50 protein-coding genes, 5 tRNA genes and 3 pseudogenes (2 of these 58 running past the window's edge) are annotated in these 55,627 nt (G+C 66.8%); 29 read left to right on the top strand and 29 right to left on the bottom strand.

What is annotated here, in order from left to right:
• The 7 genes from ubiB to AC5YGJ_RS06590 all read left to right on the top strand — a co-directional run.
• Nucleotides 1–19 carry the end of a 2-polyprenylphenol 6-hydroxylase gene (gene ubiB, locus AC5YGJ_RS06620; protein WP_249844882.1) on the top strand. 1,664 nt of this gene lie to the left of the window's left edge, so only the last 19 of its 1,683 coding nucleotides appear in the window; its start codon lies off the left edge, out of view; its stop codon occupies nt 17–19.
• 179 nt (nt 20–198) lie between these two features.
• Nucleotides 199–834: a transcriptional repressor LexA gene (gene lexA, locus AC5YGJ_RS06615; protein ID WP_057498317.1), complete on the top strand. Its 636-nt coding sequence runs from the start codon at nt 199–201 to the stop codon at nt 832–834.
• Nucleotides 835–1,038: 204 nt separating this feature from the next.
• A complete protein-coding gene (gene recA / locus AC5YGJ_RS06610) occupies nt 1,039–2,076 on the top strand; it encodes a recombinase RecA (RefSeq protein WP_057498318.1) in 1,038 nt (345 codons plus the stop codon).
• 110 nt (nt 2,077–2,186) lie between these two features.
• Nucleotides 2,187–2,678: a recombination regulator RecX gene (gene recX, locus AC5YGJ_RS06605; RefSeq protein WP_005409024.1), complete on the top strand. Its 492-nt coding sequence runs from the start codon at nt 2,187–2,189 to the stop codon at nt 2,676–2,678.
• A gap of 109 nt (nt 2,679–2,787) precedes the next feature.
• A complete protein-coding gene (gene alaS, locus AC5YGJ_RS06600; RefSeq protein WP_496186105.1) occupies nt 2,788–5,436 on the top strand; it encodes an alanine--tRNA ligase in 2,649 nt (882 codons plus the stop codon).
• Between the two features lie 147 nt (nt 5,437–5,583).
• The gene (csrA, locus tag AC5YGJ_RS06595; RefSeq protein ID WP_004152909.1) at nt 5,584–5,787 is read left to right on the top strand and encodes a carbon storage regulator CsrA; all 204 of its coding nucleotides are present in this window, start codon (nt 5,584–5,586) and stop codon (nt 5,785–5,787) included.
• A gap of 78 nt (nt 5,788–5,865) precedes the next feature.
• A tRNA-Ser gene (locus AC5YGJ_RS06590) sits at nt 5,866–5,958 on the top strand.
• A 120-nt stretch (nt 5,959–6,078) separates the two neighbouring features.
• Here the strand turns inward: AC5YGJ_RS06590 and AC5YGJ_RS06585 are convergent.
• Entirely contained in the window at nt 6,079–8,409 is a 2,331-nt protein-coding gene (locus tag AC5YGJ_RS06585) for a TonB-dependent receptor domain-containing protein (RefSeq protein ID WP_496186104.1), read from the bottom strand.
• A gap of 203 nt (nt 8,410–8,612) precedes the next feature.
• Between AC5YGJ_RS06585 and AC5YGJ_RS06580 the strand changes: the two genes are divergently transcribed.
• Nucleotides 8,613–9,095: a LuxR family transcriptional regulator gene (locus AC5YGJ_RS06580; protein WP_107232812.1), complete on the top strand. Its 483-nt coding sequence runs from the start codon at nt 8,613–8,615 to the stop codon at nt 9,093–9,095.
• A gap of 53 nt (nt 9,096–9,148) precedes the next feature.
• Here AC5YGJ_RS06580 and AC5YGJ_RS06575 read toward each other — a convergent pair.
• The 6 genes and pseudogenes from AC5YGJ_RS06575 to AC5YGJ_RS06550 all read right to left on the bottom strand — a co-directional run.
• A pseudogene (locus AC5YGJ_RS06575) lies at nt 9,149–9,742 on the bottom strand (transketolase-like TK C-terminal-containing protein); the annotation flags it as partial.
• A gap of 28 nt (nt 9,743–9,770) precedes the next feature.
• Nucleotides 9,771–9,836: pseudogene (locus AC5YGJ_RS06570) on the bottom strand (hypothetical protein); the annotation flags it as partial.
• 244 nt (nt 9,837–10,080) lie between these two features.
• Complete coding sequence (locus tag AC5YGJ_RS06565) at nt 10,081–12,189, bottom strand: phosphocholine-specific phospholipase C (protein ID WP_496186103.1); 2,109 nt, start codon at nt 12,187–12,189, stop codon at nt 10,081–10,083.
• A gap of 8 nt (nt 12,190–12,197) precedes the next feature.
• Nucleotides 12,198–14,576, bottom strand: a complete 2,379-nt coding sequence (locus tag AC5YGJ_RS06560; protein ID WP_496186102.1) for a TonB-dependent receptor — start codon at nt 14,574–14,576, stop codon at nt 12,198–12,200.
• A 117-nt stretch (nt 14,577–14,693) separates the two neighbouring features.
• Nucleotides 14,694–15,620: a c-type cytochrome gene (locus tag AC5YGJ_RS06555; RefSeq protein WP_496186101.1), complete on the bottom strand. Its 927-nt coding sequence runs from the start codon at nt 15,618–15,620 to the stop codon at nt 14,694–14,696.
• Nucleotides 15,617–16,963, bottom strand: coding sequence for a c-type cytochrome (locus tag AC5YGJ_RS06550; RefSeq protein ID WP_496186164.1), 1,347 nt, complete (start codon nt 16,961–16,963; stop codon nt 15,617–15,619). Before AC5YGJ_RS06550 ends, AC5YGJ_RS06555 begins: the two co-directional genes overlap by 4 nt.
• Nucleotides 16,964–17,148: 185 nt before the next feature.
• On the opposite strand from AC5YGJ_RS06550, the gene AC5YGJ_RS06545 reads away from it, so the two are divergent.
• The gene (locus tag AC5YGJ_RS06545; protein ID WP_107232807.1) at nt 17,149–18,267 is read left to right on the top strand and encodes an alpha/beta hydrolase; all 1,119 of its coding nucleotides are present in this window, start codon (nt 17,149–17,151) and stop codon (nt 18,265–18,267) included.
• An 81-nt stretch (nt 18,268–18,348) separates the two neighbouring features.
• On the opposite strand, the gene AC5YGJ_RS06540 is transcribed toward AC5YGJ_RS06545, so the two are convergent.
• Nucleotides 18,349–19,488 (bottom strand): MFS transporter, encoded by a 1,140-nt coding sequence (locus AC5YGJ_RS06540; protein WP_496186100.1) that lies wholly within the window; start codon nt 19,486–19,488, stop codon nt 18,349–18,351.
• A 177-nt stretch (nt 19,489–19,665) separates the two neighbouring features.
• Here AC5YGJ_RS06540 and AC5YGJ_RS06535 point away from each other — a divergent pair.
• Nucleotides 19,666–20,359: pseudogene (locus AC5YGJ_RS06535) on the top strand (alpha/beta hydrolase).
• 81 nt (nt 20,360–20,440) lie between these two features.
• Here the strand turns inward: AC5YGJ_RS06535 and AC5YGJ_RS06530 are convergent.
• On the bottom strand, nt 20,441–21,142 hold the full coding sequence (locus tag AC5YGJ_RS06530; RefSeq protein ID WP_107232803.1) for a pirin family protein: 702 nt from the start codon (nt 21,140–21,142) through the stop codon (nt 20,441–20,443).
• Between the two features lie 140 nt (nt 21,143–21,282).
• Between AC5YGJ_RS06530 and AC5YGJ_RS06525 the strand changes: the two genes are divergently transcribed.
• Nucleotides 21,283–22,203, top strand: a complete 921-nt coding sequence (locus AC5YGJ_RS06525; protein ID WP_496186099.1) for a LysR family transcriptional regulator — start codon at nt 21,283–21,285, stop codon at nt 22,201–22,203.
• A 615-nt stretch (nt 22,204–22,818) separates the two neighbouring features.
• Here the strand turns inward: AC5YGJ_RS06525 and AC5YGJ_RS06520 are convergent.
• The 10 genes from AC5YGJ_RS06520 to AC5YGJ_RS06475 form a co-directional block, all read right to left on the bottom strand.
• Nucleotides 22,819–22,895, bottom strand: a tRNA-Arg gene (locus tag AC5YGJ_RS06520).
• A 32-nt stretch (nt 22,896–22,927) separates the two neighbouring features.
• A tRNA-Arg gene (locus AC5YGJ_RS06515) sits at nt 22,928–23,004 on the bottom strand.
• 58 nt (nt 23,005–23,062) lie between these two features.
• Nucleotides 23,063–23,139, bottom strand: a tRNA-Arg gene (locus tag AC5YGJ_RS06510).
• Nucleotides 23,130–24,056, bottom strand: coding sequence for an alpha/beta hydrolase family protein (locus AC5YGJ_RS06505; RefSeq protein WP_249844361.1), 927 nt, complete (start codon nt 24,054–24,056; stop codon nt 23,130–23,132). Before AC5YGJ_RS06505 ends, AC5YGJ_RS06510 begins: the two co-directional genes overlap by 10 nt.
• Nucleotides 24,053–24,862, bottom strand: a complete 810-nt coding sequence (gene thiD / locus AC5YGJ_RS06500; RefSeq protein ID WP_496186098.1) for a bifunctional hydroxymethylpyrimidine kinase/phosphomethylpyrimidine kinase — start codon at nt 24,860–24,862, stop codon at nt 24,053–24,055. The genes AC5YGJ_RS06505 and thiD overlap by 4 nt, the downstream gene beginning before the upstream one ends.
• Nucleotides 24,863–24,945: 83 nt before the next feature.
• Nucleotides 24,946–25,614 (bottom strand): YoaK family protein, encoded by a 669-nt coding sequence (locus tag AC5YGJ_RS06495; RefSeq protein WP_249844359.1) that lies wholly within the window; start codon nt 25,612–25,614, stop codon nt 24,946–24,948.
• A gap of 10 nt (nt 25,615–25,624) precedes the next feature.
• A complete protein-coding gene (locus tag AC5YGJ_RS06490; protein WP_249844358.1) occupies nt 25,625–26,131 on the bottom strand; it encodes a hypothetical protein in 507 nt (168 codons plus the stop codon).
• A complete protein-coding gene (locus AC5YGJ_RS06485; protein ID WP_107232796.1) occupies nt 26,128–27,528 on the bottom strand; it encodes a PhoH family protein in 1,401 nt (466 codons plus the stop codon). The genes AC5YGJ_RS06490 and AC5YGJ_RS06485 overlap by 4 nt, the downstream gene beginning before the upstream one ends.
• 84 nt (nt 27,529–27,612) lie before the next feature.
• Nucleotides 27,613–28,092 carry a peroxiredoxin gene (locus AC5YGJ_RS06480; RefSeq protein ID WP_309338047.1) on the bottom strand — a complete coding sequence of 160 codons (480 nt, stop codon included), beginning with the start codon at nt 28,090–28,092 and terminating at the stop codon, nt 27,613–27,615.
• A gap of 92 nt (nt 28,093–28,184) precedes the next feature.
• Nucleotides 28,185–28,745: a glycine cleavage system transcriptional repressor gene (locus tag AC5YGJ_RS06475; protein ID WP_005409051.1), complete on the bottom strand. Its 561-nt coding sequence runs from the start codon at nt 28,743–28,745 to the stop codon at nt 28,185–28,187.
• 163 nt (nt 28,746–28,908) lie between these two features.
• Here AC5YGJ_RS06475 and dapA point away from each other — a divergent pair, with 163 nt between their 5' ends.
• Both dapA and AC5YGJ_RS06465 read left to right on the top strand, forming a co-directional pair.
• Entirely contained in the window at nt 28,909–29,802 is an 894-nt protein-coding gene (gene dapA / locus AC5YGJ_RS06470; RefSeq protein WP_249844356.1) for a 4-hydroxy-tetrahydrodipicolinate synthase, read from the top strand.
• Between the two features lie 32 nt (nt 29,803–29,834).
• On the top strand, nt 29,835–30,350 hold the full coding sequence (locus tag AC5YGJ_RS06465; protein ID WP_249844355.1) for a hypothetical protein: 516 nt from the start codon (nt 29,835–29,837) through the stop codon (nt 30,348–30,350).
• Nucleotides 30,351–30,513: 163 nt separating this feature from the next.
• On the opposite strand, the gene fdxA is transcribed toward AC5YGJ_RS06465, so the two are convergent.
• A complete protein-coding gene (gene fdxA / locus AC5YGJ_RS06460) occupies nt 30,514–30,837 on the bottom strand; it encodes a ferredoxin FdxA (RefSeq protein WP_057496885.1) in 324 nt (107 codons plus the stop codon).
• A gap of 191 nt (nt 30,838–31,028) precedes the next feature.
• Between fdxA and AC5YGJ_RS06455 the strand changes: the two genes are divergently transcribed.
• Entirely contained in the window at nt 31,029–32,453 is a 1,425-nt protein-coding gene (locus AC5YGJ_RS06455; RefSeq protein WP_496186097.1) for a sugar porter family MFS transporter, read from the top strand.
• Between the two features lie 248 nt (nt 32,454–32,701).
• On the opposite strand, the gene AC5YGJ_RS06450 is transcribed toward AC5YGJ_RS06455, so the two are convergent.
• Nucleotides 32,702–32,776: transfer RNA gene (locus AC5YGJ_RS06450), tRNA-Glu, on the bottom strand.
• Nucleotides 32,777–32,829: 53 nt separating this feature from the next.
• On the opposite strand from AC5YGJ_RS06450, the gene pcnB reads away from it, so the two are divergent.
• From pcnB to pgi, 6 genes are all read left to right on the top strand, one after another.
• The gene (pcnB, locus tag AC5YGJ_RS06445; RefSeq protein ID WP_409461215.1) at nt 32,830–34,209 is read left to right on the top strand and encodes a polynucleotide adenylyltransferase PcnB; all 1,380 of its coding nucleotides are present in this window, start codon (nt 32,830–32,832) and stop codon (nt 34,207–34,209) included.
• Nucleotides 34,210–34,212: 3 nt separating this feature from the next.
• Nucleotides 34,213–34,698, top strand: coding sequence for a 2-amino-4-hydroxy-6-hydroxymethyldihydropteridine diphosphokinase (folK, locus tag AC5YGJ_RS06440; protein ID WP_249844353.1), 486 nt, complete (start codon nt 34,213–34,215; stop codon nt 34,696–34,698).
• A gap of 34 nt (nt 34,699–34,732) precedes the next feature.
• Entirely contained in the window at nt 34,733–35,548 is an 816-nt protein-coding gene (panB, locus tag AC5YGJ_RS06435; protein ID WP_107232789.1) for a 3-methyl-2-oxobutanoate hydroxymethyltransferase, read from the top strand.
• On the top strand, nt 35,545–36,384 hold the full coding sequence (panC, locus tag AC5YGJ_RS06430; protein ID WP_496186096.1) for a pantoate--beta-alanine ligase: 840 nt from the start codon (nt 35,545–35,547) through the stop codon (nt 36,382–36,384). Before panB ends, panC begins: the two co-directional genes overlap by 4 nt.
• 158 nt (nt 36,385–36,542) lie before the next feature.
• Nucleotides 36,543–36,923 carry an aspartate 1-decarboxylase gene (panD, locus tag AC5YGJ_RS06425; RefSeq protein ID WP_008268179.1) on the top strand — a complete coding sequence of 127 codons (381 nt, stop codon included), beginning with the start codon at nt 36,543–36,545 and terminating at the stop codon, nt 36,921–36,923.
• Nucleotides 36,920–38,434 (top strand): glucose-6-phosphate isomerase, encoded by a 1,515-nt coding sequence (pgi, locus tag AC5YGJ_RS06420; protein WP_496186095.1) that lies wholly within the window; start codon nt 36,920–36,922, stop codon nt 38,432–38,434. The genes panD and pgi overlap by 4 nt, the downstream gene beginning before the upstream one ends.
• 98 nt (nt 38,435–38,532) lie before the next feature.
• Here pgi and AC5YGJ_RS06415 read toward each other — a convergent pair whose 3' ends face one another.
• Both AC5YGJ_RS06415 and AC5YGJ_RS06410 read right to left on the bottom strand, forming a co-directional pair.
• Nucleotides 38,533–39,102 carry a response regulator transcription factor gene (locus AC5YGJ_RS06415; protein ID WP_057496879.1) on the bottom strand — a complete coding sequence of 190 codons (570 nt, stop codon included), beginning with the start codon at nt 39,100–39,102 and terminating at the stop codon, nt 38,533–38,535.
• Nucleotides 39,099–40,325, bottom strand: coding sequence for an ATP-binding protein (locus AC5YGJ_RS06410; RefSeq protein WP_107232786.1), 1,227 nt, complete (start codon nt 40,323–40,325; stop codon nt 39,099–39,101). The genes AC5YGJ_RS06415 and AC5YGJ_RS06410 overlap by 4 nt, the downstream gene beginning before the upstream one ends.
• 114 nt (nt 40,326–40,439) lie before the next feature.
• Between AC5YGJ_RS06410 and ispG the strand changes: the two genes are divergently transcribed.
• From ispG to AC5YGJ_RS06395, 3 genes are all read left to right on the top strand, one after another.
• On the top strand, nt 40,440–41,705 hold the full coding sequence (gene ispG / locus AC5YGJ_RS06405) for a flavodoxin-dependent (E)-4-hydroxy-3-methylbut-2-enyl-diphosphate synthase (protein WP_496186094.1): 1,266 nt from the start codon (nt 40,440–40,442) through the stop codon (nt 41,703–41,705).
• The gene (locus AC5YGJ_RS06400) at nt 41,686–42,435 is read left to right on the top strand and encodes a phosphatase PAP2 family protein (RefSeq protein ID WP_496186093.1); all 750 of its coding nucleotides are present in this window, start codon (nt 41,686–41,688) and stop codon (nt 42,433–42,435) included. The genes ispG and AC5YGJ_RS06400 overlap by 20 nt, the downstream gene beginning before the upstream one ends.
• Nucleotides 42,436–42,635: 200 nt before the next feature.
• A complete protein-coding gene (locus tag AC5YGJ_RS06395) occupies nt 42,636–43,283 on the top strand; it encodes a response regulator (RefSeq protein ID WP_057496875.1) in 648 nt (215 codons plus the stop codon).
• A gap of 339 nt (nt 43,284–43,622) precedes the next feature.
• Here the strand turns inward: AC5YGJ_RS06395 and eda are convergent, their stop codons facing one another.
• The 5 genes from eda to zwf all read right to left on the bottom strand — a co-directional run bounded on the left by eda (nt 43,623) and on the right by zwf (nt 49,641).
• Nucleotides 43,623–44,282, bottom strand: a complete 660-nt coding sequence (gene eda / locus AC5YGJ_RS06390; protein ID WP_249844348.1) for a bifunctional 4-hydroxy-2-oxoglutarate aldolase/2-dehydro-3-deoxy-phosphogluconate aldolase — start codon at nt 44,280–44,282, stop codon at nt 43,623–43,625.
• A gap of 224 nt (nt 44,283–44,506) precedes the next feature.
• Complete coding sequence (gene edd, locus AC5YGJ_RS06385; protein WP_496186092.1) at nt 44,507–46,423, bottom strand: phosphogluconate dehydratase; 1,917 nt, start codon at nt 46,421–46,423, stop codon at nt 44,507–44,509.
• 58 nt (nt 46,424–46,481) lie between these two features.
• Nucleotides 46,482–47,204, bottom strand: coding sequence for a 6-phosphogluconolactonase (gene pgl, locus AC5YGJ_RS06380; protein WP_249844346.1), 723 nt, complete (start codon nt 47,202–47,204; stop codon nt 46,482–46,484).
• Nucleotides 47,201–48,208 carry a glucokinase gene (glk, locus tag AC5YGJ_RS06375; RefSeq protein ID WP_107232780.1) on the bottom strand — a complete coding sequence of 336 codons (1,008 nt, stop codon included), beginning with the start codon at nt 48,206–48,208 and terminating at the stop codon, nt 47,201–47,203. The genes pgl and glk overlap by 4 nt, the downstream gene beginning before the upstream one ends.
• Nucleotides 48,205–49,641 (bottom strand): glucose-6-phosphate dehydrogenase, encoded by a 1,437-nt coding sequence (zwf, locus tag AC5YGJ_RS06370; protein WP_496186091.1) that lies wholly within the window; start codon nt 49,639–49,641, stop codon nt 48,205–48,207. The genes glk and zwf overlap by 4 nt, the downstream gene beginning before the upstream one ends.
• A gap of 354 nt (nt 49,642–49,995) precedes the next feature.
• Between zwf and AC5YGJ_RS06365 the strand changes: the two genes are divergently transcribed.
• Complete coding sequence (locus AC5YGJ_RS06365) at nt 49,996–51,078, top strand: ABC transporter ATP-binding protein (RefSeq protein ID WP_309338018.1); 1,083 nt, start codon at nt 49,996–49,998, stop codon at nt 51,076–51,078.
• A gap of 121 nt (nt 51,079–51,199) precedes the next feature.
• Here AC5YGJ_RS06365 and ygfZ read toward each other — a convergent pair whose 3' ends face one another.
• Nucleotides 51,200–52,075 (bottom strand): CAF17-like 4Fe-4S cluster assembly/insertion protein YgfZ, encoded by an 876-nt coding sequence (ygfZ, locus tag AC5YGJ_RS06360; RefSeq protein WP_496186090.1) that lies wholly within the window; start codon nt 52,073–52,075, stop codon nt 51,200–51,202.
• A gap of 39 nt (nt 52,076–52,114) precedes the next feature.
• On the opposite strand from ygfZ, the gene AC5YGJ_RS06355 reads away from it, so the two are divergent.
• The 5 genes from AC5YGJ_RS06355 to AC5YGJ_RS06335 all read left to right on the top strand — a co-directional run.
• Nucleotides 52,115–52,285, top strand: a complete 171-nt coding sequence (locus tag AC5YGJ_RS06355) for a DUF1674 domain-containing protein (protein ID WP_005409075.1) — start codon at nt 52,115–52,117, stop codon at nt 52,283–52,285.
• Between the two features lie 56 nt (nt 52,286–52,341).
• Complete coding sequence (sdhC, locus tag AC5YGJ_RS06350; RefSeq protein WP_005409076.1) at nt 52,342–52,734, top strand: succinate dehydrogenase, cytochrome b556 subunit; 393 nt, start codon at nt 52,342–52,344, stop codon at nt 52,732–52,734.
• Entirely contained in the window at nt 52,731–53,117 is a 387-nt protein-coding gene (gene sdhD, locus AC5YGJ_RS06345; protein ID WP_005409077.1) for a succinate dehydrogenase, hydrophobic membrane anchor protein, read from the top strand. The genes sdhC and sdhD overlap by 4 nt, the downstream gene beginning before the upstream one ends.
• 31 nt (nt 53,118–53,148) lie before the next feature.
• Nucleotides 53,149–54,939, top strand: a complete 1,791-nt coding sequence (gene sdhA / locus AC5YGJ_RS06340) for a succinate dehydrogenase flavoprotein subunit (protein WP_249844341.1) — start codon at nt 53,149–53,151, stop codon at nt 54,937–54,939.
• Between the two features lie 66 nt (nt 54,940–55,005).
• A protein-coding gene (locus tag AC5YGJ_RS06335) for a succinate dehydrogenase iron-sulfur subunit (RefSeq protein WP_005409079.1) crosses the window boundary here: on the top strand, nt 55,006–55,627 show its 5' portion. It continues 164 nt past the right edge of the window; only the first 622 of its 786 coding nucleotides appear in the window; its start codon is at nt 55,006–55,008; its stop codon lies beyond the right edge, outside the window.

Here is a 55,627-nt window from a genome sequence, read left to right as displayed (position 1 = left end):
AAGCGGCAAGCACACGTAGTGTGATTGCCGCAGCGGTTCCCGTAGAGCCGACCGCTGGTCGGCTGCTCTTGCTTATGCCTTCGCCAATCGCGCGTTCACCCGCCTGCCGAGCATGGCTCGGCACGACAGGCCACTCCATCGGCTGTCTGTTGCCCCCGGCACTTGCAGTCCCGGATATTAGTAGTAATACTACTAACCATGGACCTGACCGACACCCAGCAGGCGATCCTGCAGTTGATCGCCGAGCGTATCGAGAGCGAAGGCGCACCGCCGTCGCAGACTGAAATCGCACGTGCGTTCGGCTTCAAGGGCGTACGCGCGGCCCAGTACCACCTGGAAGCCCTTGAGCAGGCCGGTGCGATCCGGCGCATTCCGGGCCAGGCCCGCGGCATCCGTCTGGTGCAGGCCCCCGCGGTCGAGAAGCTGGCCGAGCCGGGGCTGCCCGACAGCGTCCTGCGCCTGCCGGTGCTGGGTCGGGTCGCTGCGGGTCTGCCGATCGGCGCAGACATCGGCTCGGACGATTTCGTGGTACTGGACCGGGTGTTCTTCTCGCCGGCACCGGATTACCTGCTGAAGGTGCAGGGCGATTCGATGATCGACGAAGGCATCTTCGACGGGGACTTGATCGGCGTGCACCGCACCCGCGATGCCCATTCCGGGCAGATCGTGGTGGCGCGCATCGATGACGAGATCACGGTCAAGCTGCTGAAGATCGCCAAGGACCGTATCCGCCTGCTGCCGCGCAATCCCGATTACAAGCCGATCGAGGTGCTTCCGGACCAGGACTTCGCTATCGAAGGTCTCTATTGCGGCCTGCTGCGGCCCAACCGTTGACTTCTCTCACAGTGCATTACCCCGCGGTCTTTTGTGGCGATTCTCTGGTTCCACTGAGGTTGGTACGGATGTCCGATAATTCTTTTCAGAGCGCCGGGCAGAATCTCAGCCTGTGCGATACGTCCGACTTAAAGTGAGCCCATGGCAAAGAAGACCCCCAAAGACAGCACCTCCAACGATTCCACCTCTGCAAGGACCCCTCCGATGGACGAGAACAAGAAGCGCGCCCTCGCTGCAGCTCTGGGCCAGATCGAGAAGCAGTTCGGCAAGGGCTCGGTGATGCGCATGGGCGACCGCGTGGTCGAGCCCGTTGAAGCCATCCCGACCGGCTCGCTGATGCTTGACATCGCACTGGGCATTGGCGGCCTGCCGAAGGGCCGTGTCGTTGAGATCTACGGGCCGGAATCCTCGGGCAAGACCACGCTGACCCTGCAGGCCATCGCCGAATGCCAGAAGATGGGCGGCACTGCAGCGTTCATCGACGCCGAGCACGCGCTGGATCCGATCTACGCCGGCAAGCTGGGCGTGAACGTGGATGATCTGCTGCTGTCGCAGCCGGATACCGGTGAGCAGGCGCTGGAAATCGCCGACATGCTGGTCCGTTCGGGCTCGGTGGACATCCTGGTGATCGACTCGGTCGCCGCGCTGACTCCGAAGGCCGAAATCGAAGGCGAGATGGGCGACCAGCTGCCGGGCCTGCAGGCCCGCCTGATGAGCCAGGCGCTGCGCAAGCTGACCGGCAACATCAAGCGCTCCAACACCCTGGTGATCTTCATCAACCAGCTGCGCATGAAGATCGGCGTGATGATGCCGGGTCAGAGCCCGGAAACCACCACCGGCGGCAACGCGCTGAAGTTCTACGCCTCGGTCCGCCTGGACATCCGCCGCATCGGCGCGATCAAGAAGGGCGACGAGATCATCGGCAACCAGACCAAGATCAAAGTCGTCAAGAACAAGCTGGCGCCGCCGTTCAAGCAGGTCATCACCGAGATCCTGTACGGCGAGGGCATCAGCCGCGAAGGCGAACTGATCGACATGGGCGTGGAGGCCAAGCTGGTCGAGAAGGCCGGCGCTTGGTACAGCTACGGTGAAGAGCGTATTGGCCAGGGCAAGGACAACGCCCGCGGCTACCTGCGCGACAACCCGACCGTCGCCGCCAAGCTCGAAGCCGAGCTGCGCGAGAAGTTCCAGCCGGCCGAAGCGGCCCGCGAGGAAGGCGACGACGACGGCGACGACGAGTAAGGCTTGCTGTGGGGCAGGGTGGCGCCGTCAGTGACGTTGCCCTGTCCCGCAGGTTCGAATCGCCCAGGGATGGGCAGGGCGCCACGGACGGCGCCACCCTTGGAGTACCGATGTCCGACGCCGAAGACATTCCGACTGGCCGCAAGCGCCGGCCACGCGAGCAGACTCCCGTACAACGGGCACTGGGCCTGCTGGTCCGCCGTGAGCACTCGCGCAAGGAACTCACCCGCAAGTTGACTGCGCGGGGTATCGAAGACGAAGCCGCACAGGCCGCTGTCGCCAAGCTGACCGAGGCCGGCTGGCAGGATGACACCCGCTTTGCCGAGAACCTGGTGCGGATGCGCGCCAACACCGGCTATGGCCCGATCCATGTCCGCGCCGAACTGGGTACCCACGGTCTAGACAGCGCGGCAATCGCCGCCGCGATGGACAGCTACGAGGGCGATTGGCAGGAAAACGCCCGTGATCTGGTCCGCCGCCGCTTCGGTGAGGCCGGCCCGCAGGACCTGACGCAGCGGCGCAAGGCCGCCGATCTACTGGCCCGGCGGGGTTTCGACGGCGACAGCATCCGCCGGGCGACCCGCTACGACCCGGATGACTGAGACTGGCGGCGCCGGGCCTGATACCCTTTAGGTTTTCGGCGGTCCCTCGCGACCCTGGCCAACGCGGCCGGTGGTCCGGGTCCGCCGGCCCGCAGACTGCCAGCCCCCAATGAACGCATCCGCCAAATTCACGACTTCCCAGATCCGCAGCGATTTCCTTGAATTCTTCAAGGGCAAAGGCCACACCATCGTGCCGTCGGCGCCGCTGGTGCCGGGCAATGATCCGACCCTGCTGTTCACCAACTCCGGCATGGTGCAGTTCAAGGACGTGTTCCTTGGCGCGGAGAAGCGCAGCTACGTGCGTGCGGCCGACGTCCAGCGCTGCCTGCGCGCGGGCGGCAAGCACAACGATCTTGACCAGGTCGGTTACACCGCACGCCACCACACCTTCTTCGAAATGCTGGGCAACTGGTCCTTCGGCGACTACTTCAAGAAGGACGCGATCGCCTGGGCTTGGGAGCTGCTGACCCAGGTCTGGAAACTGCCGGCCGAGCGCCTGCTGGTCACCGTGTACCAGACCGATGACGAAGCCTACGCGCTGTGGCGCGACATGGTCGGCATTCCGGAAGCGCGCATCGTACGCATCGGCGACAACAAGGGCGCGCCGTTCGCTTCGGACAACTTCTGGCAGATGGCCGACACCGGCCCATGCGGCCCGTGCACCGAGATCTTCTACGACCACGGCGACCACATCGCCGGTGGCCCGCCGGGTTCCCCGGATGAGGACGGTGACCGCTTCATCGAGATCTGGAACCTGGTGTTCATGCAGTTCGACCGCCAGCCCGACGGTACCCTGGTGCCGCTGCCGGCGCCGTGCGTGGATACCGGCATGGGCCTGGAGCGCCTGGCGGCGATCCTGCAGCACGTGCATACCAACTACGAGATTGACCTGTTCCAGGCGCTGATCCGCAAGGCCTCCGAGCTGACCGGCACCGCCGACCTGGAGAACAAGTCGCTGCGGGTGATCGCCGATCACATCCGCGCCTGTTCGTTCCTGATCGTCGACGGCGTGCTGCCGTCCAACGAAGGCCGCGGCTACGTGCTGCGCCGTATCATCCGCCGCGCCCTGCGCCACGGCTGGATGCTGGGCGTTCGCCAGCCGTTCTTCAGCAAGCTGGTGCCGACCCTGGTCGCGCAGATGGGCGAGGCCTACCCGGAACTGCCGGCGGCGGTGGATACCGTCACCCGTGCGCTGCAGGCCGAAGAAGAGCGTTTCGCCGAGACCCTCGATGCCGGCATGAAGATCTTCGAGGATGTCGCGGGCAAGGCCAGCACTGGCGTGATCCCGGGCATTGACGCTTTCCGCCTGTACGACACCTATGGCTTCCCGCTCGACCTGACCCAGGACATCGCCCGTGAGCGTGACCTGACCGTCGACATCGCCGGCTTCGATGCGGCGATGGAGCAGCAGCGCGAGACCGCGCGTGCGGCCGGCAAGTTCGGCGGCGGCGTGACCCTGCCGGCCGAGCTGGTGGCCACCCTCAGCCCGACCGTGTTCCTTGGCTATGACCGTCTGCAGGCCGATGGCCTGACCGTGCTGGCCCTGCTCAAGGACGGTCGTCCGGTGCAGTCGGCCGATGCCGGTGATGCAGTGATCGTGATTACCGACAAGACCCCGTTCTACGCCGAGTCGGGCGGCCAGGTCGGTGATACCGGCGTGCTGACCGGCAACGGCGTCCGCCTGGCGGTGTCCGACACCCAGAAGTTCGCGGGTCAGTTCCATGGCCATGTCGGCACCCTGTCCGACGGTGGCCTGAAGGTCGGCGACGTGCTGGCTGGCCAGGTCGATGGCGAGCGCCGTGGCGCCACCATCCTCAACCACTCGGCCACCCACCTGCTGCACGCGGCCCTGCGCGAAGTGCTGGGCACCCATGTGCAGCAGAAGGGCTCGCTGGTGGCGCCGGACCGCCTGCGCTTCGACTTCTCGCACTTCCAGCCGATCAGCGCCGAAGAACTGGCGGTGATCGAGCGCAAGGTCAACCAGCAGGTGCGTGCCAACAACGCTGCCGAAGTGCACACCATGGCCATGCAGGAGGCCCTGGACTTCGGTGCCATGGCCCTGTTCGGCGAAAAGTATGGTGAGCACGTGCGCGTGCTGAAGATGGGCGACTACTCCACCGAGCTGTGCGGTGGCACCCACGTCAACCGTACCGGCGACATCGGCCTGTTCAAGATCACCTCCGAGGGCGGTGTGTCCGCCGGCGTGCGCCGCATCGAGGCGGTCACCGGCCAGGGCGCCCTGGATTACGTGGACGCTGAAGAGGCCCGCCTGGCCGAGGCCGCCGACCTGCTCGGCGGCAGCGCCGCCGACGTGGTCGAGAAGATCCGTGCCCTCGGCCAGCGCCAGAAGCAGCTGGAACGCGAACTGGAAGCCGTGAAGGCCAAGGTTGCCGCCGGCGCCACGGCCGACCTGTCCGGCCAGGCCGTCGAGGTCGCCGGTGTGAAGGTGCTGGCGGCGCGCCTGGAGGGCTTCGACGCCAAGGCCCTGCGCGACGCCGTGGACCGCCTCAAGCAGCAGCTGGGCAACGCGGTGATCGTGCTGGCCGGCGCGCAGGACGGCAAGGCCGCCCTGGTCGCGGGTGTGAACGGCAGCGCAATGGGCAAGGTCAAGGCCGGGGAACTGTTGTCCCATATCGCCGGTCAGATCGGGGGCAAGGGCGGCGGACGCCCGGACCTCGCCCAGGGTGGTGGCGAGGACGGGCCCGCCCTTGCCACTGCGCTGGCTGCAGTCGTCGAATGGGTCAGCCCCCGCCTGTGATGAACCCTGCCGTCCCCCTCCTTGTAGGAGCGGGACGGCTGACGGTACCATTGCGAATCTTTTCCCTTTGTCGTGGTAGCGCTTCTTGACGGAGCGTCAAGCCGGTGGGGGATACCCTTCCACACGGTTCCATGGAGACTTACAAAAATGTTGATCCTGACTCGCCGCGTCGGCGAAACCCTGATGATCGGTGACTCGGTGAGCGTCACCGTGCTTGGCGTCAAGGGTAACCAGGTGCGTATCGGCATCACCGCGCCGAAGGACGTCGCTGTGCATCGCGAAGAGATCTACCAGCGCATCCAGCGCGGTGACGAAGCCGGTGGTACCGGTAGCGAAAATTCTGCCGAATAACGCTTTACCTTCGCACTCGATTAACGTTATGATTCACGCCCCGCTGAGGTGCAACGCACCAGATGCGGAGAACACCCCGGAGTGATGCCCGAGTGGCCGAAGGGGCTCCCCTGCTAAGGGAGTATAGGGTCAAAAGCTCTATCGAGGGTTCGAATCCCTCTCACTCCGCCAGATACAAAGAAGCGCCTGCAGATCCTCGATCTGCAGGCGTTTTTCTTTGCGCGGATGCAGGAACCCGGCGTGCCATCCAGCGGTCATTGATCGCTGGGTGGCGGCCGGATCAGGCTCTCCTCAGAGCTTCACCGTCACACCCACCTGGAACCCGCGCCCCGGCAGCGGCGCGATGTACTTCAACGGCGAGTTGTGCGGTCGCGCGTCCTCGTTGAGCAGGTTGCTGCCGTTGACGAACACTTCCATGCCGGCGATGTAGTCATTGCGTACCGGCAGTTCGCGGCTGACCTGCAGATCGACCAGGTTGAACGCATCCAGCGGGATTTCCTCACTGACGTTGCGGCCGAGGTACTTCTGGGTGTCGTAGTAGGTGCTGGACAGCTGCGCCTTCCAGCCCTGCCGCTGCCATTGCAGGTTGGCGCCGTAGCGGTTGGTCGGCATGTTCGGCAGGTACTGGCCATCGTTGTGGGCGCGCAGTGAATCGGGCCGGTCGGCCTTGTTCTTCACCAGGTCGGCGAAGGCCGAGATATTCAAGCTGCCGTAGCGACCCAGCTCCAGCGCCTGCGATGCATCGATCTCGAAGCCCTTCACCGTGGTGTCGGTCTGCTTCCAGTACTTCAGCGGCAGGCGGTTGGCCATCTGCGCGCCGGAATGGCCGAGGTAGAGATAGTTCTCGTAGCGCATCCGGTAGGCGGTGGCCGACAGTTCGAATCCACCCAGGTGGAACAGGCCGGTCAGCTCCAGATTCTTCGCGCGCTCCGGTTCGAGATTCTGGTTGCCTTCTTCCTGGGTCATCACCGAGTAGTGCGCGTTGCTGGCATACAGCTCGTTGATCTCAGGGGCGCGCTGCGAAGACGAATAGCGCAGCTTGGCCGCGAACAGCGGACCCAGCTCGACATACGAACCGAGGCTGTAGCTGTTGAGCCGGTAGGAACGGTCCTGCAGTTTTGTGTTGGCGGCATTGCGCGAGGTCTTGAAACGGCTGGGCTGCAGTGCGTGGTCGACGCGCTCATGGCGCACGCCGGCATCGAAGGTGGCCCAGCCGAAATCCAGCGTTTCCTTCAGGAATACCGCATCGCTGCGGCTGTCGACGTCGGGCAGGTAGCGCAGCGCGCCACTGCCGGTGACGTCGCGTGCCTGACGGCTCACACCCAGCAGACCACTGAGCGGCCCGATCCGCTGATGGCTGAGCAGCAGTTCGGCCTGGGTACTCTGGAAGTCGTAGTCGTTGGCCCTGGAAGCACCAAGCCGTTCGCCGGAGGTGTTGTCCAGTCTTGAAACGCGCAGTTCGACGCGTTCGAAGCCCGGCAGAGGATCGCGCAGCAGCGCCTCCAGTGCGTAGCGCTGCTGCTTGATCACCACGCCCACCGGCAGGCCGTCGGCGTAGTTGGAACCAAATGAGAGATTCTGCATCGAGAAGCCGGGCACGCCGTACTCGCTGTCCTTGGCATCGATGCTGACACCGACGTAGCCACGGTCGAAGAACAGGGTCGATCCGAGCGCCACCTGAGAGTTGCGCGCGTAGCTGTTGCCCAGCCGGTGGTGATAGTTGGGCGTCACGTCATTGTTGATCTGCTTCTGCACGTAGGACGGCGTGCCGGCGACGTAGGCAGGATTGATCGGATTGATATAGGTGCGGCGCTGCCAGACCGAGGTCGGATTGTTGGTGTAGAACGAGAAATCGCCGTCGGCCCAGTCCGGGTTCTCGGTCATGAACTGGTCGATATACGGCTGCGAGGCCTTGTTGTAGATCTGCTGCACACGCGCCTCTTTCTGGCAGCTGTCAGCCAGCGCCGAGTTGACGCCGCCGGTGGCCGGGAACAGGCGGGTGTTGCAGACGCCGGCCTTGCTGTTGCCGGGGATGTCGTAGTGCGAGATGCGTTGGCGCGAGACCTGCAGGTTGGTGGAGAGATTGCGCTGGTTGTTGAAGTTCATGCGGAGGCCCTGCGCATCGGCCGCGTTGAAGCCTTTGCGCAGGACCAGCTCCATCGACTGGTCCTTGTCTTCCATCGTGCGCGAGATCAGGCCGGAGTCGATCTCGACGCTGCCGCCGATCGCGTTGCCGCCATGGCGCACCGTATCGGAGGACTTGTTGACGGTGACGCTGCGCACGAACAGCGGATCGAAGGGAATGTTGATGTCACCACTGATCGCATTCATGCCCAGGATGGACTGGCCGTCCTGCAGGATCTGCACGCGGTTGCCGCTGAGGCTGCGGATGACCGGTGCACCTGCATTGGGCCCGAAGGCGCTGCTCTGCACCCCGGAGACATGTTCGAGCAGGTTGCCCAGGGTACGGTTCTGCGCCTGTGGGTTGTCGACGGTGACCCGGTTGTCGATGCGCGAAGGCTGGGTGGCCTCGACCCGCAGGGTAGGTAGGGTAGGTTCGTCCGCAGCATGGGCGCTGTGGACGGTGAACAGGATGGCTGCAGCAAGCAGGTGGCGACGCATGACACGCTCCGTGAAAATTGCGTGAAATGTTATAACGTAACTATTTGCAGCGACAAGTGACAAAGTGACCGCCGCAAGCCCCCCGGGTCGGGTGCCCCTGTTCATCTGTACGGCTTGCCTGGCGCCCCGGCAGCGCGCACGATCCGGGGCACTGCGCGGCGCCACGCACGCGCAGGCCCTTCTTCACTCGAACGGAGCATCGTATGAAGCTGTTGTCCGTGCTGTTGCTGTCCGCGCTTTCGCTGCCGGCCGCGTCGCTGCAGGCGGTGGAGGCTGCGCCTTCGCCGCTGTTGGGTCGCTGGTCGCTGGATGTCTCCACCTCGGCGCTGCCCGTCGCGCAGCGCCCGAAGCAGGTGCTGCTGGAGTTCCGGGACGCCGGCGCCGGCCGCTGGAGTTCGCACGTGGATATCGTGCTGCACGACGGCAAGACGATGAAGTCCGATGGCACGCTGGCGCTGGATGGCACGCCGGGGGCCTTGTCCGGCACTTATGGCGCAGACAAGGCGAACCTGAAACTGCCGGCACCGAACACGCTGGTGATGCAGCTGGTGGACCATGGCACGCCGGCCTCCACCCGCATCTATACGGTGGCGGCCGACCACGCGACGATGACCGAGACCAAGGCGTTCTACGGCCACGACGGCACGCCGATCCTGCAGACCAATCTGTTCAAGCGCATGCCGTAGGGCCGTAGCCACCTCGCCTGTGCAGCGCCGATGCGCAGGCGTGATGCGCCGAGTCAGGGCGCCCCAGGATCGGGCTTGCCGACATTGATGCCGTAGCGGTCGATCGCTTCCTGCATGCGCGCGCGTTCGATGCGGCCTTCGTCGGCCAACGCCTTCAGCGCGGCCAGCACGATGAAATGCCGGTCCACTTCGAAGAAGGCACGCAGCGATTCACGTGTATCGGAGCGACCGAAGCCATCGGTACCGAGCGCGATGAAGCGCCGATCGTTGATGAAGGGACGGATCTGGTCGCCGACGATCTTCATGTAGTCGGTGGCCACCACTACGGGACCGTCATGGTTCTGCAGGCACCGTTGCACGTAGGGCACGCGAGGGTCTTCAGCCGGATGCAGCAGGTTCCAGCGCTCGGTGGCCAGGCCATCGCGGCGCAGTTCGGTCAGGCTGGTCGCGCTCCACACCTCGCTGGCAATGCCGAAATCCTGCCGTAGCAGCTCGGCCGCCGCTTCCACTTCGCGCAGGATCGCGCCGCTGCCCATCAGCTGCACGCGAGGCTGCGAGGCGGTCCCGGCCGCGGCGGCGTGCAGCAGGTACATGCCCTTGAGGATGCCGGCCTCGGCGCCCTCGGGCAATGCCGGTTGCGGGTAATGTCCGCCCACCGGACTGCAGCACCGCCTCCAGGGATTCACGCCACTCGCGCGTTTCCAGCGGATCGGTATCGAAGGGAGTGTGGGTTTGGTTCATGACGGTCTCCAGAGGGCGCCGGTTCTCTGCCTGGGCGACAACACCGGCAGGGCGCACAGCACTGGAGCGGGGTCGCAACGGCGGGGCCGTGACGCGGGAGGTGGCCTGGGCGGCCACCGAGGAGACAAGCGTAGGTGCGTGCCTGGACTGCGGGTAGACGGGTGCGGCTTGGGTCTGCGCCAATCCTGTGTTGCTGCGCTTGTGTAGAGTCGAGCCATGCTCGACCCTACAACGGCCGGGTTGCCTAATCGTGCTCGAAGCGTAGCGGCTCGCTGCCCATCGCCGGGTCGCTGGTTCCCGGGCGTCCATCTTCGGCGCGCCCGGCCAGGCGCAGCTGGCTCTCGCCCGCGCCGATGTTCAGGTCATACCATCCCGCGGTGGGCGCTGCATCCCATGCCAGCGTGGTTTCCGCACGGGCCGGCAATGTCAGCGTCTGCTCGGGCATATGCCCGGTGTAGGCGCCGGCCTGTACGCGCAGCGGCTGCGCAGCGTCCCCCAGGTTGTGCAGGTGCAGGCGCAACTGGCCATCGGCGCGGTCGAGCACTGCCTGTACGGTCGGGCCCTTGGCCGCACCCTGGAAATGCCGGTGGAATCCGTTCGGGCCCAGCAGCCACAGATCGTAGCGACCCTGCGCATCAAGCGGCCAACGCTCCCGCAGCGGGGTGCCCGGCACGAGTGTGTAGCGGCGGGGTATCGCATCAGGACGCAGCCGGTCGTAGACATGCAGCACCGCCGCTGCGCCTTCGCAGGACAAGGACAGTTCCAGGCCTGAGGCGTCGAGCGACGCGATCGATGCCTGTGGCCGGTAGGGCAGTGCCCGCGCTGGCCGCACGCCGCTTTCCTGTTTCGCCGGTTTCAGTCCTTCCGGCAACGCTGGCACGGTACGCCCGGGCAGGGCGGCGGCACGGGCAGCCACCGCGCTCACGTCGGGCAGGCCGCGCACGAACGGGCGGGTGTCGCGCTGGGCGAAGTCGAAGGCGCCGGTCAGATCACCACAGACCGCGCGGCGCCACGGCGAAATGTCCGGGGCAGCCACACCGAAGCGGCGTTCGATCAGTCGTATCACCGAGGTGTGGTCGTACACCTGGGAATCGACCCAGCCACCCCGGCTCCATGGCGAGATCACATACAGCGGCACGCGCGGGCCCAGTCCGTAGGGGCGTCCGCGCAGTTCGGCGGCATCGTATTTTTCGTCGCCCGGTGCCGGGTGGCGGTGGTACTCGCCCTCGGTGCTCACCGACGAGGCACCCGCCCAGCCACCGTCCACCGCTGAGGGCGGGGCCGGTGGTGGCATATGGTCGAAGAAGCCGTCGTTCTCGTCGAACATCAGCAGCAGGGCGGTGCGGCTCCACACCTCCGGATCGGCGGTCAGTGCATCCAGCACACGCGCGGTATAGGCCGCGCCCTGGGCCGGGCTGGACGGGCCAGGATGCTCGCTGCCGGCGGCATCGGCGATGATGAAACTGACCTGCGGCAGGCGCCCGTCGAGCACGTCCTGGCGCAGTTGCGTCAGCCCACGGGTGCTGACCCCGCGCGCGCGCAGCTGTGGGTCATGCCCGGGTGCAGCGCTGTAGGCCAGACGGAACGCCTCGAAGCCGGCCAGCGGGTTGTCGGTGAAGTTGTCGGCCATGTCCTGGTAGATCTGCCAGGACACGCCGGCCTTCTGCAGGCGCTCGACATGGCTCGTCCAGCGGTACGACGCCGGGTGCCCACCGTGTTCGGGGAAGTTGTCATGCGAGTTGGCGATCACCGGGCCACCGGCGCGGGCCTGTGCATCGTTATGGCCGGTCCACAGGAACACCCGGTTCGGGTTGGTGCCGGCCTGCATCGCGCAGTGGTAGGCGTCGCAGATCGTGAACGCATCGGCCAGCGCGAACTGGAACGGCAGGTCACTGCGCTGGAAGTAGCCCATCGAGTGGTTCTGCTTGGCCTTCGGCCATTGCCCCATGCGGCCGTGGTCCCAGGCGCGCTGCGCATCGGGCCAGGTATGCGGCGTGCCTTCCACGCGCATGTAGCCGAAGTGCGCGGCGGTATCCAGCGGGAAGGGCGCGATGGCCCGCTTGCCGCTGGCGTCGGGCTGCAGCCACAGGCTGCGCATGCGCCCACCGGCTTCCAGTGCGGCGGCCGGGGCGACGAAACGGTCGCCGAAACCCCGCACCCCCGGCAGCGTGCCGAAGTAGTGGTCGAACGAACGGTTCTCCTGCATGAACACCACAATGTGCTGCAGGTCGTCCAGGCTGCGCGTCTGCGCGGCGGGGGCGATCGCTGCGGCCCGGGCGATGCTGGGCAGCAGCGGGGAAAGGCCGGCGGCAACGCCGGCCTGCAACAACCGGCGTCGGCCGATATCGGTCACGGGCTCACTCACAGGTCCACGCGGAAGGAGATGCCGACGGTGCGCGGGGCGCCGATGAAGGCGTTGTCGCGACCGTCCACCCCTGCAAGATACCGCTTATCGGTGAGGTTGCTCACCACCAGGTTGGCCCCCATGCCCTTCAGGCGCGGTGACAGGCCCTGCAGGTCGAAGCCGATGTTGGCGTTGAACACCGTGGCCGACGGCAGTTTGTTGACGTTGGCGGCGTCGAGGTAGCGCGTGCCCAGATAGCGGCCGGACAGGCCGAAGTTCCAGTTGGCGCCCTGCCAGTCGGCCGACAGCACCAGGGTGTTCTCCGGCTGGCCGATCACCTTGGCACCGTCGACGATGCCCAGCTGGGTATCGCGGGCGGCATTGCCGCTGCCCAGGTACTTGGAGCGGTTGTAGGTGTAGGCCGCGTTGATCCGCCAGCCATTGTCCCAACCATAGCCGAACGCTGCTTCCAGGCCGTTGCTTTCCACGCCGCCGAAGTTCTCGTAGACGCCGTCGGTCTCGCCCAGGTAATCGATACCGCTGACGAAACCGGCCGGCAGGTACACGATGCGGTTGTCGAACTTGATGTTGTACAGCGTGACCGAAGCGGTCAGCGGCCAGCGGCTGATGCGCATGCCCACTTCGATGTTGTCGGCGGTCTCCGGCTCGACGTTGCGGAAGCGCTGCGGGTCGGTTTCGCCAAGCACGCCGGACGGAATCGCGGCGAAGTTCTGCGAGAAGCCGGCGAACAGCTCCATGCCTTCCACGCCGGGTGCCCAGGTGAAGCCGGTGGACAGCAGTGGATCGGACTTGGAATCGGAGGTGACGTGCTCGCTGGCGCCGATCACGCGGCGGCGCGACTGGTCGACGAAGAACTGCTTCACGCCCAGTCGCGCACTGAACGGACCAAAGCGGGCCACGTCCTCGACGTAGTACATCTGCTCGTCGACCTTGTACTTGTCCTCGAACTGCACCCAGTACGGCTGGCGGTCGAAGTCGATGCTCTGGCCGACAGCGAGCAGGCGGTGCCAGTCGCGGCGCGCCGAACGGTCCAGCTTCTCCACCCACAGGCCGCCACGGATCGTGTTGTCGACCGCGCCGAAGGTCTGTCGCCACTCGACGTCGGCGGTCACGCCCATGCGGTCGTTGTCGTAGTGGGTATGGCGGTAGGACTGCGCGCCCAGCACATTGCCGGCGTAGCAGTTCGGGTCGTACTCGGCAGTGAAGCCCAGCCGCGGCGTGCAGCTGGCCAGGCGCTGCGCGGCGCTGCCGTCGGGATTGACGAAGAAGATCTGGCCGCGGTTGCTGCCGCCGTACACCGTCTTGCCACCGATGTACTCCGCTTCGGGGCGGCCCGCGCCATCGTCGCTGACCTGCGCCAGGTACGGCGGCAGCCAGTCGCCCCGGCCCTGCATGCGATGCCCATAGGCGGCCATCGAGGCTTTGAAACCATTGCCGCCGTCAAAGGCCGCGCGCAGGTAGCCGAAGGTATTCTCGCGCAGGGCGCGCGAACCGGAACGGTAGTTCTGGTCCAGGTACGGGATGCCGGTCAGGGTGCCGACCAGGTTGTCGCGCTCCGGGTTGGTGGCAAACCCCTTCGGCGAAACGCTGGTGTATTCCGGCTCGTCGGCATCGTTGTAGGAGAGGTAGCCGGTCAGTGTCCAGCGGTCGAGTTCGGTGATGAACTTGCCGGCGATATGGTCGTTGCTGGCATGGCCGGTGCCATCGATCCAGTCGTGCACCTTCGACGAAGACGCGCTGACCCATGCGCGGGTATGGCCTCCGAGCAGGCCGGTGTCGTAGCGCACGTAGTACTTGCGCGCATCATTGTCACCGGCGCCGACCACGAAACGCAGGCGGCTGTCCTGCAGTGGATCACTGGTGAGGAAGTTCAGCGTGCCGCCCAGCGCTTCGTTCGAACGCGAGGAGATATCGGCCGTACCCTGGCTGACTTCCACCGTTTCCAGGTCCAGGGTGTCGATGTAGCGGTTGGCCAGCGAGCCACCGCCATAGCCCGAGCCGCCGTTGGGCAGGCCATCGATGGTGGTGCCGATCTGCTGCGTATCGCGGTTGGTGACGAAGCCGCGCATGCTGATCTGGGTGCCCCATACCGACGAACCGGTGGCATCGGCCTCGCTGACCACTACGCCCGGTACTTCATTGAGCGCGTCGTTGACACTGCTCATCACCGTCTGCCGGTTCAGCGTTTCCGCGCGCACCGAGGTTTTGGCGTAGCTGGTGGCCTGGCCGATCACCTGCACCTGGTCCAGGGTGCGGGCATCGCCATTGCGCGCTTCGGCCGTCTCGCCCTGCGGTGCCTCGGCCAGGGCGTCCAGTGCGGGGGCGATCAGCAGGGCAAGCAGCGAGACACGGGGAAAGCGCGCAATCGTTCGCATCGAAACCGGACCTTCAGCAGAGGGAAACCCCGGAGTGTCGGCAGCGCCAATGACATCGGCATGACGTGAAGATGCAGGAATCGTGTTGTGTGACGGCGGCGACCGCCTGTGGCGTCCTCAGTAGCGCGCGTCCCTGGGTTTCGGGTCGCGCGGCCAGTCCTTGTCCTTGTTGGCGAAGTCCGGGCGCGGCTGGTTGATGAAGTAGCTGGCGATGTCCACCGCGTCCTGGTCGGGCATCACTTGCTGGCCCAGCGGCGGATCGCGGGTCACTGCCGGCGGCATGTTGTGCTTGATGAAGCCGGCGGCCTTGTACAGGCGCGCCATGCCAGCGCCGATGTTGAAGCTATGGTCGCCCCACAGGGGTGGAAAGGCGACGTCGCCGCTGGCGTCGCGGCGGCCTTCGCCGTTGTCGCCATGGCAGGCCGCGCACTGAACCGCGTACAGCGCCTGGCCACGGATCGGATCCGGGGTCAGCGTGTTGTCGATCGGTCCTTCGCTGGGTGCTGCCACCTTCGCACCGTCTGGCACAGGGCTGCTTAACCACGCCATGTAGTCGAGCATCGCGCGCATCTGCGGCGAATCCTTCGGCAGCGGCTTGCCGTTCATCGAACGCTGCAGGCAGCCGTTGATGCGCTCGGCCAGCCCGATCACCTTGCCCGGACGCGGCATGTAGCGCGGATAGGCACCGCCACCGGTGTTGAAGTAGTGGTTGCCGAAGGGCCGTTTGCCCTCGGCCATGTGGCACGAGTTGCAGTTCAGATCATTGCCGACGTTGTCCGGCAGCAGGCGTGCGGTTTCATTGAGCAGGCGGCGGCCGAGCATCACCGATCCGGCGTTGCCCAGCGCGCTGATTTCCTCGGCGCTGGGCGGCTGGTAGTACCCGACCACCTTGCCGCGTGCATCGAGGATGTCGAGCGTACTGGCCGCAGCGGCATCCAGATCCGGGTACAGATGGCGATGGGCGAGGGTGCCGGCGATGGCCAACAGCGCGGCGGCGATTGCAGCGCCGAGCAGTCTGCGGGTACGTCTGCGCGAACGCTTCATCGTGCGGCCTCCTGCGGAACGTAGTGCACCGGTTTGTCGTGCACCACCCGGCGCATCCGCGCCACGTCGACCTCGCTTACCGCGCTGGCCTGGTTGCCCCAACTGCTGCGGATGAAGGTCAGGATCTGCGCCAGCTGCGCATTCGGCAGCTGCTCGAAGCCAGGCATGCTGAAGGCCATGCGGTCGTGTGCGGTGTGCGGCGTACGGCCGCCGATCAGGGTCACCTGCACCAGCGAACTGGGATCATCGGCGAACACGATCGAGTTGCCGGCCAATGCCGGATAGACGCGCGGCATGCCGCGGCCATCGGCACGATGGCAGGCCTGGCAGTGCTCGGCATAGGCCAGCGCACCGGCCACGCGGTAGTCGCCGCTGCGCAGTGCGGCGGTGGTCGTATCGCTGCCGGGCGACCACTGCGTGCTGCGTCCTTCGCGCGCGGGCAGCTGTTTCAGATAACGCGCCATCGCCAGCAGGTCGGCGTCGGACAGGTACTGCGTGCTGTGCTCGACCACATCGGCCATGCCGCCGAAGGCCGCCGAGCGATCGGTACGACCGGTGCGCAGGAAGTCGACGATCTCGCCTTCGCTCCAGCTGGCCAGCCCGGTCGATTCATTGCGCAGGTTCTTCGCATACCACCCTTCCAGCACCGAGCCGGACAGGAACTGGCGGCTGCGATCGTCGGCCATCGCCTTTTCCTGGAAGGCCAGGCCGCGCGGTGTGTGGCAGGCACCGCAGTGGGCCAGGCCTTCCACCAGTTCGGCACCGCGCTGCTGGCCGGCGTCCAGCGAGGGATCCGGGTTGAAGCTGCGCGGGCGTGCGAACAGCAGCTGCCACCATGCCAGCGGCCAGCGCATGTTGGCGGGCCAGGGAATCGTGCTGTCGGCGTTGCTCTGTTTCACCGGCTGCACCGAACCCATGAAGTAGGCGTACAGCGCTCTGATCTCGGCATCGCTGGCGATCACGTAGGAGGCATACGGCATCGCCGGGTACAGCGGTTGGCCGTCATGGCGGACGCCGCGGCGCACGGCGCGCTCGAAGTCGGCGTAGTCGTAACCGCCGATGCCGGTTTCGGGATCAGGCGTGATGTTGGTCGAGTAGAGCGTGCCCATCGGCGTCTGCATGCCGAGGCCACCGGCGAATGGCTTGCCGCCCGGTGCGGTATGGCAGGCCGCGCAGTCGGCGGCGCGCGACAGGTACTGGCCCTGCGCGATCAGCGCCGGGTCGTGGATGTCGACGTGCGCCGTCTGCCGTGGCGCGAACCAGTAAGGCGCAGTGCGGGCGATGCCGTAGGCGGCGGCCACGGTGGCGGCCAGGGCAAGGGCGAGCTTGAGCGAGGTGCGCATGGCGGCACTGTGGGCATTCCTGCGCGCACGTTCATTGATCGGGATCATTGCCTGAACGGAGACAGCCTGTGCACCAAGCTGAATCGTTCCTGCGCTGTCATCAAGCCGTCATCCGGCTGCGATAGATGCCCGGTCGTGCGGGACGTTAATGTCCCCGTCTGTCGGATTCGCCCCCATGACGTGATATGAAGCGCTTGCTGCTGTTGCTGCTGGCGTGCGCCGGCCTGTGGCTGGCCGCATGCTCCTCTTCGATCAATGCCTCGTCCACCTCGCTCGCCGATCGGTTGATCGCGCCGGGTGGCGTGTCGACGCTGCTTGATCGCCCGCGCATCGCCGCGGCCATCGCTGAACTGCCCAACCGCCACGGCTTCGCACCGGGCCGCGACGGCGTGCCGATCTTCTGGCGCGTGTTCGATCCGGGCGACTATGGTGCGCGCTATCGCTATCTGCCGCAGCGTCACGAGAACGGCCTGCCACTGGATACCGGGCTGAGCCTGGCCGTGCCGCAGCCGTTCCGGGCGCAGGCGCCGCGCGGTACCGTGGTGCTGCTGCACGGCTGGATGATGAACGGTGATTCGATGCTGCCGTGGTCGCTGCAGCTGGCCGAATCCGGCTACCGCGTGGTGACTCTGGACCTGCGCAACCATGGCCAGTCTGGCGCTGGCCCGTCCGGTTATGGCACCTATGAATCGGATGACGTGGTCGATGTGATCGGCGAGCTGCGCGCGCGTGGTGAAGTGACGGGTCCGCTGTATCTGTTCGGTGTGTCCTATGGCGCCGCCACGGCGGTGTTCACCGCCGACAAGCTGGGCGACCAGGTGGCCGGCGTGGTGGCGATGGAATCGTTCGCCAATGCCGGCGTGGCCATCCGCACGATGATCCCGCACCTGATGGGCTTGCAGCCGGAAGGATTGAAGGCGCAGGCGGTGGCCTCCTACGCGCGCTGGCGCTACGGCGGCCAGGACATCAACCAGGTGATCGCCGCCGCCAGCCGGCGTATCGACGTCGATCTGGACCGCGTGGACGTGGCGCGCGCGCTGGCCGATACCCGCGCCTGCGTGCTGCTGCTGCACGGGCAGGGCGACCAGCACATCCCGGTCAGCCAGGGCCGCGAGCTGGCGCAGGCCAATCCGCGCGCGCACTACATCGAGATGCGCGGCGAGGACCACATCACCCTGCCGCTGCGGCTGGATCTGCTGGCCGGCGTGGTCGACGACTGGATGGCGCGCGACGAACACCACCCGAAGAGCGCCTGCCCGGCACCACAGCTGCCGGCCCAGGCCGAATGGCTGGCCCACCGCTGAAAAAAGGGGACGGAGGGGATTAAGTCGTTTCTGCCGCGTGTGTGTGGGAAACGACTTAATCCCCTCCGTCCCCTTTTTCTGTCAGGGCAGGCGGCGTGCCAGTGAGCGGGCGGACGCAGCCACGCCGAGCAGCAGCGCGGCCACGCACAGGAAGGCGAAGCCGAGGCTGGTGGCATGTGCCAGCGCGCCAATCGCGGCCGGGCCGGCGAGGATGCCGGCGTAGCCCAAGGTGGTAACCGCGGTGATCGCGATGCTCTCTGGCATCACCCGCTGCTGGCCGGCCATCGAGAACAGCGCCGGTACGATATTGGCGCAGCCCAGCCCGACCAGCAGGTAGCCGGTCAGTGCCACCGGGAACGACGGCACCAGCGTGGCCAGGCCAAAACCGGCCGCTGCGGTGATGCCGCCGATGACGATCGTGCGGGTGCGGCCGAGGCGCTCGACGATGCCATCGCCGAACAGACGCATCGCGGTCATCGCCAGGGTAAACACCGCGAAGCCTGCGCCGGCCTGGTCGCGCGGCACCTGCCGTACCTCGGCCAGGAACACCGCGCTCCAGTCCAGCATCGAGCCTTCGCCGAGGAACACCACGAAGGCCAGCACGCCGATGAACAGCACCACGCCATGTGGCAGCGCCAGCAGCGGGCCTTCATGCAGGATCCGTTGCGGGCGCCAGTGTGGCGCCGCGAGCACCGCCACCAGCAGCAGTGCCGTCACCGAAGCCAAGGCGGCCATCCACAGCGGCGTTCCCACTATCAGCAGGCCGGTCATGCAGCCCGCACCGACGAAGCCGCCGATGCTGTAGAACGCATGGAAGCCGGACATCATCGGCCGCCCAGCATCGCGCTCGACCGCCACCGCCTGCATGTTCATCGCGCAGTCCAGTGCGCCCACGCCGGCGCCGAACACGAACAGGGCCGCACCCAGCGCCAGTGGTGACGGTGCCAGTACCAGCAAGGGCAGGGCGCACAGCATCATCGCGCAGGTGATCACCATCACCCGGCGGCATCCCAGCCGACCGGTCAACGCACCCGCCAGCGGCATCGCCAGCAGCGAGCCCAGGCCGAGGCACAGCAGCACCGCGCCAAGGCTGGCATCGGACAGCCCGGCCTTGGCCTTGGCGTAGGGCACCATCGGCGCCCAGGCGGCGGTGGCGAATCCGGGGATGAAGAAGGCGGCGCGGGTGGCGTGCTGCTGGGCGCGGGGGGGTGAGGGCGTCATGCGCGGTGGAGATCTCCAGGGAATGCAGCCATGGAAGCGTTTTCAATCGAGATCGGCAAGTGCCATGGATGACATCGGACGACGCATACGATTGCATCGCGTCACCAGTGGTTAACGCCACACGGGGACAGTGGGGGCACGGTCGGCACTCCACCGCCCGCTGCCGGAGACCTGTAAATGAGCACGACACCGACCATCCTCCTCGTCCACGGATTCTGGGGCGGGCCGCACACTGGGCCAAGGTGATCCTGGAATTGCATCGCAATGGCCATGATCGCGTGCAGGCGGTGGAATTGCCGCTTACCTCGCTGGCCGACGACGCCGGGCGCACCCAGAAAATGATCCGCCAGATTGAAGGGCCGGTGCTGCTGGTCGGCCATTCCTACGGGGGGCGGTGATCGGCCAGGCCGGCAACGAGGCCAACGTGAAGGGGCTGGTCTATATTGCCGCCTTCGCACCGGATGCCGGCGAGAGCCCGGGCGGCATCACCCAGCAGCATCTGCCGGAAGCGGCGCCGAACCTGGCACCGGACAGTGATGGCTACCTGTGGCTGCGCGCGGACAAGTTCCACGAGAGTTTCTGCCAGGACCTGAGCGAGGACGAAGGCCGGGTCATGGCGGTCACGCAGAAGGCGCCGCTGGCCAGCACCTTCGGCGATGCCGTCAGCGACCCGGCGTGGAAGCACAGGCCGAGCTGGTATCAGCTGTCGCGCCACGACCGCATGATCGCGCCGGAAAACCAGCGGGCCATGGCCGCACGGATGCAGCCGAAGCGGTTGCTGGAACTGGATGCCAGCCATGCGTCGCTGGCGTCGAAGCCGACCGAGGTGACGGCGCTGATCCTGGAAGCCTGCGCCGCCATCGGCGGTTGATGACGGTTCTGCAAAGTGCCGTGCGTGGGCTCGGCTCTGCAACGGCGCCCGCGATGCGTGATGGCATCGCGGGCGTTTCCGTTACAGCGGCAGGTCGAACACCAGCACCTCGGCGTCGTTGCCGTTTTCCAGCGTCAGCTGCGCTTCGTCGCTGATCTGGAGCGCATCACCGGCTTCCAGGGTGATGCCGTTGACCTGCAGCTGGCCGCGCGCCACCTGTACATAGGCGCCGCGACCGGTGCCGAGTGCGTGATGCAGCTTCTGGCCGCCATCGAGAATGGTGGCGAAGATGCGGGCATCCTGGTGGATGCGCAGCGAACCGTCGGCCCCGTCCGGCGAGGCGATCAGGCGCAGCTGGCCACGCTTGCTGTCCGGCGTGAAGTGGGTCTCCTCGTAGGACGGCGCGATGTTCTCGGTGTCCGGGAAGATCCAGATCTGCAGGAAGTGCACGGTCTCGTCGGCCGAGTGGTTGAATTCGCTGTGGCTGACGCCGCTGCCGGCGCTCATGCGCTGCACGTCGCCATAGCGCAGCACCGAGCCGGTGCCCATCGAGTCCTTGTGTTCCAGCGCGCCGCCGAGCACGTAGGAGATGATCTCCATGTTGCTGTGGCTGTGGGTGCCGAAGCCCTGGCCGCCGATCACCTTGTCTTCGTTGATCACCCGCAACGGGCCGAAGCTGACGTAGCGCGGGTCGTAGTAGTTGGCAAACGAGAAGGTATGGCGCGAGGACAGCCAGCCATGCTCGGCCAGGCCACGGGTAGCGCTCTTGCGGATCTGCAGCATGATGGAATCTCCTTGTTCGATGGTTTCGATGGGGCGGGGTGGGCCGGTAGCCGCTGTGTTTCCCCGTTGGAGAGAAGTATCCGCTTGCGCGCGGGGTTTGAAAAACGGATAGTTTTGACAGCCATCATCGAAAAAATCGAATGCTCAAGCTCAGCCTCGATGCCCTGCAGATCCTCGATGCCATCGACCGCCGCGGCTCGTTCGCCGGCGCTGGCAAGGCCCTGCACAAGGTGCCCTCGACCATCTCCTACACCGTGGCCAAGCTGGAGGAGGACCTGGGCGTTCAGCTGTTCGATCGGGTCGGCCCACGTGCCGAGCCGACCGAGGCCGGACGCGCGCTGCTGGATGAAGGCCGGCATCTGCTGCGCGCGGCCCGCGAACTGGAGTTGCGCGTGCGCCGGGTGGCATCCGGCTGGGAGACCGAGCTGACCCTGGCGGTGGATTCAGTGTTCCCGACCTGGCTGCTGGGGCCGGACATCGCCGCATTCCGTGAGGCGCAAGCGCCGACCCGGCTGCGGCTGATCGGCGAAGCCCTGTCCGGTACCTGGGAAGCCTTGCTGGATCGGCGCGCGGACCTGCTCGTGGGTGCGCCGGGCGAGGGGCCCAGCGGCGGTGGCTACGTGGTGGAGCCGCTGGGCACGGTGGAGTTTGTGTTCGCGGTCGCGCCGAGCCATCCCCTGGCCGCAGTGGACGGTGTGCTCGGGCGCGAGCAGCTGGTCGAGCATTGCGCGATCGCCGTTTCCGATTCGGCGCGCAGGCTGCTGCCGCGCACGGTGGGGCTGTTGATGGGGCAGGAGATGCTGACGGTGCCCGACATGGCCGGCAAATTGAAGTTGCAGTGCGAAGGCGTGGGCTTCGGCTTCCTGCCTGAACCGTGCGCGCGCGCGGCGGTGGCACGTGGCCAGCTGGTGATCCGCGAGGTGGAGGAACACAAGCCGGAAGAAACCTTCTGGCTGGCCTGGCGCACCGGTGAGGACGGTGCTGCATTGCGGTGGTGGCGCGAGCGCCTGCGCAGGCCGGAGCTGCTGTCGCAGTGGTGGCAGGCAATGGCCAGGGGGTAGGTGTACGGCAGGGCTGCACCCTGCACCCGCCGAAGCAACGGCTACGGCCGAAGCAACAGCAACAGCCGAAGCAAAAGCAACAGCAACAGCTGGTTTCCTGAGAGATGGCGGGGTGGGTCCGGTTGCGGGAGACGCCGTAAACCCGTCCTTGGGGGCTTGGCCGCGGCATCCATGCCGCGGACACTCCCGCAACCGGACCCACCCCGCCTTCGACAGTTTCCGGCGATCTGTCGGTGCTGGTGCGGTTGGTGGGTGTCGACCTTGGTCGACACGGTAGATCCACGCCATGCGTGGATGCTTTTCGATCTTGATTCGAAATATTCGATTCCGATGGAGATTCATCCACGCATGGCGTGGATCCATCAGATCGCTGAAATCTGTCAGAGGTGGGGCGGTGTCGGAGTGCGGGGTGTCAGCCGCATGGATGCGGCTGCCAAGCCTACAGGGACGTACTTGCGGCGTCCCCGCACTCCGACACCGCCCCGCCAACCTACGGAATGCCAGCTCTTGCCGTTGCAGTTGCCTTGGCTTGAAGCATTTGCAGGTGCAGGACGCAGTCCTGCCAAAAAACACGCACAAAAAAACAGCAGGCCGAGGCCTGCTGTTTCGGTGTAATGGTGCGCCCGGAGAGATTCGAACTCCCGACCGCCTGGTTCGTAGCCAGGTACTCTATCCAACTGAGCTACGGGCGCCAATTACATAAACTTGTTGTGCTGACTGTGTATGGTGCGCCCGGAGAGATTCGAACTCCCGACCGCCTGGTTCGTAGCCAGGTACTCTATCCAACTGAGCTACGGGCGCGCGGTACACAATCAAATTTTAAAACATTTCCAGCGGCGGATGCTGGAAACCTGTCGAGTGGTGCGCCCGGAGAGATTCGAACTCCCGACCGCCTGGTTCGTAGCCAGGTACTCTATCCAACTGAGCTACGGGCGCCCTGCGACAGGAGCGGAATTATGCGGATGTCGGCGCGCACCGTCAACAGTTTTGTGAAAATTTTCACCCAACTGAATGAAAAAGCTGTCAGCGACCGCCTCCGGGGCCTTCAGCCACGCGAAATGATCGGCGGGCGTGCCCAGTTCCTGTGCAGACAGCACGCGCAGCTGTGCGGCGACATTCGGCAGCTTCGCCAGTAGTATCTGCATCGATCCGGAAGGCGCCAGCCAGTCGTGCTCCATCAGCACCGCCTGTGCGCTGCCGTGCACGCGCGCCATCTGCGCATCCAGATCTTCGTCCATGCCGGCGGCGGCATAGTGATTGTTCAGGCCCACCCGCGCCCAGTCGGCAATCAGCCCGCGCGCCTCGGTGCCACCGAAGCCGAGGCGGCGGCCATTCAGTACGCCCTGGCGCTGCGCGATCCACGGCAGGAAGCGATAGACCAGCGGCAGCAGCCAGCCACGTGGTGGCGGGAAACCGCGCCAGAATGGTGAGCCGCTGGCGGCCAGCCACAGCCGGTTGAAGTGCTGCGGGTTGCGGCCGGCATGCACGCAGGCCAGCTGCCCGCCGAGACTGTGGCCGCCGATGATCCAGGGCAGGGCGCCGGCGGCATCGTCCGCGGCGGCCAGTACCGTCTGGCTGGTGGGTAGATCCTGCTCCAGCACCTCCCGGTAGCCCCAGTCCTGCGTGCGCGACGGCCGCAGCGAACTGCTGCCGTTGCCGCGCCACTCATGCAGATAGACCGCCACCCCCTTTGCGGCCAGCGCCTGTGCCAACGGCAGGTAATGGCGGGCGGCCACGCCCAGTGCCGGCAGCCAAAGCAGGCGTGCGATCGGCTGTGCAGGCACGCAGGCGATCACTTCATAGCGGTGGCCATCGTCGCACTGCACGGCAACGGTGTCTGGTGTCAGCGTCATGGGTGCGGTGCCGCGCCGAAATGGTCGAGCACCAGCACTTCGCTGCGGCCGGGCGCATAGCCATGCTGCAGGCCGCGCGCCACGTAGTCGATGCCGGCTTCGCAGGCGTTGGCCAGGCTCAGGCCGTTGCACAGCTGCGCGGCGATGGCCGAGGCCAGCGTGCAGCCGGTGCCATGCGCATCCAGTGGCAGGCGGGTGTGGATGAATTCTTCGCTGCTGACGCCGTCGAAGTAGCGATCGATCACCCGGCTGCCTTCCTGCAGATGGCCACCCTTGAGCAGCACGGCGCCGGCACCGAGGTCGAGCAGGGTAGCGGCGGCCCGTTCGGCGTCATCACCATTGCTGATCGTCCGGCCCACCAGCAGTTCTGCCTCCGGCGTGTTCGGGGTGATCAGTGTGGCCAGCGGAATCAGCCGTTCACGCAGGGCCTGCAATGCGGAGTCTTCCAGCAGGCGCGCGCCGCTGGTGGCAACCATCACCGGATCGAGGACCACGTGCGCCGGGCGATGGCGCTCGAGTACTTCGGCCACCGTGTTGATGACCTCGGCGTTGGCCAGCATGCCGAGCTTCACCGCGTGGATGTCGAAGTCGTCAAAGCACGCCTCCAGCTGTGCGCGCAGGAACTCGATCGGCGGCACATGTACGGCGATGACGCCGCGGGTGTTCTGCGCGGTCAGCGCGGCAATCGCCGACAGGCCATGCACGCGATGCGCGGCGAAGGCCTTCAGGTCGGCCTGGATGCCTGCGCCACCGCCGGAGTCGGAGCCGGCGATGGTGAGGGCGGAGGCGGGAGTGGTCGGGCTCATCCGTCGATTGTGCCGTGGTCCCGCATGCGCGGGTAGAGTCGAGCTTGCTCGACTGCGCGGCGGACGGGCCCGCAGCACGATCCTCAACGGCGCCAGCGCGCCCACTGCTGGTACAGCACGTAGCCCAGCCCGGTCAGGCCGGTCAGCAGGGCAGGCGCGAGCAGGGCGTCGTACTGCCAGCGCACGAACAGCCAGGCGCCGATGACACCGCCGGCGAGGAAGCCGCTGATGATCAGCCCGCTCAGGGTCAGCCGCCGCACCTGCAGCGGCAGTCCGCGCAGCAGGTGGCCCAGACCGATGCCGAGGTCGGTGAACATGCCGCTCAGATGCGTGGTGCGCACCACCGCGCCGCTGAAGGTGGTGGCCATGGCGTTCTGCAGGCCGCAGGCCATGGCGGCAGCCAGTGCGCCCCAGATCTGCTGATGTTCAAACAGGGGGATGGCCACCAGCAGCAGCGCAGATTCCAGCGCCAGTGCAACGCCATAGCGACGCCCCAGTTGCAGGGTGTTGTCCTGGATCAGCAGGCCGCTGAGCATCGCGCCCAGCGAAAACGCGATCAGCAGGCCCCACAGATGGCCGACGGCGCGCCAGTCACCCTGCGCCAGCGCCATGCCCAGCTGGCTGGTGCTGCCGGTCATGTGACTGACGGCCTGATGCTCGAAGCCGAGAAAACCGACCACGTTGACCATGCCGGCCACGCACGACAACGCGACCGCACCGATCCAGACCCAGGTCGGCAGGCGTATTCCCATTGGCGGGCCCTCAGGGCCCGCCGAGGCCGCCGTTGAACTGCAGCTCGCTGAAGGTGCCGGTGGATGGATCGAACACGGCGCCCCAGAACTGCGCGCCGCCATCGCAGACACGGATTGCTTCCCGCGCCGGATTGATGCCGCTGTCGTCGGGCAGGTGGAAGGCGTTGATGTAGATCAGCCGTCTGCCGGTGCTTTCAATGCCGACGTACTGGCGGTCGAAGTCCAGCACCTTCGGCACCTGCGTTTCCAGCGACGACAGCTTCGCCTCCAGCTGGTCGACCTGCTGCCGGCTGGGCGCCCAGTACCCCGACACCCGCCCGGCCTCGCGACCGGGGCTGGGGCGCGAGCAGGTGTCGAGCACCTGCGCGGCGATGATCGGGCGGGTGACCACCCACGACTGGCCGGTACGCTCGGTGGTCGGCACGCTGGCCGGGCCGCGCGTGGTGGTGCAGGCGCCCAGAGCGGCGGCGAGGGTGATCGCCGCCGTGGGCAGCAGCAGGCGGGTGCAACGGTTCACAACACCTCCGAAGCGTAGTCTGCCAGGCGCGAACGCTCGCCCCGGCGCAGGGTGATGTGCGCGCTGTGCGGCCAGTTCTTGAAACGGTCCACCGCGTAGGTCAGGCCCGAGGTGGTCTCGGTCAGGTACGGGGTGTCGATCTGCTCGACATTGCCCAGGCAGACGATCTTGGTGCCGGGGCCGGCACGGGTGATCAGCGTCTTCATCTGCTTGGGGGTGAGGTTCTGCGCCTCGTCCAGGATCAGGTAACGCGACAGGAAGGTGCGGCCGCGCATGAAGTTCATCGAGCGGATCTTGATGCGGCTGGCCAGCAGGTCGTTGGTGGCCTGGCGGCCCCAGGTGCCGCCTTCCTGGTTGTGCGTGAGCACCTCCAGGTTGTCGGTCAGCGCGCCCATCCACGGCGTCATCTTCTCTTCCTCGGTGCCGGGCAGGAAGCCGATGTCCTCGCCGACGCTGACCGTGGCGCGGGTCATGATGATCTCGCGGTAGCGCTGCTGGTCCATCGTCTGCGCCAGGCCGGCGGCCAGTGCCAGCAGGGTCTTGCCGGTGCCGGCGGTGCCGAGCAGGGTGACGAAGTCGATCTCCGGGTCCATCAGCGCGTTGAGCGCGAAGTTCTGCTCGCGGTTGCGCGCGCTGATGCCCCACACGGCGTGGCTGCCGTGGCGGAAGTCATCGACCAGCGACAGCACTACCTTGCCGTCGCCGACCACGCGGCTGACCCGCAGCTCGACTTCGTCTTCGCCGGGCAGGTAGACGTACTGGTTCGGGTACCACTCCTCGCCGTCCAGCGCCTGGATTTCGTAATGGGTGCGGCCCTTGTCGCTCCAGCTGCGCAGGTCGTCGCCGTGGCGCTTCCAGAAGTCTTCCGGCAGCTCGGTGGCGCCGGTGTAGAGCAGGCTGAAATCGTCCAGCGCACGGTCGTTCTCGTAGTCCTCGGACACGATGCCGGCAATGGCGGCCTTGATGCGCAGGTTGATGTCCTTGGAAACGAACACCACCGGCAGGTCCGGCGTTTCCTCCTTCAGGGCCAGGATCGCGCCGAGAATGGCGTTGTCCGGGATGACCTTGCCGAAGCTCTTGCCGGCATCGAAATGGCTGGTCTGGAAGCGCAGCTTGCCCGCGCTCTGCTTGCCGCGCAGCTGCAGGCCATTGGGGCGCTGCAGCGGAATGCCGTCGGCCAGGTTGTCCAGGCCCGAAGCCTGCACCAGCTCGTTGAGGAAGCGGCTCACCTGGCGGGCGTTGCGGCTCGCTTCGGAGGTGCCCTTCTTGCCGTTGTCCAGCTCCTCGATCACCTGCATGGGCAGGTAGACGTCGTGCTCCTCGAATTTGAACAGCGCGGTGGGATCGTGCATCAGCACGTTGGTATCCAGCACGTAGATGCGCTTGCCTCGGGTCATCGTCGGTTCCTGGTTACGGACAGGGAAAAACCATCACGTCCTGCTGCAGGGCAGGGTGATGGCGGACACGGTGGGCAATGGGACTCACTTGGACTGGGAGGCCTTCAGTTCGTCGAGAACGGCATCGGCATGGCCGGCGACCTTGACCTTGCGCCAGGACTGCACGATGCGGCTGTCGGGGGAAATCAGGAAGGTGCTGCGCTCGATGCCACGTACCTGCTTGCCGTACATGTTCTTCATCTTGATCACGTCGAAGGCGGTGCACAGCGCTTCGTCGCCATCGCTGACCAGCGGGAAGCCGAACCCCTGCTTGGCACAGAAATTGTCGTGCGACTTCACCGAGTCGCGCGAGACGCCGAGCACAACCGCGCCGGCCTTCTTGAACTTCGGCAGCAGCGCGTTGAAGTCGATGCCTTCGGTGGTGCAGCCCGGGGTGCTGTCCTTGGGGTAGAAGTACAGCACCAGCCACTGGCCGGCGTAGTCGCCGAGGGTGGCGTGGGCGCCGCCGGACAGGGCCAGCGGCAGGGAGAGGGTGGTGCTGTCCAGGGTGTCGCCGTTGTTCATGAGGTCCTTCTGTCGAGCCTGGGTTCTTTCTACGACAATTGCATGAAACGCCACGCGCCTGTGAGAGGCGCGCGAAAAAATCAGGAATTCATTCAGAACTTCATCGGGTCCATGATCGCGTCCAGATTCAGGTGGTCGCAGAACTCAAGGAAATCGTCACGCAGCGCGGCAATGTGCATGTTGGCCGGCACGCCGATGGTGACCTGCGCGCTGAACATCTCCGCACCGGTCTGCATGGCGCGGTAGCGCGTGCTCTGCAGGTTCTCGATGGTGATGCCCTGGCGGTCGAAGAAATCGGCCAGCTGGAACAGGATGCCCGGCTTGTCGGCGGCGATCACCTCGACGATGTACGGCAGCAGGTTGGACTGCGCCTGCTTGGCCGCGGTGCGGTACCAGACCAGCTTCAGGCCTTCCTCGCGCTCGAGCCGGGTCAGCATCGCTTCGAGCTTGGCGACCGAGTCCCACGACCCGGTGGCCAGGGCGGTGACCGAGACATCGCGGCCGACCGTGGCCAGCCGCGCGTCCACCAGATTGCAGCCGCTGTCGGCAATGCGGCGGGTGACGGACAGCAGGGGGGACTCCGGATGCGTCGTATAGGCGTTGATCAGGAGGTGGTTTTCGCTCGGCGCGGGGCGCGGGGTGGTGTCGGTCAAGGCGATTCCGGGTAATGCATGCGTGAGTCTGAATGCCCGCCAGAGGCGGGGATCCACCGGTGTCCAGCATACTTGCCCGTGCTTTCGCGCCGCAAGTAACATTCAGGTCGCCCCCGGCCTTTCGTGGCGGGCGTTTCCCTTCCCAGCCAAGAGCAGCACGTCCTTGTCCCTTTCCGGCCTCATCACCGCGCTGGCGACCCCTTTCCGGGCCGACGGCGCCCTCGATCCCGACGGTTGGCAGCGCCTGCTGCATCTGCAACTTGAAGGTGGCGTCCATGGCGTTGTCGTTGCCGGCTCGACCGGTGAAGCGGCAACCCTCACCGATGCCGAGTACGACCTGCTGCTGGCCAGCGCGGTCGAGCGCATCGGCGGCCGCATTCCGGTCATGGCCGGCACCGGCCTGTCCGGTACCGCCAAGACCATCGAACAGACCCGTCGCGCCGGCGCGCTCGGGGCCAGCCACGCGCTGGTGGTCACGCCGCCCTACGTGCGCCCCACCCAGGCCGGCCTGATCGCGCATTACCGTGCGGTGGCCGACCAGGGCGGGCTGCCGGTGGTGCTGTACAACGTGCCCGGCCGTACCGGCTGCGACATGCAGCCGGAGACCGTGGCCGAGCTGGCCAGCCATCCCAACATCGTCGGCATCAAGGAAGCGGTGGGCGACACCGGCCGCGTGCAGGCGCTGCTGGCCTTGCGCAGCCCGCAGTTCGCCGTGCTCAGTGGCGATGACGGAACCGCCGCGCGTTCGATCCAGGCCGGTGTCGATGGTTTGATCTCGGTCGGCTCCAACGTGCTGCCGGGCGCCTACCGACGGATGTGCGAGCTGGCCGCGGCCCACGACCACGAAGCCACCGCGTCGTGGGATGCGCGCCTGCAGCCGTTCCATGATTTCTGCGGCGTAGAGCCGAACCCGATCCCGGTCAAGGCGCTGCTGCGCCGCCTCGGCATCGGTCACGATCTGCGACTGCCGCTGCTGCCGCTGTCGGCGCCGCACCATGCGGCGGCCGATCATCTTGCCGGCGACATCGCCGCCCTCGAAGCCCTTTCCAGCCACTGACTTCCCGTCTTGGTCTGATCCAGGAGATTCACATGCGTCAATCCGTTTCCACCGTCCGCGTCCTGTCCTATGCCCTGCTTGCCGTGGCCGTCGCCGCCAGCACCACCGGCTGCTTCAAGCGTGGCGTCAAGGGCGACTATGCCTTGGCCCCGGAAATGCGTCCGCTGGAAGTGCCGCCGGACCTGAACCTGCCGGCCACCACCGGTGACAACAAGGTGCCGACCCTGGCATCGGCGACCAAGCCGGCGGCCCCGGCTGCTGCGGCCCCGGCCGTGGGCAACACCGGCTTCACCATTGCCGGTGGCAAGGATGACGCCTTCGCCAAGGTCGGTACCGCGCTGGAAGGCGTGGAAGGCGTGACCATCGCCAGCCGCGCGCAGCTGCTGGGTTCGTACGATGTGGCCTATGAAGGCAGCAACTTCCTGGTCCGCGTGGTCGCCGTCGATGCCGGCGCCTACATCTCCGCGGTCGACCCGCGTGGCCTGCCGGCTACTGCAGAAGCGCCGGTGAAGCTGATCGCCGCGCTGAAGGCGAAGCTGGCGCAGTAAGGCCAGCCGGCTGGGTATGGATCGCGGTCCGCGCCTGCCTTGGGTAGCGCCGGGCCATGCCCGGCGAGCGTGAAGCGCGGCCCAGGATCCACCGGGCATGGCCCGGCGCTACCGAAAAAAAAGGGCGCCATCGGCGCCCTTTTTCGTTGCCGTTGCTGGCGCCTCAGCGCTCCAGCAGCTTCAGCTTGTCCGGCTTGCCATCCCACTCGCCGGCATCGGCGGGCGGGTCCTTGCGCACAGTCAACACCGGCCACTCGCGTGACAGCTCGGCGTTGAGCGCCACGAAGCCTTCCTGGCCGGCGGGGACATCGTCCTCCGGGAAGATCGCATTGACCGGGCACTCCGGCTCGCACAGGGTGCAGTCGATGCACTCATCCGGATCGATCACCAGGAAGTTCGGGCCTTCGTGGAAGCAATCCACGGGGCACACTTCCACGCAATCGGTGTGTTTGCACTTGATGCAGTTTTCGGTGACGACAAAGGGCATGGGCTGGGGGTGGATCGATTCCTGAACCCGACAATTCTAGAACAGGTTGGGCCCCGGTGTCGGCGCGGGGCGGAAAACGGGCGTCTGGCAGGCTCGGCTGCGCCCCCGTTGGCGACAGGGCGGGGCCTGTGCGACGCTGCGGACGCCCGGTCGCCGCAGGTGGCCGCCTTCCCTTCCCAGCAGGATCGCCCATGTCCCAAGCCCAGCCCGGCACCGCCTCCCAGAGCGGCGAGAACACTGCGTTCATCGTCCTCATCAGCTGTGTGGCCACCCTCGGTGGATTCCTGTTCGGTTTCGATAGTGGTGTCATCAACGGCACGGTCGACGGCCTGCGCCAGGCGTTCAATTCCAGTGAGGCGGCGCTCGGCTTCGAAGTCGCCTCGATGCTGCTGGGCTGTGCGATCGGCGCATTCCTGGCCGGTTGGCTGGGTGACCGGCTGGGCCGCCGTGGCGTACTGATCGTGTCGGCACTGCTGTTCCTGGTGTCGGCGCTGGGTGCCGGCGCCGCCCATGCCTCCTGGCTGTTCATCGCCGCGCGCGTGCTGGGTGGCTTTGCGGTGGGTGCGGCCAGCGTGATGTCGCCGGCCTACATTGCCGAAGTCGCCTCGGCACGCTATCGGGGACGGCTGGCCACGGTGCAGCAGATGGCCATCATCTGTGGCCTGTTCGCCGCCTTCCTCAGCAACTACCTGCTGGCGCGTGCCGCCGGTGCGTCCACCGAGCCGTTGTGGCTGGGCCATGAAGCCTGGCGTTGGATGTTCTGGATGCAGGTGCTGCCCTCGGCACTGTTCCTGCTGTTGCTGCTGGTGATTCCGGAAAGCCCGCGTTTCCTGGTGCTGAAGGGCCGGCAGGCGCAGGCGAGGGCGGTGCTGTCGCGCCTGTATGGCGAGGTAGCAGCGGCGGCCAAGCAGGCCGAGATCGAGGCCAGCCTGGCCCAGGACCAGCACAAGCCGCGCTTTGCCGACCTGCGCGACAAGGTCACCGGCAAGCTGCGTCCGATCCTGTGGGTGGGCATCGGCCTGGCGATGTTCCAGCAGCTGGTCGGCATCAACGTGGTGTTCTATTACGGCGCGGTGCTGTGGCAGGCGGTTGGATTCTCCGAAGGCGACGCGCTGCTGATCAACGTGCTGTCCGGCGCACTGAGCATTGGCGCCTGCCTGCTGACGGTGGTGCTGATCGACCGCATCGGCCGCAAGCCGCTGTTGTGGGTCGGCTCGGTCGGCATGTCGGTGGCGCTGGTGCTGATGGTGGTGGCATTTGCCAGCGGCAGCCTGGTGGATGGCCGCCTGCAGTTGTCCGATGGCATGGGGCGGTTGGCGCTGGTGGCGGCCAATGTCTACGTGGTGTTCTTCAACATGTCCTGGGGGCCGGTGATGTGGGTGATGCTGGGCGAGATGTTCCCCAACCAGATCCGCGGCCCGGCGCTGGCGGTGGCCGGCGCGGCGCAGTGGACCTCGAACTTCGCGATCACCGTGACCTTCCCGATGCTGCTGGCCGGCATCGGCCTGGCCGGCGCGTATGGCATCTACGCGGTTGCGGCCATCCTCTCGGTCTTCTTCGTGGTCCGCTACGTGCGCGAGACCAAGGGCAAGGAGCTGGAGCAGATGGAAGGCTGACGGCGCCTGGCTTCGGTTGCATTCCGTCGGCGCCTGCTTGTCCAGAGTGTGAGGGGGCAGGCCGCCCTCTCCAGGACACGCAAAAGCCCATGGATGGGTTCACGGCGTGTCCTGCCCTGGGTGACCCCACCGGCTCAAGCCGATTGCAGGCAGGCGCCAAAGCAACCAAGCCGAGCAATGCCATTGCAAACCCCGGAAAACAGAAAAGCCCGCACAAGGCGGGCTTTTTCGGTTCCTGCTGCGGCGACTGGCGCTCCCTAGGGGACTCGAACCCCTGTTTTAGCCTTGAGAGGGCCACGTCCTAACCACTAGACGAAGGGAGCGTAACTGGTGTCGCTGCCGAGGCAGGAGCGCTAGTATATGCACCTCGATGCCATTGGGCAATCCCGAAACTTCAACCGGAAGCGCCAACATCATTTCCCCTGCGACATCACCGTTCAGCCTGCGCGTCATCCCGCGCGACCAGCACACCATCTCCCGCAAGGAGATCAGCCCGAATGCCCTGCGCGTGCTCTACCGCCTGCGCGATGCCGGCTTCGGTGCCTACCTTGTCGGCGGCGCGGTGCGCGATCTGCTGGTCAATGGCCAACCCAAGGATTTCGACGTGGCCACCGACGCCACGCCCGAACAGGTCAAGCAGCTGTTCCGCAACTGCCGCCTGATCGGCCGACGCTTCCGCCTGGCCCATGTGGTGTTCGGCCGCGAAATCATCGAAGTCGCCACCTTCCGCGCCAACAGCGATGACGGCAGCGGCGACCGCGAGATGGAAAACGGCATGCTGGTGCGCGACAACGTGTACGGCACCATCGAAGACGACGCCGTACGCCGTGACTTCACCTGCAACGCCCTGTACTACGCCATCGAAGACTTCTCGGTGCGTGACTACACCGGCGGTTTCGAAGACGTGCAGGCACGCCTGATGAAGCTGATCGGCGACCCCGAGCAGCGTTACCGCGAAGATCCGGTGCGCATGCTGCGCGCGGTGCGTCTTGCGGCCAAGCTGGGCTTCCAGATCGAAGAGGGCACGGCTGCGCCGATCCCGCATCTGGCTGGCCTGCTCAACGAAGCGGCCCCGGCGCGGCTGTTCGAGGAAGTGCTCAAGCTGTTCCTGTCCGGGCACGGCGTGGCCAGCTTCGAGGGCCTGGAGCGCTATGGCCTGCTCGACGTGCTGTTCCCGGAAAGCGCCAAGGCACTGAAATCGAACCGCACCGGCGCTCTGCGGCGCATGCTGGTGGAAGGCCTGGCCAACACCGATGCGCGCGTGGCCAATGATGAGCCGGTGTCGCCGGCGTTCCTGTTCGCCCTGCTGTTGTGGCCGGCGTTCTGCCGTGCGCAGGCGACCCTGCTCAAGCAGGGCGTGGCACCGGAAGAGGCGCAGCGTCGTGCTGCCGACCGCGTCACCGTGCAGCAGCTGAGCACCATCGCACTGCCACGCCGCTTCTCGCTGCCGATGCAGGAAATCTGGCTGCTGCAGTCGCGCTTCGGCTCGCGCCAGCGCAAGCGCGTGTTCCGCACACTGACCCATCCGCGTTTCCGTGCCGCGTTCGACTTCCTGGCCCTGCGCCAGGTGGCCTCGGCCGAGCACGAAGCCGATGTCGCGTTCTGGCGCGAGGCACAGGCGCAATCGGGCCATGAGCTGGAGTCGTCGCTCGATGCCATGCACAGCGAAGGCGGCGATGAGGACGGTGGGGCGCCGCGCAAGCGTCGTCGTCGCCGTCGCCGCCCGGGCGGTCCGGCGGGCAGCGCTGCCGAGTAAGCCATGACCCGTGCCTGGATCGGGCTGGGCGCCAATCTTGGCGACGCCGCCCACACCGTCCGCGCGGCCATCGCCGCGCTGGACGAGCTGCCTGAAACGCGGCTGCTGCAGGCGTCACGCCTGTATGCCACCCCGGCCTGGGGCAATGAGGACCAGCCGCCGTTCGTCAACGCCGTGGCGGCGGTGCTCACCGATCTGCCTGCACTCGAGTTGTTGCAGGCCATGCTCGGGCTGGAGCGGCAGTTCGGTCGCGTCCGCGATCCGGCGGTGCATTGGGGGCCGCGAGCGCTGGACCTGGACCTGCTGCTGTACGGCGAGCAGGTATTGGACCTGCCCGATCTGAAGGTGCCGCATCCGTACCTGCACGAGCGTGCTTTCGTGCTGGTGCCGTTGGCCGAAATCGGGCCGGAACTGAAAATTCCTGGCCATGGCCGCGTGCAGGATGCAGTGATGCGGGTCGATGCCTGCGGGATCGCGCCGATAGGGTGATAATGCCCGGGTTATCTCCCCCGGTTATCAGCACATGAGCACCCACGCAGACAGCAAGCCCTGGACCGTTCCCGCCCTGGCCGAGGCCAAGCGCAATGGCCAGAAGCTGGTCATGTTGACCGCCTACGACGCCGGCTTCGCCCGCACTTTCGACGCCAATGGCGTTGATCTGATCCTGATCGGCGATTCGCTGGGCATGGTCGTGCAGGGTCATGACTCGACCCTTCCGGTGACCGTGGCCGACATGGTCTACCACACCCGCGCCGTGGCCCGCGTGCTGCAGCGTGCGCTGCTGGTGGCCGACCTGCCGTTCGGTGCCGATGCCACCCCGGAACGCGCGCTGGATGCTTCGCTGCAGCTGCTGCAGGCCGGCGCCGAAATGGTCAAGATCGAAGGTGCCGGTTTCAAGGTCGACATCATCCGCTACCTGGTCGAACGCGAGATTCCAGTCTGCGCGCACCTGGGCCTGACTCCGCAGTCGGTGCTGCGCCTGGGCGGCTTCAAGATCCAGGGCCGTGGCGATGCCGCGCGCCAGCTGGTGGAGGATGCCCGGGCCGTGGCCGCGGCGGGCGCCAGCATCATGGTGCTCGAATGCGTGCCGACGCCGGTGGCGGCTGAAGTCACTGCCGCGGTGGACGTGCCGACCATCGGCATTGGTGCCGGCCCGCACTGCGATGGCCAGGTGCTGGTGCTGCACGATTTCCTTGGCCTGGACAGCGGCCATCGCCGCCCGAAGTTCGTCAAGGACTTCCTGGCCGAAGGTGGTTCGGTGGCCGGTGCCACCCGCGCCTTTGCCGACGCCGTGCGCGACGGCAGCTTCCCCGACGAACAGCACGCCTACGCCCAATGATCCAGACCTTCAACGAGCTTGGCGCACTGCGCGAGCAGATTGCGCAGTGGAAGCAGCAGGGCCTGCGCGTGGCGCTGGTGCCGACCATGGGCAACCTGCATGGGGGGCACCATTCGCTGGTGACCCTGGCCCGCCAGTACGCCGACAGGGTGGTGGCGAGCATCTTCGTCAACCCGACCCAGTTCGGGCCGAACGAGGATTTCAGTCGCTACCCGCGCACGCCCGAGGCCGACGTGGCCGGGCTGGAGCAGGTCGGCTGCGATGCCGTGTGGCTGCCAAGCGTCGAGGCGATGTACCCGCTAGGCGTGGACAAGACCACGCAGATGCACGCGCCAGGTGTCAGCGAAGTGCTGGAGGGTGCCAGTCGCCCAGGCCATTTCGATGGCGTGTGCACGGTGGTGGCGCGTCTGTTCCTGCAGGTGCAGCCGGACGTAGCCGTGTTCGGGCGCAAGGATTACCAGCAGCTGGCCGTCATCAAGCAGATGGTGGCCGAGCTGTCGTTCCCGATCCAGATCGTCGGCGCCGAGATCGTGCGCGACGAGGATGGCCTGGCCAAGAGCTCGCGCAACCAGTACCTGAGTGCCGAGCAGCGCCCGCACGCGACCGCCATTCACCGCACCCTGCTGGGCATGCGCGAAGGCTACGTGGCCGGGCACGCGCGCGCGCAGATCGAAGCGGACGCCACGGCGGCACTGCAGGCCGCCGGTTTCCAGGTCGACTACGCGGTGCTGCGCACGCCGGATCTGGCCGAGCCGAGCTTTGACGGCGGTGGCCGCGTGGCCCTGATCGCCGCACGCCTGGGCACGACCCGGCTGATCGACAACCTGGAATTCTGAATTCCGTACGATGGGTAGCGCCGGGCCATGCCCGGCGGACCACGGCCGCTGCGCTCGCCGGGCACGGACCGGCGCTACCTGAACAGGTTGCCGGCGGTGATGCCGATGGCCGGACGGGTGCTAGAATCCGCGCTTTCCTTTGCCGTTGCAGCGCCCCCATGCACCTGTCCCTGCTTAAGACCAAGATCCACCGCGCCACCGTCACCCATTCCGAGCTGAACTACGAAGGTTCCATCGCCATCGATGACAACCTGCTGGCTGCCACCGGCATCCGCGAGTTCGAGCAGGTGCACATCTGGGACGTGACCAACGGTGCGCGCTTCTCGACCTATGCCATCCGTGCCGAAGCTGGCAGCGGCGTGGTCTCGCTCAATGGCGGTGCCGCGCGCCACGTGCAGGTCGGTGACATCATCATCATCGCCGCGTTCGCCAGCATGACCGAGCAGGAAGCTGACAGCTTCAAGCCGAAGCTGGTGTACGTTGATGGCAGCAACCAGATTACCCACACCAACGACACGATCCCGACACAAGCCGCATGACAACGAACAACGGATTCGACTCGCTGCATTCCCACGCCCAGCGCCTGAAGGGCGCAAGCATTTCCAGCCTGCTCGCTGCCGAACCCGGCCGCGTCCAGGACCTGGCGCTGCGGGTCGGTCCGTTGTACGTCAACTTCGCGCGGCAGAAATACGATGCCGCAGCGCTGCAGGCGCTGTTGGCATTGGCGGCCGACTGTGATGTCGGCGGCGCCATCACCCGGCTGTTCCGTGGTGAGCAGGTCAACCTGACCGAAGGCCGCGCCGCGCTGCACACCGCGCTGCGTGGCGACGTGGTCGATGCGCCGGTGGCGGCCGAGGCCTATGCCACCGCCCGCGAAATCCGCCAGCGCATGGGCGTGCTGGTGCGCGCGCTGGAAGACAGCGGCGTGACCGATGTGGTCAGCGTCGGCATCGGTGGTTCCGATCTCGGTCCACGCCTGGTTGCCGATGCGCTGCGCCCGGTTACCGGTGCGCGCCTGCGCGTGCATTTCGTATCGAACGTGGATGGCGCCGCCATGCAGCGCACGCTGGCCACGCTGGATCCGGCCAGGACCGCCGGCATCCTGATCTCCAAGACCTTCGGCACCCAGGAAACCCTGCTCAACGGCCAGATCCTGCACGACTGGCTGGGCGGCAGCGAGCGCCTGTACGCAGTCAGCGCCAATCCGGAGCGCGCCGCCAAGGCGTTCGCGATTGCCGCCGAGCGCGTGCTGCCGATGTGGGACTGGGTGGGCGGCCGTTACTCGCTGTGGTCGGCGGTCGGTTTCCCGATCGCGCTGGCCATCGGCTTTGAGCGTTTCGAACAGCTGCTGGACGGTGCCGCGCAGATGGATGCGCACGCGCTGGACGCGCCGCTGGAGCGCAACCTGCCGGTGCTGCACGGCCTGACCGACATCTGGAACCGCAACCTGCTGGGCCATGCCACGCACGCGGTGATGACCTATGACCAGCGCCTGGCGCTGCTGCCGGCCTACCTGCAGCAGTTGGTGATGGAAAGCCTGGGCAAGCGCGTGCAGCGCGACGGCCAGCCGGTCACCACCGACACCGTGCCGGTGTGGTGGGGCGGGGCGGGTACCGATGTGCAGCACAGCTTCTTCCAGGCACTGCACCAGGGCACCAGCATCGTTCCGGCCGATTTCATCGGCTGCGTGCACAACGACGATCCCTACACAATCAATCACCAGGCGCTGCTGGCCAATTTGCTGGCGCAGACCGAGGCGCTTGCCAACGGGCAGGGCAGTGACGATCCGCACCGCGATTATCCGGGTGGCCGCCCGAGCACGCTGATCCTGCTTGATGCGCTGACGCCGCAGGCGCTGGGTGCGCTGATCGCGATGTACGAGCACGCCGTGTACGTGCAGTCGGTGATCTGGAACATCAACGCCTTCGACCAGTTCGGTGTCGAACTGGGCAAGCAGCTGGCCAGCGGCCTGCTGCCGGCGCTGCAGGGCGAGGACGTGGCGGTTGCCGATCCGATGACCCGCGAGATCCTGGCGCAGCTGAAGCGCTGACGCTCTCTGTAGAGTCGAGCCAAGCTCGACTGTGTTGTCCGCGTAGTCGAGCAAGGCTCGACTTTACGAGTCGGTAGCGCGGCGGACGCGCCCCCGCGTCAACGGCTGGGGTCGCGTTCCGGGCTCGGCCGCTTGGCCAGCTTGCGCTGCAGCGAACGCCGGTGCATGCCCAGCAGCCGCGCTGCCGCCGACACGTTGCCGCCGGTCTCGTGCATCGCTTGCTGGATGTGCTCCCACTGCAGCCGGCTGATCGGCGTCATCGCGTCGGGCACTTCCATTTCGCCATCGTCGGCTGGGCCGTCATCCTCTTCGCCGAGGGCACGCAGGATCATCGGTACCGTGGCCGGCTTGGGCAGGTAATCGTCGGCACCGAGCTTGATCGCTTCCACCGCCGTGGCGATGCTGGCATAGCCGGTCACCAGCAGGATCCGCATGTCGGCACGCAGGGCGCGCAACGGCTGGATCAGTGCCAGGCCCGAGTCGCTGCCCAGCTTCAGGTCGATCAGCGCGAACGCCGGTGGCTGCTGGCGCGCCAGTGCCAGCGCGCTGGCGGCATCCTGCGCCGTCTGGGTCTCCAGCCCCTTGCGGGCCAGGCTGCGCTGCAGGGTCCTCAGGTACAGCTCGTCGTCGTCGACCAGCAGGCCCAGGGTGGAGTGGTGAAGGCTCATGGGGTGTCCTCGCGTGGGGCCAGCGGCAGGCGGAAGCCGACGCGGCTGCCGGCCCCCTGGGCCGGGCGCATCCACATCTCGCCGTCGAGGCGTTCAATGGTGGCATGGGACAGGGCCAGGCCGACGCCCATGCCCTCGCTCTTGCTGCTGCCGAACAGGGTGCCCGGCAGCACGGCAGCGCGCGCATCGAAGCCGTGGCCGTAGTCGCGGACTTCGCCGATCAGGTCGTCGCCTTCAATGCGCAGGTCCAGGTCCACGCGCGGCCGGCCGGCCTGTTCCCCAGCATCGGCGGCGTTGTTGAGCAGGACCATCAGCAGGTGGCCCACGCCGGGGTCCAGTGGCAGCCGCAGCGGGGCGTCGTCGTTGCGGTGCAGGTCGATGGTCGGCCGTACCAGGCGCCATTGCTCCAGCACCTGCTGGGCATTGGAGTGGCGGCGGCCGGGGGCGTCGGCCGAAGCCGGTGCGGCCAGCGCCAGCACGCGTTCACGGCATTGCACCAGCAACTCGCGCAGGGTTTCCATGTCCTCGCGCACTTCCGGCTCTTCGCTGCGCTCGGCTACGTCGTCGGCCAGCAGGGTCATGGTCGCCAGCGGCGTGTTCAGTTCGTGCGCCACCGAGGCGGCATGGGTGGCCAGGGCGACGATGCCCTCGTTGCGGGCGAAGCGCTCGCGCAGCGCCGACAGCTCCAGTTCGCGCTGGCGCAGGGCCAGCGCCAGGCGGGTGGAGAAGGCCAGTACCACGGCCGCGGAGATCAGGAAGTTGGCGACCACGCCCCAGCGATTGAGATCCTGGGCGCGGAAATAGCCGTCCGGCAGGGGTTGGCCGAAGATGCCACTGCTGGCGTAGCCAAGCAGGCAGGCCAGCGCCACCGCCAGCGCCCAGCGCAGGGGCAGGGCGAACGCAGCCAGCGCGATCAGGATCAGGAACAGCGAGCTGAACGGGTTGGCCATGCCGCCACTCCAGCCGACCATCCAGGTCAGGATGATTACATCCACCAGAATGTGCCCGAACGCGGTCAGTGGTGCGGTATCGGCGGCTTCCGGGCGCAGCTGGGTGTAGATGTTGAACAGCGCCAGCACCGCCACGCCGGCCCACAATGGCAGCTGCGGGAGCGGCAGGCCCAGGACCCAGGTGGCCACCAGGATGGTGGCCGCCTGGCCGCCCACGGCAAGCCAGCGCAGGCTGCACAGGGTTCGCAGGAACGGGGCGTCGGGACCGGTCATTCGCGCTCATCGTATGCGTTCCTGGGCAACGGCGCCTGCGACAATCGGCCGCAGACGCACCATCGGCTGAATGCGACTCACCCGGAACGTGGGGCCGGGCGGTAGAATGCGCCCATGCACGACGCCGTTACCCGCCCGACGCCCCCCTCCGATGCCACTGCCTGGCCCCGTCGCCAGACCCATGCCGTCCAGATCGGCGGGGTCACCGTCGGTGGAGGCAAGCCGGTGGTGGTGCAGTCGATGACCAACACCGATACCTCCGATGTGGCCTCCAGCGTGAAGCAGGTGGCCGAATTGTGGCGCGCCGGCTCGGAAATGGTGCGCCTGACCGTCAACACCGTTGAGGCCGCCGCTGCGATTCCGCGCATCGTCGACAAGCTGGCGATGATGGGCATCGAGGTGCCGTTGATCGGCGACTTCCACTACAACGGCCACCAGCTGCTGAGCGCCGAACCGGCCTGTGCCGAAGCGCTGGCCAAGTACCGCATCAACCCGGGCAACGTCGGCTTCGGCAAGAAGAAGGACCTGCAGTTCGCACAGCTGATCGAATTCGCCATGCGCTTCAACAAGCCGGTGCGCATCGGCGCCAACTGGGGCTCGCTGGACCAGACCCTGGCCGCGAAGCTGATGGACGAGAACAACCACCGCGAACAGCCGTGGGACGCTGGCCGTGTGCTGCGCGAGGCGCTGATCCGCTCGGCGCTGGATTCGGCCGAACAGGCGGTGGAACTGGGCCTGCCGCGCGATCGCATCGTGCTGTCGGCCAAGGTCAGTGGCGTGCAGGAACTGATCGCGGTGTACCGCGACCTGGCCCAGCGCTCGGATTTCGCGTTGCATCTGGGCCTGACCGAAGCCGGCATCGGCAGCAAGGGCATCGTCGCCTCGGCGGCGGCGCTGAGCGTGCTGCTGCAGGAAGGCATCGGCGACACCATCCGCATCTCGCTGACCCCGGAACCGGGCCAGTCGCGCACGCAGGAAGTGATCGTCGCCCAGGAACTGCTGCAGACCACCGGCCAGCGCGCTTTCACCCCGCTGGTCACCGCCTGCCCGGGCTGTGGGCGCACCACCTCCGAGTTCTTCCAGGAACTGGCCAAGGTGGTGCAGAACCACGTCCGTGAAAAGATGCCCTTGTGGAAGATCCAGCATCCCGGCGCGGAAAACATGACGCTGGCAGTCATGGGCTGCGTGGTCAACGGGCCCGGTGAATCGCGCCATGCCAACATCGGCATCTCGCTGCCGGGTACCGGTGAGGCGCCGTCGGCGCCGGTGTTCGTCGATGGCGAAAAGAAGGTGACCCTGCGTGGCGAGAACATCGCCCAGGACTTCGTCGCCCTGATCGACGACTACGTCGAACGTACCTATGTCCGAAGCGCCGGATAAGCCCGCGATTCTCGCTGCGCCGGAGTCCGCCTCCGGTTTCCGCCACTGGATGGCGCGCAATGCCTGGCGCCTGGTCCTGCTGTTCGGTGGCGTACTGCTGCCGCTGGCCGGCTTCGTCGCGCTGGCCGACGAAGTGCACGAATTTGAATCGTTCCATTTCGATGCGCCCCTGCTGTGGCAGATGCACGGCCTGCATTCGCCGCTGCTGGACCGCTTCTTCGTGCTCATCTCGAAACTGGGCTACGAGTGGTTCCTGATCCCGGCTGACGTGCTGATCATCGGCGCGCTGCTGGGCTACCGGCGTTGGCGTGAAGCCACCTTCGTGGCGGTCAGCTTCGTCGGCTCGGCGTTGCTGAACATGGGCAGCAAGCAGTTCTTCCAGCGCGAGCGGCCCAGCCTGTGGGAGTCGATCGCGCCGGAATCGACGTTCAGCTTCCCCAGCGGCCACGCGATGGGCTCGATGACCCTGGCGGTGACCCTGGTCCTGCTGGCCTGGAACACCCGCTGGCGCTGGCCGGTGCTGCTGTTGGCCCCGTCGTTCAGCCTGCTGGTCAGCCTGTCCCGGGTCTACCTGGGGGTGCATTACCCCTCCGATATCCTGGCCGGATGGTGTGCCGCGCTGGTTTGGGTGGTAGGGTGCTATCTGGTCATGTTCAGTCGCCGGCACCCATGGCGACGTCACGGCTCGCCGCCAGCGAAGCCCAGCGAAGCATCATCACAGGGGGAATGACGTGGATGGCCCCCGGTGGGCGTCTACGTGATAGATCAGTTGTTTCGAAACAGCAGGTTCTGCAAGACAGGGGGCAAGCTCAACGCGTGGTTATGTGATGCGCAAGGCAGAATGCCCGCGCCGCATTCCGAGCGCGCTTGCGGGGTATCGGCACCCTGCCTAGCTTGACCTGCAATGGCCGCATTCGAAGAGGTATGTGAATGACGATTCGAGTCTACCTGGTGGATGACCATGCGCTGGTCCGCACCGGTATGAAGATGATTCTGTCGGGGGAAGCCGACATCGAGGTGGTGGGCGAAGCCGAGACAGGCGAAGACGCGCTGCGCGATGTCCGCCAGTTGTTGCCGGATGTGGTGCTGTGCGATCTGCACCTGCCGGGTGTCAGCGGCATGGAAGTGACCGAGCGGATCGTCCGCAGCCACCGCAATACCCGCGTGGTGATCGTGTCGGTGCTGGAAGACGGCCCGCTGCCAAAGCGCCTGCTCGAAGCCGGCGCGGCCGGCTACATCGGCAAGGGCTGCGATGCGCAGGAACTGTTGCGCGCGGTGCGCGATGTGGCGGCCGGTCGCCGCTACCTGGGCACCAGCATCGCGCAGAACCTGGCGCTGTCGACCGTGGAAGGCAATGGTTCGCCATTCGACAGCCTGTCGCCGCGTGAACTGGAAGTGGCGCTGCTGCTGACCCAGGGCCTGCGCCAGGAAGACATTGCACGGCGCCTGAGCCTGAGCGCGAAGACGGTGAACACGCACAAGGCGCGGTTGTTCGAGAAGATGGGTATCCACGACAACATCGCGCTGGCACGCATGGCCAGCCAGTACGGGCTGGTGGATCCGGCACGGCCGCTGTAACGGGCGGGTTTCGGCCAACGGCTGAGCCCGTCGAGGTGGTGGTGCGTTTGGATTCTGGAGGGTGGCCCTGCGGAGGGATCGCGCAGGGGACGCCGTGAATCCATCCCTGCAGGCTCGGTCGCGCCATCCCTGGCGCTCACGCCCCTGCGCAATCCCTCCGCAGGGCCATGGACAGGTTCCGTGCGCGTTCACCGCGGAATGAAGAAGGAAGAGCAGGAGCGGGTCGCGCGCTGTGGGCGCTTTGGATGCTGGTCGTGTAGAGCCGAGCCCATGCTCGGCTGCTTTCCATTGCGCTGACGTGGAGCCGAGCGTGGGCTCGGCTCTACAGCTGCGTCGGGCTCAGTGGCCGCGTACGCGCTTGATGATCTTCGCGGCGTCGGCGGCGCTGGCGCGCACCTTGTCCCATTCGCCGTCGGCGATCCAGTTGCCCGGCACCATCCACGAACCACCAATGCAGACCACGTTCTTCTGCTCCAGGTATTCGGCGGCGGTGTTCTCGGTGATGCCACCGGTCGGGCACAGCTTGAGGTCGGCGACCGGGCCGGCCAGACCCTTGATCATCGCCAGCCCGCCTACGGCCGTGGCCGGGAACAGCTTGCACACCCGGAAGCCGCGCGCGTAGAGCGACAGCAGCTCGGTCGGCGTGGCCGCGCCCGGCACCACCGGCAGTGGCGCAGCCGCCAGCGCATCGGCCAGCGCCGGCGGCGTACCCGGGGTTACCAGGAAGTCCGCACCTGCATCGATGGACTGTTGCATCTGCGCCACGGTCAGCACCGTACCGGCACCCACCACCACATCCGGCAGCTCACGCTTGAGCATCGCCAGCGCTTCCATCGCCACCGGCGTACGCAGCGTCAGCTCGATGGCCGGCAAGCCGCCTTCCAGCAGCGCCGCACTGACCGCCCGCGCCTGGTCGAGCGTATGAATGGTCACCACCGGCAGGATGCCGGCCGCATGCAACAGCTCCGCCGCACGCACCTGATGTTGTTCGATACCCATGCTTTTGCCCTTGCTCTTGATTGTGCTTTTCAGTGATTACTTCGCGGCATTGATGCGCCGGAGAGCGTCAGGAGGGCGCGGTCAGCCCCAGCCGGGACCGTTCGCGCCATGGATGGCGCGACCGAGCCCCCAGGGATGGGTTTACGGCGTGTCCCGGCTGGGGCTGACCGCGCCCTCAACCAGGAACCTCACCGCCGCGACAAACCCGCAACGCCCTTCAACCCTCAGGCGTCCTTCGCCTCATGCGGCGCTGCCGCTGCCGCTGCATCGTGCCCCAGCTCGTATTCCGCGTCGTAATCCCACGGCCCACCATCGGCCGCCGCTGGCCCGCACGAAATCGAAATCGCACCCTGGTCGGCCGGACCCACCACGCGACGGTTGATCGCGAACAGATTGCGGCCCAGATCCTGCGCCGCCGGCGCGGTGTTCGGCGCCAGCGAGCGTGCTGCCCATTCGGCCGCATCCACCAGCACTTCCAGCGTGCCGGCCTCGCCATCAAGCCGGATCATGTCGCCCTCGCGCACCTTGGCGAGTGGGCCACCACGTGCCGCTTCCGGGGTTACGTGGATCGCTGCCGGAATCTTGCCGGAAGCGCCGGACAGGCGCCCGTCGGTGACCAGCGCCACGCGTCGGCCCTGGTTCTGCAGCAACCCCAGCAGCGGCGCCAGCGAATGCAGTTCCGGCATGCCGTTCGCGCGCGGGCCCTGGTAACGCACCACCGCCACGAAATCCTGCGGCAGCAGACCGCCGGCATGCAGCTTGTTCAGCACCTGCGGCGCATCGACCACCACGGCGGGGGCCTCGATGGTGCGGTACTGCGGCTTCACCGCCGACAGCTTGATCAGCGACTTGCCCAGGTTGCCGCGCAGCAGGCGCAGGCCGCCCTGGTGTTCGAACGGGTTGTCGACGCCGCGCACCACCTCTTCATCGGCACTGTGTTCCAGGCCGGGCAGATAGACCAGCTGGCCGTCACGCAGCTGCGGTTCGCGCGCATAGTCGGCCATGCCGCCGCGCGCCACGCTGACCAGATCGCCGTGCATCAGTCCGGCCTTGATCAGCTCGCCGAACACGAACGCCGGGCCGCCTGCCGCAGCGAAACGGTTCACGTCGGCCTCGCCGTTCGGATAGACGCGCGCCAGCAGCGGGATCAGCTGCGACAGCTCGTCGAAGTCGTCCCAGGTCAGCACGATGCCGGCGGCGCGCGCGACGGCGATCCAGTGGATGGTGTGGTTGGTCGAGCCACCGGTGGCCATCAGCGCGATGACCGCGTTGATGATCGCTCGCTCGTCGATGATCCGGCCCAGCGGGCGGAAGTCGTCGCCGAGTGCGGTGATGTCCAGCGCACGTTCGGTGGCTTCGCGGGTCAGTGCATCGCGCAGCGGCGTGCCCGGGTTGACGAACGACGCCCCCGGCAGCTGCACGCCCATCGCTTCCAGCAGCACCTGGTTGGAATTGGCGGTGCCGTAGAAGGTGCAGGTGCCGGCGCCGTGGTACGAGGCGGACTCGGCTTCCAGCAGTTCTTCGCGGGTGGCTTCGCCGGCGGCGTAGCGCTCGCGCACTTCGGCCTTCTGCTTGTTGGGGATGCCCGGGGTCATCGGGCCGGCCGGCACGAACACCGCAGGCAGGTGGCCGAAGGCCAGTGCGCCGATCAGCAGGCCGGGCACGATCTTGTCGCACACACCGAGGTAGACGGTGGTGTCGAACATGTCGTGGCTGAGCCCGATGGCGGTGGCCTGCGCGATCACATCGCGCGAGAACAGCGACAGCTCCATGCCGCCACGGCCCTGGGTGACGCCGTCGCACATCGCCGGCACGGCGCCGGCGACCTGTGCGGTGGCGCCGAGTTCGCGCGCGATCCCGCGGATCTGCTCGGGATAGGTCTCGAACGGCTGGTGCGCCGACAGCATGTCGTTGTAGGCGGTGATGATGCCCAGGTTCGGCGTCACCCCGCCGCGCAGGCGGCTCTTGTCGGTGCCGCCGCAGGCAGCGAAGCCGTGGGCGAGGTTGCCGCAGCTCAGGCGGCTGCGGAATGGGCCGTCACGCAGGGAAGCGTCGATCGCGGCCAGGTAGGCGGCGCGCGAGGCGGCGCTGCGACGGATGACGCGCTCGGTGATGGCGTGCAGTTGCGGATGGAGGCTCATTGGCTACCGGCGTTCGTGGTGGCGAGAGGCAAGCGGCGGCAAGGCGCCGCCGCCGACGTCAATCAGCCCAGTGGACGCGCAGACGCGCGCCGTCCAGGTTGATCGCATTGAGGATCGGGTACTGCTGGGCGTCGTTGCTGTCCAGCGCCTGGCGCAGTACCTGCAGCTTCTGCTTGCCGCGCAGCAGCAGCAGGCGCTGGCGGCACTGGCGCAGGCCGTGCGGGGTCAGCGTGATGCGCAGCGGCCACTGGTTGGCACCCGGGCAGCCGGTGGCATCCAGCGCGGCGTAGGGCAGGGTGCTTTCCAGCGCGCGGGCCAGGTCCTTCGAGCCCGGGAACAGCGAGGCGGTGTGGCCATCGTTGCCCATGCCCAGCGCCACCAGGCTCGGCGGCTGGCTGTGCTGGGCCTGCAGATTGGCGGTGTAGACGCATTCCGGCAGCGGCTTGCCGATCCGCACCAGCGGATCGAAGTGGGCACCCTCGGCGCGCTTGAGCAGGTGCTCGCGCACCAGCCAGGCGTTGCTGTCGCGATCCTGTGGCGACAGCCAGCGCTCGTCGGCCAGGCTCACTTCAACCCGGTCCCAATGCACGTCCAGTTCGGCCAGGGCCTGGTAGACCGGCGCCGGCGTGGTGCCACCCGACAGCAGGATGCGGGCGCGGCCCACTTCATTGATGTCGTGGTTGAGGGTCTGCGCCATCTCGGCGGCTACCGCCTCGATCCAGCCATCGGCATCGCCATGGTGGATGAAGTCGATGCGGTCGTCGTGGAAAGCGGGGGTCATGCGGCAACTCCTGGTGCGTCACGTTCGGCGTCGGCGGCGTAGGCAGCGGCACCCAGCAGCCCGGCGTGGGGATGCATCACCGCCAGCGACGGTACCCGCGCCATGATCGAAGAGAACCGGCCCTTGTGTTCGAAGCGCTGGCGGAAGCCGGAGTGCTGCAGCGAGTCGAGCATCTTCGGGGTCAATCCACCGGTCAGGAACACGCCGTCCCAGGCGCCCTGGGTCAGTACCAGATCGCCGGCAATGGCGCCGAACACCGCGCAGAACACATCCACGGTGCGCATCGCCTGCGGGTCGCCGTGCAGGGCGCGCGCGGTCACGTCCACCGGTTGCAGCTGACCCGGGTCAATGCCGGCCATCTCGCACACGGCGCGATGGATGTTGACCAGGCCGGGGCCGCAGATCAGCCGCTCGTTTGAGACGCGGCCGAACTGTTCGGAGAGGATCTCCAGGATGCGGATCTCTTCCGGCGTTCCCGGCGGGAAGCTGACATGGCCACCTTCGGTTTCCAGCGGATAGCAGCGGCCGTGGCGCAGGATCAGGCCGCCGACGCCGAGCCCGGTGCCCGGCCCGATCACCGCATAGTTGCGCGGCTGACCCGGCTTGCCCGGCACCCAGGCCGCACCGCCGACCTGCACCACGTCATCGGGTTGCAGCAGCGAGATCGCCATGGCCTGCGCAGCGAAGTCATTGATCAGGTGCAGCTCGTCGAAGCCGAGCATCGCTGCGGTGCGGCTGCGCGAGATCACCCAGGGATGGTTGGTGATGCGTGCTTCGTCACCGTCGACGCGGCCAGCCACCGCGAACACGCCGCGGCCGGCCGTGGCACCGATCTGTTCCAGATGGTGGCGCGCGGCATCACCGAGCGAGGGGAACTCGGCCACCGCGTACTCGCGGATGCTGTCCTTCAGCAGTGGCGCGTCCAGCGAGGTGTCGGCCAGGGCGAAGCGGGCGTTGGTGCCGCCGATGTCGGCAACCAGCACGGGCTGCGAGCCGGCACTCATGCCGAGACTCCGCTGTCGGGCGCGTCCACGCCCTGCGGCAGGAATTCCGTGGCGTTGCTCGGGCCCCACTGGCCGGCGGGGTAGGGTTCCAGCGGCAGCTTGGCCTCCTTCCAGGCGTCGGCCACGCTGTCGATCCAGGCCCACGCGGCGCGCACTTCGTCGTCACGCACGAACAGCGTGTGGTTGCCATTGAAGGCATCCAGGAACAGGCGTTCGTAGGCGATGCGGCGGTGCAGGCCGGTCGGCACCGACAGTTCCAGTTCCAGCGGGTGCAGTTCCAGCGCGCCCCATTCCGGGCCGGCCAGGCTGCTCATCAGGCCCAGTTCGATGTTTTCCTGCGGCTGCAGCTGGAACACCAGGCGGTTCGGCGCGGCCTGCGCGCGCTGCGGGCGCTCGAACAGCCAATGGGTGACCGGCTTCAGCGTGACCACCACGCGGGTGGTGCGCTCGGGCAGGCGCTTGCCGGTGACCAGGTGGAACGGCACGCCGCTCCAGCGCCAGTTGTCGATGTGCGCGGTGACGCCGGCGAAGGTTTCCACGTCGCTGCCTTCCGGCGGCTGATAGGCCTGGGCCGGCTGGCCGTTGATGGTGCCGGCGGTGTAGCGGCCACGGATGCTGTCACGAGCGGCGTGCCTGGCATCGAGCGGGCGCAGTGCGCGCAGCACCTTGACCTTCTCGTCGCGGATGCGGTCGGCTTCCAGCGAGGCTGGCGGCTCCATCGCCACCATGCACAGCAGCTGCAGGATATGGCTCTGCACCATGTCGCGCAGCGCGCCGGAACGGGCGTAGTAGGCGTCGCGGCCATCCACGCCTTCGCTCTCGGCGACCAGGATGTGGACCGATTCGATGTAGTTGCGGTTCCACACCGCTTCCAGCAGCGTGTTGCCGAAGCGCAGTGCGATCAGGTTCTGCACCGCCGCCTTGCCCAGGTAGTGGTCGAGGCGGAACACACGGTCCTCGTCGATCCACTGGCCGATGGTGGAGATGATCTCCTCGGCGCTTTCGCTGTCGCTGCCGATCGGCTTCTCCAGCATCAGGCGTGCCGGCGCAGCCAGGGCACCGCCCTTGGCCAGGCCTTCGCAGGTGGAGATGTACAGGCCCGGCGGAATGGCCAGGTAGCTGACGCACTTGCGGTGCACCAGGTCGGAGACCGCGGCGGCCACCGAGTCGACGTCGCGCAGGTCGACCGAGCGGTAGTCGATGCGACGCAGCAGCGCAGCGATGTCGTCCTGCGTGGCCATCGGCATGGCCTGCTGCAGGCGCGGGCGCAGGATGTCATGGAAGGCTTCGGTGTCATGCCCGGACAGGGCCAGCGCACGGATGCGGAAGTCCTCCGGCAGCAGGCCGTCGCCGAGCAGGCGAAGCAGCGAAGGGAACAGGTAGCGCTGGGCCAGATCACCTGTGGCACCGAACAGGAAGAGGGTGTCGTGCATCGCTCGAGTTTCAGATCCGGGTGACATCGTTGTCAATCGCTTCATGGCTGGGTTCGGGGGACATCCGCGCAACTGCCTGTCCGAGGCTCGTCAGGGGCGTTTTCCGGGGCTCCGGAAGACCGTTCCATTCGAAACCACTACCTCGGCGGAAGCTTCGTTCTTCCGCCGACGCAGATCGGTGCGCACCGATCATGGGATAGTGCCACGTGAAAACGTTTACATGGCAGAATGGGCAACTGTATTCGATTGCAGTGCTCGCCGCCATGCGGCGACCGCGCAATCATCACTGCCATCGGGAGGGCCGAAGGCAGTCCCCAATGACAGCCCGGCACCGGGCGGACTGGATAGAGTGATATGGCAAAAGTGCAGTTGCAGGGTGTGCGCAAGGTCTACGACAACGGCCAGGTTGCAGTGAAGGACGCCACCTTCGAGGTCGCCGACGGCGAGCTGATGGTGCTGGTGGGGCCGTCGGGCTGCGGCAAGTCGACGCTGCTGCGGATGGTGGCGGGCCTGGAGGAGATCAGCGGCGGCACGCTGACCATCGGCGACCGCGTGGTCAACGACGTGGCGCCGAAGGACCGCGACATCGCCATGGTGTTCCAGAGCTACGCGCTGTACCCGCATATGACCGTGGCCGAGAACCTGGCCTTCGGCCTGAAGCTGCGCGGCCATGACAAGGCCACCATCGACAAGCGCATTGCCGAGGCGGCGCAGACGCTGGGCCTGACCGAGATGATGGACAAGCTGCCCAAGGCGATGTCCGGCGGCCAGCGCCAGCGCGTGGCACTGGGCCGTGCGCTGGTGCGCGAGCCGGCGGTGTTCCTGCTTGACGAGCCGCTGTCCAATCTCGATGCCAAGCTGCGGCACAGCGTGCGCACCGAGATCGCGCAGCTGCACCGCAAGCTGGGCACCACGATGATCTACGTAACCCACGACCAGGTGGAAGCGATGACGCTGGGCCAGCGCATCGTGGTGCTCAAGGACGGCGTCATCCAGCAGATCGACACACCGATGGCGCTGTACGACCGCCCGGCCAACCTGTTCGTGGCCGGCTTCCTCGGCAGCCCAGCGATGAACGTGCTGCGTGGCACGCTGCAGGGTGATGCCAGTGGCGTGACCGTGGTCGACGGACAGTGGCGTGCGCCACTGGGCCAGGCCACGATCGATCCGGCCTGGCTGCAGAAGCCGATCGCGGTGGGCGTGCGTCCGGAGCATCTGCAGCCGGCCGCCGCCGACGATGCGCATGCGTTCTCCGCGCGCATCGAAGGCATCGAGCCGGTCGGCAACGAGATCTTCGTCAACCTCAGCAGCGGCCAGCATGCGCTGACCATGCGCGTGGCCCCGCAGGCGTTGCCGGCAGTGGGTGAGGACATCCGCGTGGCGATCCATCCGCAGGGCCTGCATTTCTTCAATGCGGAAAGCGGCGAGCGGCTGTAATCGGGCTTATCGATGTTGCCGGCCAGGGGCCGCCACTACCCATCCGGTCCGGACCAACGGTCCGCGCCGGGTCTGCGGGTTCAGTAGATCCACGCCACGCGTGGATGCGGTGCCGCCCGCTTCAGCGCGCCAACCCATCCAGCAGCGGTACGCGCTGTGCCACGGCGCCATCCACCTGCAACGCGGCATCGCCGGTTTCCAGCGGCAGCACCGCCAGCGCCAGCTCACCGGCCACGCTGGCGATCGTGCCCAGCGCCGCGCCGTCCTGCTGCACGCCATCACCGGCCTGCGCCGGTGCCGCGGTCTGCAGCAACTGCACCGCGCGCTTGGCTTTGCCGAGGAAGTGGGTACGGGCGACGATTTCCTGGCCCGGGTAGCAGCCCTTCTTCACGCTGTAGCCGTTCAGGCGGTCCAGGCCCAGCTGCTGCGGGGTCCACACTTCGCGCTGGCTGTCTTCCAGTCGCGGCAATCCGTAGCGCAGGTCGGCCTGGCGCCAGGCCAGGGCGAAAGCGGCCTCATCGGTTCCGCTACCGGCGGCAAAGGCATCAGAAGCGCCGATGCGCAGGGTGCGCGGGAGGGCATCACTGCCCAGGTCCAGCTCCCAGCCATCACCTGCGGTGTGCGCAATCGCCGCGCCGCTGGCGGCCTCTGGTGCAGTGAAGGCGCCGGCCACGGCCAGATCGTTGCGCACCTGCACCTTCACCTTGCGACGGAACACGAAGCGCTGCAGTTGCGAAGCAATCGCATCGGCATCGCCGTCAGCCAGCACCAGCATCACGTGGTCGTCGGCCAGCCGGAGCAGCTGGAACACCGCCAGGGTGCGGCCCTTGGCGCTCAGCCAGGCGCTCCACTGCCAGTGCCACAGGGGCAGGGCGGTGACGTCGCTGCTGAACTGGGCGTGGGCGAACACGGCCGCATCCACGCCCTGCAGGCTCAGCAACTGGTGGCCGGGCAGGCGCGGATATCCGACGAAAGCAGGGGGCAGGTTGTCAGGCACGTGAACGAGGTCTAAAATTTGTGCGTTGCGAGACCGAACATGATAGGCCAAACAACCCCCACTCCCGACGACGAATCTGAAGCCCCGCTGGTCCCCGCGGCACCCGTGCCCGTGGAACAGGAAAAAGCAGAGGAATTCGGCGGCCGCGGCGGACTTGATCCGGTGCGGTATGGCGATTGGGAGAAAAACGGACGCTGCATCGATTTCTGATCAGCATTGAGCCAACGCGGCCGTGTGCCGCCCAGCCGAGACAACGAGCCCAGCGAATGGCGACCAGACAACGCCCACTTTCCCCGCACCTTCAGGTGTATCGCTGGCAGATTCAGATGGCCACCTCGATCCTGCATCGAGCCACTGGCGTCTTTCTGTCTGTTGGTGCCCTCATCATCGCCGCCGGCCTGCTGGCCCTGATGATGGGGCCCGAGTCCTGGAACTGCTTCACCGGCCATGCCGGGGCCTGGTATGGCCGCGTGTTCCTGTTCGCGTGGACATGGTCGTTCGCCTATCACCTGTGCAATGGCATCCGCCATGTGGTGCAGGACTTCGCCATCGGCTTCAGCATCCCCGCCTTCATCCGCAGCAGCTGGCTGTCGGTCACCGGCAGCCTGGTGATCACCCTGCTGGTGTGGGCCTATGTGATGTTCGGAGGTGCCGCGTGAGCAAGTTCCGTACCCCGCTGAAGAACGTGCGCGGCCTTGGCTCGGCCAAGACCGGCACCGAGCACTTCGTGCACCAGCGCCTGACCGCCGCCGCGCTGGTGGTGCTGGGCATCTGGTTCCTGGTCTTCGTGCTGGGCCTGCTGGGCTCGGACTACGCGACCGCCGCCGCCGCCGTGGCCAAGCCGTGGAACGCAGTGCCGCTGATCGGCCTGCTGATCGCCATGTTCTGGCACGCGCAGCTCGGCATGCAGGTCGTGCTGGAAGACTACATCCACGAATCGCTGCTGGCCCTGGTGCTGCAGACCGCGGTGAAGTTCGTCGCCGTGCTCGGCATGATCGTCAGTGTGTTTGCGGTGGGCCGCATCGCCCTCGGCGTTGCCTGAGCCCAGGCGCCAAGACAGGAATCCAGACTAGATGTCCGCTTACAAGATTACCGAACACAAGTACGACATGGTCGTGGTCGGCGCCGGCGGCGCCGGCCTGCGCGCCACGTTCGGCCTGGCCGCCAAGGGCCTGCAGACGGTGTGCCTGACCAAGGTCTTCCCGACCCGTTCGCATACCGTTGCCGCCCAGGGCGGTATCTCGGCCGCACTCGCCAACATGGGCGAGGACGACTGGCGCTACCACTTCTTCGACACCATCAAGGGGTCGGACTGGCTGGGCGACCAGGACGCCATTGAATACATGTGCCGTGAGGCCATCCCGGCCATCATCGAGCTTGAACACTACGGTGTGCCGTTCTCGCGCACCGCCGAAGGCAAGATCTACCAGCGTCCGTTCGGTGGCATGACCACCAAGTACGGCGAGGGCCCGGCGGCGCAGCGTACCTGCGCGGCGGCCGACCGTACCGGCCACGCGATGCTGCACACCCTGTACCAGCAGTCGCTGAAGCACGATGCGCGCTTCATGATCGAGTACTTCGCCCTCGACCTGATCTTCGACGACGAAGGCGCCTGCCGCGGCGTGCTGGCCCTGGACATGTCCGATGGCACGCTGCACCTGTTCCGCGCCCAGGGCGTGGTGCTGGCCACCGGCGGCTACGGCCGTGCCTACTTCAGCGCCACCTCGGCGCACACCTGCACCGGCGACGGTGGCGGCCTGGCCATGCGTGCCGGCATCGCCATGCAGGACATGGAGTTCGTGCAGTTCCACCCGACCGGCATCTATGGTGCCGGCTGCCTGATCACCGAGGGTGTCCGCGGTGAAGGCGGCATCCTGCGCAACAGCAGCGGCGAGCGCTTCATGGAGCGCTACGCACCGCACTACAAGGACCTGGCCTCGCGCGACGTGGTCAGCCGTTCGATGACCATCGAGATCCGCGAAGGCCGCGGCGTCGGCGAGCACAAGGACCACATCCTGCTCGACCTGACCCACCTCGGCCCGGGCGTGATCGACGACAAGCTGCCGGGCATCGCCGAGAGCGCGCGCATCTTCGCCGGCGTCGACGTGCACAAGCAGCCGATCCCGGTCATTCCGACCGTGCACTACAACATGGGCGGCATCCCGACCAACTACCACGGTGAAGTGGTGCGCAAGGTCGGCGACAACCCCGATGCGGTCGTGCCGGGCCTGTACGCCATCGGCGAAGCGGCCTGCGTGTCCGTGCACGGCGCCAACCGCCTGGGCTCGAACTCGCTGCTGGACCTGGTGGTGTTCGGTCGTGCGGTGGCCAACCGCTGCGCCGAGACCATCAAGCCGGGCGCATCGCACAAGCCGCTGCCGGCCGATGCCTGCGACAAGGCGTTGGGCCTGCTGGACAAGCTGCGCCACGCCAACGGCGATACCCCGACCTCGGTCATCCGCGATCGCATGCAGCGCACCATGCAGGCCGACGCGGCGGTCTTCCGCACCAGCCAGACGCTGAAGGAAGGCTGCGAGAAGATGGACAAGATCTTCGACTCGTTCCAGGACGTGAAGGTCTCCGACCGTTCGCTGGTCTGGAACTCGGACCTGATCGAGACCTACGAGCTGAACAACCTGCTGCTCAACGCGGTGGCGACGATCAACTCGGCCGAACAGCGCAAGGAAAGCCGCGGCGCGCATGCGCACGAGGACTATCCGGACCGCGACGACGTCAACTGGCAGAAGCACACCCTGGTCAGCGTCGACGAGAAGGGCAAGTGCAGCTTCGACTACCGTCCGGTGCACATGTACACGTTGACCGACGACGTGTCCGTGGTGCCGCCGAAGCCGCGCGTGTACTGATCCGACCCCGCCTACCATGCAATCCGCGCCCACGGGCGCGGGCCGCCTGAGCCAACGAGAGCAGCCATGGCCGAGTTTTCACTCCCCAAGAATTCCAAGATCACGAAGGGCAAGCACTTCCCCGTCAAGAACGGCGGCAAGAACGTGCGCACCTTCAAGATCTACCGCTGGAGTCCGGACGACGACAGCAACCCGCGTACCGACACCTATGAAGTTGATCTGGACGCCTGTGGCCCGATGGTCCTGGACGCCCTGATCAAGATCAAGAACGAGATCGACCCGACCCTGACCTTCCGCCGCTCCTGCCGCGAAGGTATCTGTGGTTCGTGCGCGATGAACATCGACGGCACCAACACCCTGGCCTGCACCCGAGCCATCTCGGACTGCGGCAAGAAGGAAGTGCCGATCTACCCGCTGCCGCACATGAACGTGGTCAAGGATCTGGTTCCGGACCTGACCCACTTCTACGCGCAGTACGCCTCGATCAAGCCGTGGATCCGCACCCAGACCCCGGCACCGCCGGATCGCGAGCGCCTGCAGTCGCCGGAAGACCGCAAGAAGCTGGACGGTCTGTACGAGTGCATCCTGTGCGCCTGCTGCTCGACCAGCTGCCCGAGCTACTGGTGGAACGGCGAGCGTTACCTGGGCCCGGCGATCCTGCTGCAGGCCTACCGCTGGATCATCGACT

Source organism: Stenotrophomonas sp. CS3K5, assembly GCF_059515225.1.
This window is presented reverse-complemented; position numbering and strand designations above follow the sequence as displayed.

What these genes read in the sequence shown, in the direction of transcription:
- AC5YGJ_RS06480 (WP_309338047.1), bottom strand. Translation starts at nt 28,092, where the DNA reads ATGAACAACGGCGACACCCTGGACAGCACCACCCTCTCCCTGCCGCTG.
- AC5YGJ_RS06505 (WP_249844361.1), bottom strand. Translation starts at nt 24,056, where the DNA reads ATGACGCTGACACCAGACACCGTTGCCGTGCAGTGCGACGATGGCCAC.
- AC5YGJ_RS06495 (WP_249844359.1), bottom strand. Translation starts at nt 25,614, where the DNA reads ATGGGAATACGCCTGCCGACCTGGGTCTGGATCGGTGCGGTCGCGTTG.
- glk (WP_107232780.1), bottom strand. Translation starts at nt 48,208, where the DNA reads ATGAGTGCCGGCTCGCAGCCCGTGCTGGTTGCCGACATCGGCGGCACC.
- edd (WP_496186092.1), bottom strand. Translation starts at nt 46,423, where the DNA reads ATGAGCCTCCATCCGCAACTGCACGCCATCACCGAGCGCGTCATCCGT.
- recA (WP_057498318.1), top strand. Translation starts at nt 1,039, where the DNA reads ATGGACGAGAACAAGAAGCGCGCCCTCGCTGCAGCTCTGGGCCAGATC.
- AC5YGJ_RS06525 (WP_496186099.1), top strand. Translation starts at nt 21,283, where the DNA reads ATGCTCAAGCTCAGCCTCGATGCCCTGCAGATCCTCGATGCCATCGAC.
- recX (WP_005409024.1), top strand. Translation starts at nt 2,187, where the DNA reads ATGTCCGACGCCGAAGACATTCCGACTGGCCGCAAGCGCCGGCCACGC.
- AC5YGJ_RS06455 (WP_496186097.1), top strand. Translation starts at nt 31,029, where the DNA reads ATGTCCCAAGCCCAGCCCGGCACCGCCTCCCAGAGCGGCGAGAACACT.
- pgl (WP_249844346.1), bottom strand. Translation starts at nt 47,204, where the DNA reads ATGACCCCCGCTTTCCACGACGACCGCATCGACTTCATCCACCATGGC.
- fdxA (WP_057496885.1), bottom strand. Translation starts at nt 30,837, where the DNA reads ATGCCCTTTGTCGTCACCGAAAACTGCATCAAGTGCAAACACACCGAT.
- panC (WP_496186096.1), top strand. Translation starts at nt 35,545, where the DNA reads ATGATCCAGACCTTCAACGAGCTTGGCGCACTGCGCGAGCAGATTGCG.
- alaS (WP_496186105.1), top strand. Translation starts at nt 2,788, where the DNA reads ATGAACGCATCCGCCAAATTCACGACTTCCCAGATCCGCAGCGATTTC.
- thiD (WP_496186098.1), bottom strand. Translation starts at nt 24,862, where the DNA reads ATGAGCCCGACCACTCCCGCCTCCGCCCTCACCATCGCCGGCTCCGAC.
- lexA (WP_057498317.1), top strand. Translation starts at nt 199, where the DNA reads ATGGACCTGACCGACACCCAGCAGGCGATCCTGCAGTTGATCGCCGAG.
- AC5YGJ_RS06415 (WP_057496879.1), bottom strand. Translation starts at nt 39,102, where the DNA reads ATGAGCCTTCACCACTCCACCCTGGGCCTGCTGGTCGACGACGACGAG.
- zwf (WP_496186091.1), bottom strand. Translation starts at nt 49,641, where the DNA reads ATGCACGACACCCTCTTCCTGTTCGGTGCCACAGGTGATCTGGCCCAG.
- AC5YGJ_RS06580 (WP_107232812.1), top strand. Translation starts at nt 8,613, where the DNA reads ATGAAGCTGTTGTCCGTGCTGTTGCTGTCCGCGCTTTCGCTGCCGGCC.
- AC5YGJ_RS06530 (WP_107232803.1), bottom strand. Translation starts at nt 21,142, where the DNA reads ATGCTGCAGATCCGCAAGAGCGCTACCCGTGGCCTGGCCGAGCATGGC.
- AC5YGJ_RS06395 (WP_057496875.1), top strand. Translation starts at nt 42,636, where the DNA reads ATGACGATTCGAGTCTACCTGGTGGATGACCATGCGCTGGTCCGCACC.
- ispG (WP_496186094.1), top strand. Translation starts at nt 40,440, where the DNA reads ATGCACGACGCCGTTACCCGCCCGACGCCCCCCTCCGATGCCACTGCC.
- AC5YGJ_RS06540 (WP_496186100.1), bottom strand. Translation starts at nt 19,488, where the DNA reads ATGACGCCCTCACCCCCCCGCGCCCAGCAGCACGCCACCCGCGCCGCC.
- AC5YGJ_RS06400 (WP_496186093.1), top strand. Translation starts at nt 41,686, where the DNA reads ATGTCCGAAGCGCCGGATAAGCCCGCGATTCTCGCTGCGCCGGAGTCC.
- AC5YGJ_RS06355 (WP_005409075.1), top strand. Translation starts at nt 52,115, where the DNA reads ATGATAGGCCAAACAACCCCCACTCCCGACGACGAATCTGAAGCCCCG.
- AC5YGJ_RS06485 (WP_107232796.1), bottom strand. Translation starts at nt 27,528, where the DNA reads ATGACCCGAGGCAAGCGCATCTACGTGCTGGATACCAACGTGCTGATG.
- csrA (WP_004152909.1), top strand. Translation starts at nt 5,584, where the DNA reads ATGTTGATCCTGACTCGCCGCGTCGGCGAAACCCTGATGATCGGTGAC.
- AC5YGJ_RS06555 (WP_496186101.1), bottom strand. Translation starts at nt 15,620, where the DNA reads ATGAAGCGTTCGCGCAGACGTACCCGCAGACTGCTCGGCGCTGCAATC.
- panB (WP_107232789.1), top strand. Translation starts at nt 34,733, where the DNA reads ATGAGCACCCACGCAGACAGCAAGCCCTGGACCGTTCCCGCCCTGGCC.
- pgi (WP_496186095.1), top strand. Translation starts at nt 36,920, where the DNA reads ATGACAACGAACAACGGATTCGACTCGCTGCATTCCCACGCCCAGCGC.
- AC5YGJ_RS06560 (WP_496186102.1), bottom strand. Translation starts at nt 14,576, where the DNA reads ATGCGAACGATTGCGCGCTTTCCCCGTGTCTCGCTGCTTGCCCTGCTG.
- AC5YGJ_RS06585 (WP_496186104.1), bottom strand. Translation starts at nt 8,409, where the DNA reads ATGCGTCGCCACCTGCTTGCTGCAGCCATCCTGTTCACCGTCCACAGC.
- AC5YGJ_RS06550 (WP_496186164.1), bottom strand. Translation starts at nt 16,963, where the DNA reads ATGCGCACCTCGCTCAAGCTCGCCCTTGCCCTGGCCGCCACCGTGGCC.
- panD (WP_008268179.1), top strand. Translation starts at nt 36,543, where the DNA reads ATGCACCTGTCCCTGCTTAAGACCAAGATCCACCGCGCCACCGTCACC.
- AC5YGJ_RS06410 (WP_107232786.1), bottom strand. Translation starts at nt 40,325, where the DNA reads ATGACCGGTCCCGACGCCCCGTTCCTGCGAACCCTGTGCAGCCTGCGC.
- eda (WP_249844348.1), bottom strand. Translation starts at nt 44,282, where the DNA reads ATGGGTATCGAACAACATCAGGTGCGTGCGGCGGAGCTGTTGCATGCG.
- folK (WP_249844353.1), top strand. Translation starts at nt 34,213, where the DNA reads ATGACCCGTGCCTGGATCGGGCTGGGCGCCAATCTTGGCGACGCCGCC.
- sdhC (WP_005409076.1), top strand. Translation starts at nt 52,342, where the DNA reads ATGGCGACCAGACAACGCCCACTTTCCCCGCACCTTCAGGTGTATCGC.
- AC5YGJ_RS06365 (WP_309338018.1), top strand. Translation starts at nt 49,996, where the DNA reads ATGGCAAAAGTGCAGTTGCAGGGTGTGCGCAAGGTCTACGACAACGGC.
- AC5YGJ_RS06465 (WP_249844355.1), top strand. Translation starts at nt 29,835, where the DNA reads ATGCGTCAATCCGTTTCCACCGTCCGCGTCCTGTCCTATGCCCTGCTT.
- AC5YGJ_RS06545 (WP_107232807.1), top strand. Translation starts at nt 17,149, where the DNA reads ATGAAGCGCTTGCTGCTGTTGCTGCTGGCGTGCGCCGGCCTGTGGCTG.
- sdhA (WP_249844341.1), top strand. Translation starts at nt 53,149, where the DNA reads ATGTCCGCTTACAAGATTACCGAACACAAGTACGACATGGTCGTGGTC.